Below are 57,671 nucleotides of genomic sequence, written 5' to 3' on the forward strand. Positions count from 1 at the left end.
TTCTGGTTCCTTCGGTTCTTTCGGCTCTTCCGGCTTCACTTCTGGTTCCTTCGGTTCTTCTGGTATCTTAAAATCTTCTTTTGTTTTCGGTAAAATTGTAACTGTAGGCTCAAGTGGTGGTTTTATTTTATCGTCCACTACCGCTCTATTTGTTATCCCTTTACTTGGTGCTGCTTTTACCTTCACTTTAAAAATAATACTACGTTCTTTCGTATCTGTAATTTCTAGATACTTCGCTATTACTTTTCCAAATTCCATTTTTAACTCTACTGGATTTGGTTCAGCCCCTTCAAATCTAATGCTATCTTGCACATACTCTAAACCGGCTGGAATTTCATCTTCTACCTTTACCTCAGCTATTTTTCCATTTTCTACTGTATTTTCAAAGCTAATTCGATATTCGATTTCTTCTCCTAGCTTCGGTTCTTTATTACTTACTGTCTTCGCTGCTTTTAACTTACCATCTTTATATTCTGGCTTTATTGTCGCTGTCGGTTCCATAACTGGATGATTTGGATCATCTACTTGAATGATCGCTTTATTTGTTATTTCTCCTCCAACTTTTGCTGTTTCTTTTACCTTTACTTTAAAGATGACACTTCTTTCTTTCGTATCCATAATTTCTGGATACTTCGCTGTTACTTTTCCATTCTCGACTTTAAGTTCTGTTGGTACAGGCTTATCACCTACGGCCTCCAGACTATCTTTCACATACTCTAAACCAGACGGAATTTTATCTTCAATCTTTACATCAACTAACTTCCCGCCATCTACCGTGCCGTTAAAAGTAATTCGATATTCGATTTCTTCCCCTAGCTTTGGTTCATAATTGCTTACTTCTTTCCTTGCCTCTAGTTTCCCATCTTTATATTGCGGTGTAATTGGTATAAGTGGATCAACTGGTGGATTGGTTGGATTATTATCATCCACAACCGCCTTGTTTATAATTTCTTTTCCTACTTGTACCGTTTCTTTTACTTTCGCTTTAAAGATGATACTTCTTTTTTTCGTATCCGTAATTTCTGGATACTTTGCTGTTACTTTTCCATTCTCAACTTTAAGTTCTACTGGATTTGGTTCCGGCCCATCAGACTTTATACTATCCTGTACGTATTCTAAACCAGCTGGAATTTCGTCCTCTACTTTTACCTCAGTTAGTTTGCCGTTTTCTACCGTATTTTCAAAACTAATTCGATATTCTACTTCTTCTCCTAACTTCGGTTCATGGTTACTCACTGTCTTTTCAGCTTGTAATACACCCTCTTTATGTTGAGGCTGTATCGCGACATTCGGTTTCTCTGGTGGATTTATAGTATCTTCCACAACCGCCGTATTCACAATCGCTTCGCCAATTTTAGCCTTTTCTTTCACTTTCGCTTTAAAGACGATACTTCTTTCTTTCGTATCCGTAATTTCTGGATATTCTGCGAGTACTATGCCGTTTTTCACTTTTACATGCAACGGTTTTGGATTATCCCCCTCAGCTCTTTCGCTACCTTCTACAAACTCTAAACTGTTTGGTAATTCATCCTTAATTTTCACCTTCGCTAATTTTCCGTGCTCAACTACGTTACGGAACGTAATTCGATACTCTACTTGTTCTCCTAATTTTGGAGCTGGGTTATTTACTGTTTTCTCAGCTTTTATTTTTCCATTCTTATACTCCGGTGTAATAATCGCTTCTGGTTTTTGCGGAGGATTCTTCGGATTATCATCATCCACAACTGCCGTATTCACGAGTTTCTTACCGACTTTTGCTACTTCCGTTACTTTCACTTTAAAGATAATACTACGCTCAGCTGTATCAGTGATATTCTCATACTTCGCGATAATTTTCCCAGCTTCTTCTTTTAACTCTACTGGCGCTGGCTCATTACCTTCTGCTTTTAAACTATCCTTCACATACTCTAATCCATTTGGTAGTTGATCCTCAATTTTCACTTCTGCTAGTTTTCCATTTTCTACCGTATTTTTAAAACTAATTCGGTACTCTACTTCTTCTCCTAGCTTTGGATCTTTTTTACTTACCTTTTTATTAGCTTTAAATTTACCAGCTTTATGCTGCGGTGTAATATCTACTTCCGGTCGCTCTGGTGGATTTTTTGTATCATCAACAATTGCTTTATTTACAATTGCTTTGTCCACTTCAACGGAATCTTTCACCTTCACTTTAAAGATAATGCTTCTTTCTTTCATGTCAGTGATATTTTCATACTTCGCACTAACCTTACCAGCTTCTTCTTTCAACTCTACTGGGGCTGGCTTATCACCGTCTGCTTTTAGACTATCTTTCACATACTCTAAACCAGACGGAATTTCATCCTCAATTTTAACCTCTGCCAGTTTTCCATCTTTCACCGTATTATTAAATGAAATGCGGTATTCGATTTCTTCCCCTAGCTTCGGTTTATGATTATTCACCTTTTTATGAGCAGCAATTTTACCGTCTTTATGTTGCGGTGTAATTTTTGCGGTTGGTTCAATTATAGGATGGTTCGGATCATCCACATGAATAATCGCTTTATTTGTAATGTCCTTCCCTATTGTAACCGAGTCTTTCACCTTTACTTTAAAGACAATACTTCTTTCTTTTGTATCCGCAATTTCTAGATACTTTGCCATTACCTTGCCGTTTTCAAATTTCAATTCTACCGGACTAGGCTTAGATCCTTCTGCTTGTAAACTGTTCTCTACATACTCTAATCCAGCTGGAATTTCATCTTCTATCTTCACCTCTGCTAGCTTTCCATCTTTCACCGTATTATTAAAAATAATTCGATATTCGATTTCCTCACCTAACTTCGGTTCATGGTTACTTACTTCTTTTCTTGTCTCAATTTTCCCATCTTTATATTGTGGTGTAATCGGTACATAAGGCTCTTCTGGCAGATTCTTTGTATCATCTACAATTGCCTCATTTACGATTTCTTCTCCCACTTTTGCGCTTTCTTTTACCTTCGCTTTAAAGACAATGGTTCTTTCCTCTGTATCTGTAATAGCTGGATATTTTGCCATTATCTTATTATTTTTCACATGTAGCTCTGCTGGTTTCGGTTTAGACCCTTCTGCCGTGATACTGCCTTCCACATACTCTAAACCATTTGGTAATGCATCCTTTATATTTACCTCTGCTAGTTTTCCGTTTTCTACCGTATTTTTAAAACTAATTCGGTATTCTACTTCTTCTCCTAGTTTCGGTTTATGATTATTGGCCACTTTCTGCGCAGCAATTTTACCATCTTTATATTGCGGAGTAATTTCCACATAAGGCTCTTCTGGCTCATTTTTTGTATCTACTACGATTGCTTTATTAACAATCTCCTTGCCTATTTCTGCCTCTTCTTTTACTTTCACTTTAAAGATAATACTTCTTTCTTTTGTATCCGTAATTTCTAGATACTTTGCCATTACCTTACCGTTTTCAAATTTCAATTCTACCGGACTAGGTTTAGATCCTTCTGCTTGTAAACTGTTCTCTACATACTCTAATCCAGCTGGAATTTCATCTTCTACTTTAACCTCTACTAGTTTTCCGTTTTCTACCGTATTTTTAAAACTAATTCGGTATTCTATTTCTTCTCCTAATTTCGGTTTTTTATTGTTTACAAATTTCTCTGCTTTAAGCTTACCGTCTTTATATTCTGGCGTAATTGTTACTTCTGAAGTTGTTGGATCTTTTGTATCATCAACAACTACTTTATTGACAATACCTTCACCAACTTTAAATTCTTCTTTTACTTTCGCTTTAAAGACGATACTTCTTTCTTCTGTATCCGTAATTTCTGGATATTTTGCGATTACTTTTCCATCTTTCACTTTCAGTTCTACCGGATCTGGCTTAGAACCTTCTGCTTTTACACTATCTTTCACATACTCTAATCCATTTGGTAAATCGTCTTCTATTTTCACCTCTGCTAGCTTTCCGTTTTCTACCGTATTTTTAAAGCTAATTCGGTATTCCACTTCTTCTCCTAACTTCGGCGTTTCATTATTTACCGTTTTCTTCGCTTCCACTTTTCCGTCTTTATGCTGCGGAGTAATTTCTGCCGTCGGTGTTTCTGGCGGATTTTTCGTATCATCAATAATTGCTTTATTGACGATTTTTTTACCGACTTTCACTTCATCNTTTACTTTCACTTTAAAAGTGATACTTCTTTCTTCTATATCCGTAATCTCTGAATACTTCGCCATTACCTTACCATTTTCCACTTTCAATTCTACTGGATCTGGCTTAGAACCTTCTGCTTTTACACTATTTTCTACATACTCTAAACCTTCTGGTAAAGTATCTTCTATTTTCACCTCTGCTAGTTTTCCGTCTTCTACCGTATTTTTAAAGCTAATTCGGTATTCTACTTCTTCTCCTAACTTCGGCGTTTCATTATTTACCGTCTTCTTCGCTTTGATTTTTCCGTCTTTATGTTGTGGAATAATTTCTGCTGTCGGTGTTTCTGGCGGATTTTTCGTATCGCTCACAATCGCTTCATTAACAATTGAATCGCTCACTTTACCTTTTACTTTCACTTTAAAGGTAATACTTCTCTCTTTTGTATCTGTAATCTCAGGATACTTTGCCATTACCTTACCGTTTTCAAATTTCAATTCCACTGGATCTGGCTTAGAACCTTCTGCTTTTAAACTATCTTTCACATACTCTAATCCATTTGGTAAATCATCTTCTATTTTTACCTCTGTTAGCTTTCCATGTTCTACCGTATTTTTAAAGCTGATTCGGTATTCCACTTCTTCTCCTAACTTCGGCGTTTCATTATTTACCGTCTTTTTCGCTTCAAGTTTTCCATCTTGATACTGAGGAATAATTTCCGCTGTCGGATTAACTGGCTTGTTTTGCGAATCATCAATAGTTGCTTTATTAATGATTTTTTTACCGACTTTTACTTCTTCTTTTACTTTCACTTTAAAAATGATACTTCTTTCTTCTGTATCCATAATTTCTGGATATTTTGCTATTACCTTACCATTTTCAAATTTCAGCTCTACTGAATCTGTTCCGGCACCTTCTGCTTTCAAACTATTTTCTACATACTCTAAACCTTCTGGTAAAGTATCCTCTATTGTCACGTCTGTTAGCTTTCCGTTCTTTACCGTATTTTTCATACTAATTCGGTATTCTACTTCTTCTCCTAACTTAGGTGTTTCATTATTTACGCTTTTCTTCGCTTTAATTTTTCCATCTTTGTGTAATGGTGTAATTTTTGCTTCTGGTTCTTTCGGATGTTTCATATCATCAACAATTGCCTTATTGATGATTTCCTTACCCACTTCCGCTTCTTCCTTCACCTTTACCTTAAAGACAATACTTCTTTCTTTCGTATCCGTAATATTTTCGTATTCAGCAATAACTTTTCCATCTTTCACACTTAACTTTAATGGAGCTGGTTTATCACCTTCAGCCTTTTCACTGCCTTTTACATACTCTAAACCGTTAGGAATTGTATCCTCTATTATTACCTTTTCTAGTTTTCCGTTTTCTACCGTATTCTTAAAGCTAATTCGGTATTCTATTTCTTCTCCTAGTTTTGGTGATGGATTATCTACTGTCTTCTTCGAATCAATTATTCCATCCTTATGTTGCGAAGTAATTCTTTCCTCCGGCTCAATCGGTGGATTTTTCGTATCATCAACAATTGCTTTATTGACAATCTCTTTATCTACTCTTACTTCTTCCTTTACCTTTACTTTAAAGACGATACTTCTTTCTTTCATATCCATAATATCGATATACTTAGCTTTGACTACCCCATTTTCAACAGCTAATTCTACTGGTCCAGGTGCTTCTCCTTCAGCCTTGATGCTATTTTCTACATATTCAAGACCTTTTGGAATTGTATCTTCCACTCGCACCTCTTCTAGTTTTCCGTTCTCAACCGTATTATGAAAACTAATGCGGTACTCGATTTCTTCGCCTAGCTTCGGTTTCTTATTATTAACTACCTTTGTAGCAGCAACTTCACCTTTTTTACTTTGCGGTGTAATAACAACCTTCGATTCAACAGGCTCATTTTTCGGATCTTTTGCAATTGCTTTATTTACAATTGCCTCCCCTACTTTTGCCGAATCTTTTACTTTCACTTTAAAGACAATACTTCTTTTTTCTGTATCCGTAATTTCTGGATACTTTGCCATTACTTTGCCGTCTTCCACTTTTAGTTCTACTGGCTCTGGTTTTATACCTTCTGCTTTCAAACTATCTTTCACGTATTCAACACCTTTAGGTAGTGTATCTTCTACTAGCACCGTTTCTAGTTTTCCGTTTTCTACCGTATTATAAAATGTAATTCGGTATTCCACTTCTTCTCCTAGTTTTGGTGTTTGATTCGTTACGTTTTTTTCTACATCCACTTTACCGTATTTATAATCCGGCGTAATCTTTTCTTCTGGATGCTCAGACTGTCCATTTGGCTCACTCACAACCGCTTTATTAACGATCGTTTCTCCCGCTTTTGCCTCTTCTTTTACTTTCACTTTAAAGGCAATGCTTCGCTCTTTTGTATCCGTAATCTCTGGATATTTTGCGATTACCTTACCATTTTCTACTTTTAACTCTACTGGATTTGGTTCAGTACCTTCAGCTCTCTCACTGCCTTGAACAAATTCTAAGTTAGCTGGAATTTCATCTTCTATTGTAACTGCATCTAGTTTTCCGTTTTCCACCGTATTTTTAAAGCTAATTTGATATTCAAATTCTTCTCCTAGCTTCGGCTTCTTATTTGTCGCTTTTTTCTTTGCGACAATTTTACCAGCCTTATGCTGTGGTGTAATCTTCTCTTCTAGATTCTTTGGTGGATTTGTTTTATCACTAACGGTTGCTTTATTAACAATTTCTTCACCAATTTTTGCAGTTTCTTTTACTTTTGTTTTAAAGACGATACTTCTTTCTTCCATATCCATAATTTCTGGATACTTTGCCATTACTTTGCCATTTTCAAACTTCAGCTCTACTGGCTCTGGTTTTGCACCTTCTGCTTTCAAACTATCTTTTACGTATTCAAGACTACTTGGTAATTCGTCTTCAATCGTCAATACATCTAGACGTCCATCTTTTACCGTATTTTTAAAGGTAATACGATACTCTACTTCATCACCTAACTTCGGTGTTTTATTAGATGCTATTTTTTTAGCTTCTATTTCTCCAGGGATCTCTTTTGGAGTCGTAACCGTAATATCTGCATCGTCCTCAGTTTCATACTTTATCTCGGCACTATCTTGTCCCTTTACAACAACGATATTTTTTACTGTTGTATCTGATTGTACAGAATGTTTCACTTTTACTTTGAATGTAATAACGGCACTTTCCCCCGGCTTTAAAACACCGCCGTCTTTAGCATTAGCACCTTCACCAACACGGAAATCAATTTGATTATTTACAAACTCCGCTTCATCATCGCTTGCATCATCTGTTTTATTTCCTTTATTACTTCCAGAAATATATTGTATAGATCCCGGAACATACTCTAAACGATCATCTAATTTATCAAAACCTTTTACATTCGATACCGGCGCTTGATTATTTTTCGTATCATTTTTCACTTCAATTTGATACGTAAACTCTTCACCGGCTTTAATTTCCTTAACTTCTTTACCGGTACTATCTAATGCCTTTTTATCAACTTGTAAGTTTGGAGCATTATGTTCTGTAACAAATGTGGCGTTATTTAATACGTAAATATCACCAGTACCACCATATGCTCTAAAACGCATTTTCCCTTCTTTCAAACCATTCTTTACTTGAGTCGGTCCTTCAAGATGATACGTATGAATGTCAGTACTGAATGAATTTGTCCAAGCTGGTTTATATCCTGGATATTTTTTTGTAACAAACTCGTTAGTGCCATCTACTTGTACTTCTGTCATAGATGAGTCATTAACATCATTATCTTTACCTTTAATATTTTTAAACTTTTGATACCCTAACCCAAAATCATATTCTCCATAATCATAGGCATATCCATCATTATCAGCTGGATCACCTTGCGATGAAAAATAACTAAATTTTGCTTTAAAAGCACCTTCTTTTGGTGTGTTTATTTTATTAACACTAATATCCGTCCAAGCTGTACTTTTTTGAGAAACTAACCCTTCCCAAATTTTCATATCTTTTACTGTTTCTTTATAGTTTTCATAAACTAATATAAGGTTCCAGTTACCCCAGTAATAGCCGCCACCTGTTACATCTTTAATTTGTGGCACATTCGCAACTGTCAACGTTTGAGAAATACCTTGCTGTGCAATTACATTTGTTACATCTGCATACGCAACATATCCTGCACCACTACCTGAGTAATTAGAAATATAGGGTAGATAATCAGCTTTTCGTATGCTATCAGCACGTACCTCTGCATATTCTTTATTTCCCATTTTCATTTTGACTGGTTGTCGTACATCATTATCACTAACTCTTTGATTAACATTTGTACTAGTTACAGTTCCCATTGCAGCTGTCCAAAACAAATACGCCTTTTTCACTTTACTTCCAGCAGGAATGTTAGGAAATGCACCTGTTGACGAATTAAAAGTACTATCATCGTTATCAACGTCCACAGTCATTTTATTCGTTTTATAACCCATACTTTGTCTGCCATAATGATCAGTTGTCAAACCAAGGGTCACATTACCAGTCTGTACTAAATTACCAGGAGCAATTGTAGAATACAGCGGGTCTCCAAATCCTTGTTTATCTCCTGTTTGGATTTGAACCTTCGAAGCATTTTCTGATGCAGCTTGTACTTCTGCATCCTTCTGCTTTATTGTTAGAGGTGATTGCTTTTCCTCTTTTTCTAGTTGCTTTTCAGCTTCAGGTTGTTTTACCTTCTCTATTTCTGTTTTTTGTGTAGATATATTTTTATCTTCTACAGATACTTTTAATTTTCCATCCACTTCTTTAGTTTTTGAATCAGTTGTTGATCCGATAGCTTTCTTACTACTGTCAGCCTCATCATCGGTATTAGCTTCTAACTTCTCTTCAGAAGGAAGCCCTTCAACATCTACAGACATGTTTCCTATTTGCAGTTGATCCTTTTGCACACTAATTTTTTGCTTATACTCTTTATTAAAATGTTGCGCACGACGAGCTTTTATTAATACATTCATTTTTTCATGTGATTTTAAATCTTGAATTTTAAGATTAGAAGAAAGAACCTTTCCTCCATTATCTTTTTCCTCTACATAGAAATCCGCTACCTTATTTTCAAGTAACTTCTCTCCGTTTACTTTCACAGATTGCGAAAGAAACTCAATTCCATTGTCATTATTTTGATTAATTACTAATTCTCGGATTGGTGTATCTCCCGTATTTTCAATCTTATATTGAAATACGTGCTCCCTCTCCGCTACTTCTCCCTTATACATTTCAGCATTCACTTGCTCTGCCTTAATTTTCACATCATTTCCTTGTAACTCATCCCAGCTTTTTTTATTTATCTCTGTAGCAAAAGCACTGGGCGAAGGCAATATGATGGATAGAAGAAGTGTGATCATTGTTACGACATTAAAACACTTCAATACTTGTTTCATATTTTCTACCTTTCTCCTTTCTATATACTTGCTATCCGTCTACTTAATTTCAGTAATCCTTTCATTTAGTAGCCGAATACATAGCAATATATATCCACTCGCAACAATCCGACCTACGAAAATGTATCGTTGAAATCCCAATGTCAACAATATAAATCCCATAGAATATTACTATTTTAATTTATCAAAAATAGCATATATATCGGACACTTATACAAACCTTTACCATATTTTTAATATAGTAAAAACACCGTGCTGTATAGGTTTATATAACAGTTAAAGGATACTTAAAAATTTTAACATACTCATTATCCTATTTATACATACAATAGAAATTTTACCATTTTTTAGTTATTTTCAGTTTGTTTTTTATGATTGAAATTTTCTAAAAATAACAACCGTTACATGTAAAAATATGTTATATTAAACAAGAACAAATGTTCTTATTTAAAAGGAGGAATTTTTTATGCTACACGAACCCATTATCGTAAAAAAAGAAGCTTTCCACGCAATCGGCGTTTCGGTTACAACGACTAATGAAAAAGAGGCATCTACTGAAGGAAACATTCCACAACTTTGGAACCGATACTTTCAAGAACAAATGATGCATCACATCCCAAATCAACAAACGAAAGAAACATTTGCTTTCTATTCCAACTACGAGTCAGATGAAACTGGTACATATACATTTACAATCGGTATGCCAGTTTCTTCACTAAAAGACGTTCCTGAAAATATGACAACTTTAACAATACCTACCGCTACATATGCGGTATTTACAACAAGAAAGGGACCAGTTGCTGAAGTCGTTTGTGAAGCTTGGGAATATATTTGGCAATGGTCGAAAGAAAATAAACGTGCCTTCACAACAGACTTTGAGCTTTACGACGAAAGAGCATTAGACCCAAATCAGGCACAACTGGATATTTATATTGCGTTAGCCTAAAAAAAGATGCCCATTCGGCATCTTTTTTTGTCGTTAAATAGCTACTGGGCAAATCCATTATTATTGTCTACAATGAGAAAGTGCAGTATAGAAATATTAGAAACTGTATAAAGTGAAACTATACTCAGCTGTGGGTATCTCCCATTGAGTATTAGCCCTTACCAATTGGGCGTTTACTGGTTTTTTAGTTTAAATTTGTCACATAGAAAGGAAGCAATATGGAGGAACTAAAACAAAATAAAACTGCTTTAGAAGGAAGCGGAAAACCGTTATTAAAAAATACGAATTTCCTTTTTCTTTGGGCAGCTACTCTTTTTTCAAGCTTTGCTTTAGCCTTTTTTACTTTTTCACAAACGTGGTACATAGCAAAAACATTAAACCTTGAAGCTTCACTCGGTGTTGTTTTCGTAGCCCTTAGTGTTCCAAGGCTTATTTTTATGATTGTCGGCGGCGCTGTAGCTGATAAATTCCCGAAAAAAAACATTATGTTTTACTCCAATATCATTCGAGCGATTCTTGTCGCAACCATTCTCACATGGTTCATTGTCGGTGATGTAACGCTATATACATTTGCTTTATTCGCTTTATTCTTTGGACTTGCTGATGCTTTCTTCTGGTCAGCAGATGGATCTATCTTACCGGAATTGGTAGAAAAAAGCCGATTAACACAAGCGAATTCACTTACACAAATGACGAACCAAGCATCGGTCATCTTAGGCCCTGTACTTGGCGGAATTCTCATTAAATTTACGAATTATGAGACAATATTTTCCATTACGATTTTATTACTGATTGTCGCGGCCATACTCGTTCAAAAAATACAATTTACGATGCCAGAACAAAAAGATACAGATAAAGGTATGTTCACTTCCATTAAAGAAGGAATCTTATATGTAAAGGAATCGCCATTCCTTTCAACTTTCCTTATTTGTAGCGCTTTTTTAAACTTATTTTTAATCGGCCCGATGCAAGTTGGTTTCCCGCTTTTTGTTAAAAATGTGCTGCATGGTGATTCGCTCCAGTTTAGTTACTTAGAAGCATCTGTAGGCGGCGGAATGGCAATCGGTGCTGTCATTGTCGGTTTAAGAAATATTAATCGTAGACGCGGTCTATTTTGTATTATCATGATGCTATTGTCTGGTGTCTTCTTCTTAGCCATCAACTTTAGTACCGTACTTTGGCAAGCACTATTAGCCGGCATGTTTTACGGTATTACAATCGCAATGGCTATCGTTCCGCTTATGGCGATGATTCAATCGACAGTAAAAGAAGAAATGATGGGGCGCGTAATGAGTTTACTTATGCTATCATCAATGGGCTTTATCCCGCTCTCTTATGCATTCACATCCATTGCACTTGCAATAGGAATTCCAATCGTAACCGTTATGAAAAGTGGTGCAATAGCTGTTATTGTCTTCGTACTATTTGTAGCGATTCGTGTTCCAGTTGTAAGGAAGTTCGATTAGCTAATTAGAGTCATGTATTATACACATGGCTCTTTTTTGAATGGATCAAATAGTGTTATTCCCTTACTTCTCCTTAATGCTGCTCCCCATTCTAATCCAACCTCTAAAAATAGATCCCGCACTGTACTATATAAAAGAGCCTTCACATTTTTACGGATTTCTCCGTATTTATAAGCTCTCACAACACTCTTTACTCGCCAAATGAAATTTCCGTACACTTCTTCATCAGCTAATATTTGCTCCAGTAAAACACCTTGTTCTAGTAACCCGCTCTTTTTATATGCAAGCTCGACCTTACTCCAAAATATATTAATTTTCTTCGGATTACTCGTCATCGGCACCAGTGCGTATATAAAAGGCTTCGGTATATCATGACGGCAATACGTCTCATCAAGCTCGTACGTTCCTTTTCTTTTCTCTTTTATTTGTGGAATGTTTTTAGAAAGAATTGTTTCCCCAGCGCTTTTTTGCTCATTTTTACTACAGCCAGTTGCATTATCCTCACTTTTACAAGCGGACATTTTCATACGGTCATCCATGCGGTCAATCGCAGATATAAGAAATACATATAGGTTCGCACTATAACCGCCGCGCTTATGTCTCTCTTTTGTTGCAACACGCTTTATAATTCCTAGTTCCTCTAACTTTGCAATTGACCGGCGTACTGTACGAATACTCTTTCCAACATTCGTCGCAATCGTCTCCATTAATGGACAAGCGACCCCTACTGTTTTTTGTTTCTCATTTACCGCATATTTTCCTAAAAAATGAATGATGGTAGCATCCGTTTTATTTAATTGAAATCGATAATATTTCAAAACTTGCTTTTGATATGTATTAAACTCTTCTTTACTTCGAAATTCACTGTATGGTTTCATTAAGTTATATAAACTTCCCATTTTTATCACCTCACTTATAAATAAGAGGCAGGAAGAGAAATTGGCGTGACATTAAATATTTTTTATTGGAGATGAAAATATGATCGTAATTAGCGCTTGTTTAGGTGGGATTGCTTGCCGGTATGATGGAAATGACAATCTCTTTTCAAAAATAGAGGAGCTTCTGCAACAAGAAGATACAGTCCTCATTTGTCCTGAAGTATTAGGGGGATTACCAACACCTCGTCCCTCAGCCGAAATTATTGGCGGGAATGGCGATGACGTTTTAGACGGAAAAGCAAAGGTAATGACAAAAGATGGTGAAGATGTCACAGCAGCTTTCGTAAACGGTGCTTATAAAGCATTAGAACAAATCAAAAATTTACACCCAGAATATATTATTTTAAAAGAACGCAGTCCATCTTGTGGTAGTTCTACGATTTATACTGGAGAATTTAACGGTAATAAGCAAACTGGTTTCGGAGTGACAACTGCTTTATTTAAAAGACACGGATTTACAGTCATTTCAGAAGAAGAATTTGAAAACAAAAAAAGGAATTGACCCTGTTCGTCAATTCCTTTTTATCTGTCTTATTTCACACTTAGTTTTTCTTTCACTTTCGCTGGAAGCTCGTCTTTTTTCACTTCTTCCCAAGCTGTTACACCTTTTTTATCTGAGTGGTATACGCGTAAGAATGCATCTTTACGTAAGTTTTTTTGAGCTGTGAATTCTAATTCTTTCTCTTTACCATCTTTATCAAAGCCAGTCAGCTTATATTCGTAATCTTTATACGGCTCACCGTTATCAGCTTTACCATTATATTCTTTTCCATCTACTGTAATTTGAACGTAATACTCGTCTTTACCCATACGATTTAAATCACAGCCAACTAATAGGCTTGCAAATACAACTAAAATACTAAAAAGTGCAATATATCTTTTCATTTCCTTCACCTCATGTGTTTTTTCTTATATTCTTATCTTAAAGCCTAAACTTTAAAGAAGAAATTCAAAAACATGACATGAACATTACACTTTTGTAAGATAATAATTATTTCTTCACTTTAGAAATTGTCATTCCATTAAGCTTCTGTATAACGTTTTTGTTTCGCACGCTCATCAGCTACACTACCGCCAATAACGTCTTTCACGCCAATTTCGCCACTTATCACGTAATTTCCTTATACCGTTTATTACGCCTTCTATTATGCCCTCAATTATAATCTCTATTACAAAACATCTTATTAAACTAATAATAGGTTTAATCACGTATCTCCCTATAAATTCAAGAATATCCTCCATCATATTTTCCTCCTTCTTTCAAAAGGAAGCTGCTACTCCTCCGCGTCCTTTTACGTCCAGTTACAATTGCTGCCCTACTGCGGTATATATCAACAAAAATAATACGACAACAACATCCACAATAACGCTATTGAATTTGGAAGAACCTTCGGTAAATACTAATATGTAGTTAACATGGCTAAGAGAATTATTTTTTCACCTATATTCAGAGATGCTCCCAAAAACTTTATAAAATCAAAGACAACTTTACTACAATTCTTCCCGTAACTAATTTATTATCGTGGTAAACCGTTTTCCACTACATCCGTAACAGTTCCATTCGGTTCAAAGATTACACGTAATGATCCTTCTCCACCATAACCAGTATAGTCATATACTGAATATGATTTATATTTCTCAATCACATGTGGCTGTCCAATTGCAGCTTTTACTTGATTCGCGGCCATACCTTTTTTGATTTTCAAATAGTGATTGTAACTTACTGCTACCGAATTGTTATTTACATCTTTATACCACGGTACACGATCGTTTTTTTCTTCATATTCCTTTACAGGCTCTTCACTACGTTTCGTAAATACCTGATTCTCTTTATCTGTATCTGTATCTTTATCTTTATTCTTTATAGCAGTACGTTCAATATTTACAACATAACCATATGTATTTAATTCAACCATAATTTCATATGTACCATCCGTATCTTTTTCAGTATAAAATACGCGTTTTTCATGGTTATTATAATGTTTTATGTTCTCACCACCATAGTCAATCGTATTAAGAATATCCGTATACGTCATACCTTCCTCAATCTTTTGAGATTCATCATGAGAAATATAACGCTTTTGTGATGATGGTGCATCCTCATTTTTAATACTTTCACGTTTGCTCGTAGTCATAAGTGTTTTCTTCTGATCTTTTAGTACTTCACCTTCCGCCTTCGCTGGTTGCTTTGCTCCTACTTTTGTTAATACGTCTGTATCGCTAGAACAAGCTCCCAAAATCGATACTGTAATCAACACCATCCCTACTATAAGTACTTTCTTAAATGACTTCACTCTAATCCCCCCGGTATTTTTAATATCTAGTAATCAACGTATTTTAATTAATACGGAACTATTCAGTTCTATACAATTGGCTATAACCTTCTCCCTTATGCACCTTTTTTGTATAAAGTGAAACTTTAATCAGTGGGGGGGTTCTTCATCCCCACTGATTATTAGTTGAACCAATCGTGCTGCATAAATCTACCTATTAGTAATAACCGATGCATTTACAACTAGTTCGAACATAATTCCCAATCATCTTCGTTACAAATATTAACATTAAATATAACTAATAAATAGTATATTTTTTCTAATTATTTACATTTTATCTACATAATCTTATCTTAAAACGAATAATATGAATCTCGAATTCACAGTATAAATTATATATACTATATATAATAACATTTAAATTAAAATCTAAAGTAACTTTACATGCATTTTCTGTTTTAACACAAAAAGAAAAGACCTTTCTAACGATTTTATTCTATCGCTAAAAAGGTCTTTCTCTATTTCTGCTAAAAACTTAGCACTCTTCTGGCTTACCAGCATTCGATGCTGTACGGAAAGATGATCCACATCCGCATGATGCGATTGCGTTTGGATTGTCGATTGTGAATCCACCGCCAAGCATAGATTGTTTATAGTCAATTTTTACTCCTTTAACAATTGGAGCACTTTCTGTATCGATAACAAATTCAACACCGAAAAACTCAAGAACTGTGTCGTCTTCTTTTGGTTCTACTTCAAATCCTAAGCCGTAAGAAAGACCGCTACATCCGCCGCCGTGGACAGCAAGGCGCACGTACTTCTCTCCATCTTCAGCATCTTTTAACATATCTTTAATTTGAAAAGCTGCTTGTTCTGTTACTTCAATCATGAAATACACCTTCCTTTCTGTTCTTAGTCCATTATACATCTTTACGCTTCTATCTTGTACTCATACACTCCGCGACAAATTACTTCCGCAGGTCCTTTCATCAACACGCTTCCCTCTTCAGTCCACGCAATCATTAAATCGCCGCCAGCTAAATGAACTGTAATTTCCTTACCACGTTCCATCTTTCCATTCAAAATAGCAGCTACAACTGCAGCACACGCCCCTGTTCCGCAAGCTTGCGTTACACCAGATCCACGTTCCCAAACGCGGAAGTTCATCTCTTCATCATTCAAAATTTCGATAAACTCAACATTTACTCGCTCTGGAAACATTTCATGTGTCTCAAGGACGGGTCCAAGTGTTGTAAGAGGTGCTTTTTCTACATCATCAACAAAAATAATCGCATGCGGATTTCCCATTGAAACAGCTGTAAATGCATAACGATGATTATTATATAAGAAGTTTTCACGAATAAATGGTGTTTCATCTTCACCAAGCATCGGTATTTCTGCACGTGTTAGACGCGGTGCCCCCATATCGATTTTCGCTAATGTAACTTTCCCTTCTTCTACTGTTACTTCCGCCGTTACAATGCCAGCTAACGTTTCAATTGTGAAAACTGTTTCTTCTACTAGTTTATGCTCATACGCATATTTCGCTACGCAGCGTAAACCGTTACCACAGCTCTTTCCTTCAGAACCATCATTATTAAACATACGCATTTTCACCGGAGCTACGTCTGAAGGGCAAATTAAAATCATCCCATCTGCTCCAATACCAGTATTAATATTTGAAACCTTTTCCGCCACAAGGGCTAAATCTTCTTCAGGAATTTGCTCTTCAAACATATTTACATATATATAACTATTGCCAAGACCATGCATTTTTGTAAAAGAAAATTGGCTCATTTATATTCACTCCAAAAATAATTTGTTATGTTAAGTATAAAATGCATGCTTTTAGAACACAATATGAATGTCCCCCGTTTCTCATATTTGACAACGTTTGGCGATGAGCCACTCTTACACAATTTGTGTAAGAAAAAAGCCCTTCTAAAAAGGGCCTTTTTTTATTTATCCCACTATTTTCGATTGGGGGAAGGCTAATAATCAGTATTAGCCTTCCCCACGAAATAAAGTTTTATCTAATGAAAAAGGTGCTGCTGATTCGCAACACCTTAAAACATTGGATTTTCATCCAAATACTCATATACATTATTAACAAGCTCTTCTACTGTTGCACCTTGTACAACTTCACCATTTACAAGTGCAAACGGTCCCTCAAAACAAATACCACAATATCCTAAACAACCATACTCCATTACATCTAAATTCGGATCTTTTTCTAATTTTTCTAGAGCTGCTTGCGAACCACTTGCAAGGTTACCTACACAAAATTCAATTAATGGTTTAATCAAAATTCTCCCCCCTGTACTACAAAACAAATTACCTTCTGACTTTATCTATAAGAAGAAAACTAAGCTGTTTCTTGTTGTTTTCGTTACACAGTCTAAACTATTTAGTTACTTCATTACTTCACTTCAAAGTAGATGACTTCTTCTATATAACATGCTACTTCTAATGAAATAGTAACTACAAAGGAAAAACAGTTTACTTTACTTTTCTTCTTATTGTACAACAGAGTATTCATTCATGCATTGTTATTTGTTCACAAATTCGATATAATTTGATTGAGTAAAGTCAAAATATTTTATTAATATAAAATTTTATGATTAGGGGATATTTCAACAGAAAAGGGGTAATCCATCATGAAACACCTCGTAATACTAGGTGGCGGCTACGGTGGAATGAGAATTCTGCAAAGGCTACTTCCAAGCAACCAACTTCCAGATGATGTACAAGTGACATTAATCGACAAAGTACCATACCATTGCTTCAAAACTGAATATTATGCATTAGTTGCGGGTACTATTTCAGAAACGCATATTCGTATACCGTTTCCTGAACACCCACGCCTCAATATTCAATACGGCACAGTAACAAATATTGACCTCGAAGAAAAAGCTGTTCATCTCGATGGCGGCGAAGCGATCCAATATGATGATTTAATTATCGGACTTGGCTGTGAAGATAAATATCATAACGTTCCTGGGGCTAGGGAATATACACATAGTCTACAATCAATTGAACAAACACGTAAGACATATGAACAATTAAATAGTCTAGAACCAAATGCAACAGTAGCTGTCGTTGGTGCTGGCTTAAGTGGTGTTGAAGTAGCAAGTGAACTTCGGGAAAGCCGTTCTGATTTAAAAATCTACTTATTTGATCGAAAAGATAGAATTTTATTCCCATATCCAGAGAAATTAAGTAGATACGTAGAAGAATGGTTTGTAAAGCATAAAGTTAACATTATACGAAACTCTAACATTACAAAAGTAGAACCAAATATTGTGTACAACCACGATGAACCACTTGAATGTGATGCAATCGTCTGGACAGCTGGTATTCAAGCAAATGAAGTTGTTCGAAACCTTCCAGTTGAACAAGATGGTAGCGGACGGGTTGTCTTAACTAAATATCATAATATTCCAAATAACGATCATGTTTACGTTGTAGGAGATTGCGCAGCACTTCCACATGCACCATCTGCCCAACTGGCTGAAGGTCAAGGAGAACAAATTGTCCAAATATTATTAAAACGTTGGAATAATGAACCACTCCCGGATGAACTACCTGTTATTAAATTAAAAGGTGTTCTAGGATCTCTTGGTAAGAAGCACGGCTTTGGTTTACTAGCAAACCAACCATTAATGGGACGTGTACCGAGATTATTAAAATCTGGTCTTCTTTGGATGTACAAATATCATAAAGGTTAATACTTTACAGGCTGTCTACTAAGTAGGCAGCCTCTTTTATGAGTTAACATATAATTATCAGACACATCTTTTTCAATATGTATAATGATTTATTTTTCATTTTCATATTAAAAACTATTGATAAAAAGTGTATGCTATTTGTAAGTTGTCTTATTATTTCCTTTAAGACCGAATTCATTCGGTCTTATTTTTTATGTGATAAATACTTTTGTAGGAGGCATTACATTCAACTTATGAACTTATCGAGACTAAACAATCGAATAGAAGCGAAAAAGAAAGAGTTAATCTATCTCGTTGAACAATACGGATTCACTCATGATAAAGTGATTTCTTTCAGCCAAGAATTAGATCGTTTACTTAACTTATTAATAAAACTCAAGATGAAGAAAAAACGTTGTTCGTTATAACCATTTCCCCCTCTTTTTTGATACGATATAACTAGAATCAGAAAGGAGCGATTTATGTTTATATTAAAAGACGTTATATATAAAGATATACTACACATTCCTTATTTACGGATTCAAAAAGAAAAGATTACTTGCATTATCGGTGAAAGCGGAAGCGGAAAAAGTACATTGCTTCGGATGTTAAACGATTTACAATCTCCAACATCCGGTACAATTGAATATAACGGAAAGTTAATTTCTAATTATCCGCCTATTCAATTACGTCGTGACGTAGTTATGCTTGGGCAAACTCCACCTATTTTTGATGGAACCGTTAAAGACAACCTATTAATGGGACTTCGTCTTTCTGAAAAACCATTTCCAAATGATGATGCCCTGCGGAGTGCACTAAAAACCATTAGTTTAGACAAGCAATTAGAAGATAGCGCTTCCTCATTATCCGGCGGTGAAAAACAAAGGCTTGCCTTTGCTCGTATTGTACTTATGGATCCACCTGTCTATTTATTAGATGAACCTACTTCAGCATTAGACAGTGATACAGAACGACGCGTAATGAAACAATTTACTGAACTAGCACGAAAAAAGAAAAAAACAGTTATCTTCATCACACACTCGCAACAACTTCCAGAAGAAATTGCAGACGACATTATTGAAATTAGTAAGGCAAACGGTGCAACTAGAAAGGAAGTGCTCTCTGTTGAAGGGCGTTATTGAACTCCAAATTTGGCAACTTGCGGCTGCCTATATTTTCATTCTTATTTTAATCGGGATTGTGAAATTAAAAGGGATACCTCGCGAAAAACAAATCGCGCTCGCAACATTCCGTATGACCATCCAACTCGTACTTGTTGCATATGTCCTTACATACGTATTTGAAAATAGTAATCCAATTTATACAATTGCTCTCATTACTTCTATTACTACCTTTGCAATTTTTAATATTTATAAACGAGTTAGCATCCCAATGTCTAAAGAATTAAAACGAGTAGCCGCCCTTTCCATGGTCGCCGGATCAATTGGGCCACTTCTACTATTTATCTTTGTTATTATCGGTCATGACCCTTGGTATGCCCCGCAATATATCGTCCCTATTACAGGAATGTTAGTTGGGAATGCCATGACTGGTGTTTCTCTTGGTGCAAATACGTTCTTAAACAATATGAAATCGCAAAGAGGTCAAATTGAAGGTGCACTTATGCTGGGCGCAACACCGAAAGAAGCTGCTGCTCCGCTCATACGCGACGCTTTTGACTCTGCCATTTTACCTACAATCAATTCTATGGTCGGAATGGGGATTATAAGCCTACCAGGCATGATGACAGGACAAATCTTATCTGGTGTATCACCGTTCACAGCTATTCAATATCAAATTGCCATCATACTCGGTATTTCTGGAAGTACTGCCTTTGCTGTCATTATCTTTTTACAGCTTGGATATAAAACGTTCTTTAATAAGCGATGTCAGTTGAAAGAGGTTGACTATAGTGCGCGGTAAATGATACTTCTTGCTCGGTAAATCATGCTCTGTTCATCGTAAATGAAATCATATCGACTTACCGAAAAAAAAATGACAATAAAAAAGAGGAGGCTACCCGCCTCCTCTTTTTTATTACGCCTTCTTAACGAATTGTGATTTTAACTTCATAGCTCCGAAACCGTCGATTTTGCAATCAATATCGTGATCGCCATCAACTAGACGGATACTCTTTACTTTCGTACCGATCTTCACAACTGAAGAAGTTCCTTTTACTTTTAAATCTTTAATAACAGTAACAGCATCGCCGTCTTGAAGAACGTTTCCGTTCGCATCTTTTACAACTTTTGCACCATCATTATTTTCAGCTTCTGCTTCTTGGCCCCACTCATGAGCACACTCAGGACATACGAAAAGAACGCCATCCTCATACGTATATTCTGAATTACATTTTGGACAATTTGGTAAAGTAGCCATAAATTCATTTCCTCCGTTCATTATTTATACGTAAAAATCAAAATTGATGTTTACATCTCGATAAATAAAATTTGTATAGCATTTCTTTATAGTGCCATAGTCTCACGTTATTGACAACCCTACCGTAAATTCTCATTTTTTATTGTATTTTACAAAATTTCAATTCGTATGGTGTTTCCAATAAAAAAAGAAGAACCTTCACAAGGTCCTTCTTTCCAAAATGAACGAGTTTCGCTCTAGAAACTCCAACTATTTTCTTCAATATAAAATTGATACTCTTCTAACTCTTCTTCACTTAACTTCTTATTATTTTCATATATCTCTTGCCACTCGAAATAATCTTCATCGAAATAAACAGCAAATTTAATTTTCACGTTTTTCTTCTCTGTATAATCATAACCAGTAAACTCTACTACGTCATAATCTTTTTCTTTCTTAACAAACTTCCAAGTTGGATTATCAGTCATAATCTCTAAAGTAACCCCTTCATCACTTGAACGAACAACGTTTTTAATATTCGGCTCAGTTGGTAAAAAGGACAGCCCGAACGCAGCTAAACCAAACACAATCCCGACTATAATCTGTAAACCAATCATACCAGCAATACTCACGCCGCCCTTTGATTGTAAGAAATACGCCTTCTCATGATCAGACGCATCTTCTCCCTTACGAAAAACACGAACAGCCTGCTTATAATATAAACGGTTTCCTTGCCATCCAGTAAATATCATCATTCCTAATTGAAGAGCTAAACTAAATGTTACATAAATCCCATCTGGAATATCTATAAAAGGGGGTATAACTATACTAGGTATAGCCAATAACGCAAATATAATAAATAACTTATACATTTTACGATAAGCTAACCAAAAAGTTGGGAAGAAAAAGGCTACCCAATTCCATGTATTCCCTTGTGCAGGATTTTCTACTTTACCCCACTTAAAATCATAATAAGCTGTATTTTTTTGAACAACTTTATGTAATTCTTGCTGAGAAATTGTTTCTTGTAAAACCGTGTCCTTCACGTACATCATCCTTTTCTTATTTCTATATACATTTATTGTATATGGACAAAATGAAGGAATCTAACAAAAAGTACACATATTTCATAAAAGTGAACGGAAATCGAATATATTCCGACAATTATCCGTTTCTTATTTCATTTTACTTTTAAATATATTAAAATACTTATGAATGATATGTTTAATACACTAAGTTAAACTTTATATATATTTAATACTAAAAATGTTTCACATGAAACTATCCATATTTCGTATTATTTTGCTATCATTTTCGATTTGCTGCAAACATCAGTCCTATATAAAAAACTAATAGAAGAAGCAATATAACTTCACATTGCATTTCTACTAGTCATTTATCCCATTTTTATATCCTCTCCTACAACTCCCAAGTAATATTCATTTCTTCAAATGAGTCCTTACATACTTCCAGTCCTCCGTCATCATCCGTTCCAATCATCGCTACTTCTTCTTTAGACAACATAATTTCCTCATTTGGATTTTTGATTTTTCTCTCATACACGAGTTGTAAAAGCTCTATTTGCTCTTCTGTCAGCTCATATTCTTCTTCTAATCTTTCCATTGCTGAGTGCAGATTAAGTAGCGGGATTTCTAATAAGGATCCGCCATGCTCTTCTATCTCTTCAAATGAATCAATTGAATATGCACCGCTCTCCTCAATCCAAAATGCTGCTGTAATGAAAGGCACTGTTTCGCCTTCTACTTCTTCTAATACGTATTGAAGAGCTTCTTCTTTCGCAATGTCTATTACTTCCGAAGGTGCCCCTTCAAAATAATTTGCCGCATCAATCCACTCATCAATTCTTTCACTATTCACATCTTGAAGACATACGATCGTATAATCCGGATGAAACGTAATTGTTCCTCTTCCGCCTTGACTATCTTGCATACTATAGTTACATCCATCCCATGAATTCTCATGTGAGAAATCAGGAGCATGTGCTGCAAAAATTGCATCTGCAATCGACTTTAAGATGCAACCTTTCCATAGTTGTTCTTTACTTATATGTAATTTATATTTACTCATCAACTTCCCCCATACACATATTTTTTCTATTATCTTTCCTCTACATAATACTTGTAAAGCCTTTTCTACCTAATACCAAATACGAAAGACGCCCTTTTCAAAAGGCATCTTTTTACAGTTGAAAATTTACTAATATAAAAAATGCGTTATTTAATAAATGAATCCCCCATGGGACGAGTAAATTATTTGTTTTCTTATACGTATAAGCTAAACATATACCGCCACCAAAAATATATAAAACGCTCCCTACTGTAAGGTGATGCCCTAAAGTAAATATAGAAGCACTTATAACGGCACTACTAAGTATAGAGAAGCGCTGAGATAATTTCGTGAAAAATATCCCACGAAATAAAAGTTCTTCCCAAATCGGTGCAAAAATCGTGAGTACAACTACGTATAAAATGATTTCATTTTTAGTAGGCTCTATTACTATATTAGGTTCATCCACACGAAGCCCATGTGGTAAAACTAAATTTAATATTGCAAGATATATAAGCAGTACGATCATCGTCATTACTATCGTTACATAATGTTTAAAATTATTGAACTGTATTGATTTTACTAACTGTACACAGTGATTTCTTGCTGGTGAATATATAAAAATAATAGTAAGAAATGTTAAAGGCGGAATAAGATGATCTACATACCATGGATATAAGGAAGAGTCATATATAATGTTTAAAAAACCAATTCCATACATTACTCCAAAATAATTATTATCATGCTAATTACTTCGCGCATACTCATTACTACATTCTTTTTTTCATATGTAGCTAATTCTGTATTCATCTTATCCCCTCCAGTATAATTAAACCTTTTAAACCATTATATACCATTTCCAACACAAAAACCGACGATACAATTTACTGTATCATCGGTTTTTTCCCTACCATTTCTCTTTACATGTTTCAATTAAATGCAGTAAGTACCTCTTCGTCATATCTGCCCTTCTCCACCTTGAGAGCATTCGCTTTTCTTTTGGATTGTGCCGTATTCGCTCTACTTCTTTTAATAAAAGCTCCCATTCTTCCGCTGAACGTTCTGACAAGTATTGCAATCCTCTATCTTTTGAAACGATTGTTTTATAATCTAGTGTATATAAAATACGTCCCATCGTAACGACAGCTGATTCTACCCACTCTTCTATAAAAAATAAATATGGCTTCTTCGCCTTTTCACTCCAGTACTGTTCTACGTTATATTTCATCGTATTTACTACATCACTCCATTGTATTTGCAGCGGAAGATCCTCTGCTTCTTTTCCGGTAACTGTAATGCCTTGATTTTTCAACGTCCACCATGTGACCGCATTAATGTCCCAATGACCAACATTAGCTTTACCATCTGCACAATACACATACTCGTTTATTTCATCATTGTATTTCCCTAAATCAACAAGCGGAATATACATACCATCCATTCTTTTCCCTAACACACCACCACTAAGTTTCTTATGAAGTTCTACCAGCTGCTGTTTTTCAGCTTCATTCACGGAATCATTTATCACTGTAACAAAATCAACATCGCTCGTTTCCTTATGAAATGCGCCTAGTGTGATGGACCCGTAAATATATACGCCGACTATTTTTTCATCTAAAAAAATTTCTTTTAATTCTACTGTGTACTGCTCCATTAACTGTCGTACTTCCGTTGGTAACGCATGCTTCACTCCATTTTTCACATCTATCCCTCCAATAAAAAAGAGCCTTTGCAAATTCGCAAAGGCTTCCTGCTTTATAAATATTTCTCGATTTCTTCGTAAACATCCTTCAAACGAGGATTTCCTTCTCCAACAATTTCTCCATTTACAAGAACGACCGGATAAAATAGATCTTCCTCCACTACACGCTCAGCGAATGCTCTCTTATCTTCATCTTCTTGTTCTTCTTGAAAATCAATATACTCGAAATTAAATTTATTTTCTTGTCCTTCATATTTACGACCAATCGCCGCTTGTAACCACTCAAACGTTTCTGTTGAAGATGGCATTCCAACGCAGCTCGCACAAATTACTTTCGTCCCATACACTTGCACATTAACCATTTCTTCTCCCCCACTTCTTGTTTCAACAGTATATTCAGATGTCTTATTACATAAGCACATCATTTTACAAACTTATTCCATACCCCTATACTGAAAAAACACGTTGTAAACATGATAAAAAATTTCAACATTAAAACAAGAACAGAAAAAATAGATTTTCCCCTCTATCTTGATTATAATAAAACTGATGAAAGGAGTCGATAAAAATGGAAAACCCACATATGCAAGAACAAGTACTAGAAGTATTAGATAAATTACGTCCATTCTTACTTCGCGATGGCGGAGACGTTGAATTAGTAGACATTGAAGAAGGTATCGTAAAATTACGCCTTATGGGTGCATGCGGAAGCTGCCCAAGTTCTACAATCACACTAAAAGCTGGTATCGAACGCGCATTACTTGAAGAAGTACCAGGCGTTATTGAAGTAGAACAAGTATTTTAATTAAAAGCAGAAGCGGCTCGTTCAGAACAGGAGGTCATTGGAGCTCCTGACGAAGAGGCGCTTTTGGCCTCGCAGGAAGGTGCGAAATGGCCGACTGTTTTAGCCGCTGGAGCTGGATAACTAAAAGCAGAAGCGGCTCGTTCAAAATGTGAGGAGGATGGAGCTTCTGACATAGAGGCGCTTTTGGCCTCGGCGGAAGAAGCGAAGCCACCGAACATTTTAGCCGCTGGAGCTGGATAACTAAAAGCGGAAGCGGCTCGTTCAGAATCGCCTTCTAAAAGGAGACCAAATTTGGTCTCCTTTTTTTATTCAAATTACATTTATCCGTTAACATCATAAAACAAAATTGGAAATCCTTCTCAAAAAATGCGATAATTAATAATATAGAATCGTTCACACATATATAGAAAAAAACATAGGGGGACGACACATGCCAAGAATGGGGAACACTTTTTTAACAATTCAAGAACTAGAAAAGAAAAAAGAGTATTTATTAGACCTTTCATCTGTTATACCAACATGGAATGCGAGCTACCAATTTTTATTTAAAGAAATCCAGCAAGAATTATTGGATAAAGTAAATGAAAAGCTCGAAAAGCATCAATTCGTTTTAAATATATGTACAGATCAGCAGGTAGGGGCATAATGTATTACATAAAATTGTGGTATATAAAAAAGAGACCTCACTCGGTCTCTTTTTTATATTTTTAAGATAACCAATCTAATTTTCTAATCCCAAGCTTATCTACTGGTAAACGAAGTGAGCCATAAAAGTGCTTCATAAATTGCTCTGAGCGGTTCACATCGTGTAAAATGGCTTCTAAGCGATCTCTATATATGCTTTTTTGTTCTTCGTTTCCAGTTTGGTAATATCGTTCGACCGTTTCAAAATAGTGAAGCGGGAACAGGAGCCTTGCAAATAATAAGCGCCAACCAAATGAGGACAGCGAGTAATTCCGTTCATAATCTGTAACAAATTGAACGATTGTTTGATCCCAGTCTTTCTTTTTTTCAATCATCATATAGCGAATCCATTCTGCTATATCTCGAGTTGGGTGATCATACACCCAATCAAAAGGGAGTTTGAGACGCTTCGTTTGATGCCATAATAAAGGTGTAAATCGTTCTTGGCAAATTGTTGCTGCATCAGTCAGTTGGGGCGTATCATCCATCTCTGTATCGACAACATATTGAATTGCATTTTCTGCAACTCCTAAGTAATACGGGAAGGATTCAATAAACAATTGATCGAATACGTCTGTAGGGTGGTTCATCACTTGTGATTGCCAAAACTTTTCTAATTGATCGAGCCTTTTTTCCCATAACGCTTTCCATTCACCAATGCGGCTTAATTGCTCGATCTCTTCTGGAAAAAAAGCACCTCGTTTATGGAATATAGAAAGCTCACTTCCTAATGATGTAGCATGTCGTTCTAATGCACGCATACCTTTTAATAAGCAGTAATTTTGTTCTTCTATCTCACTTACATAGTAGCCGTGTATAGTCGGAACGAAAGTCGCTACAGTTATATCCCCTTGCTGGTTCATATAGTCACTGAGCTTTTTCATCTCTACAAGTACTTCTTCCTCCATGTCTCCAATTGGAACAAGTACATAAATTTTGTTGCGAATCCAAAAGCTTTTATAGGGGCCAAGGGGGATTAATTCTTTAACATGCATGTGATAATGCTCATAAATATGATGAATCATCGCAGTCGCCACCTATGGTTTTTCTTTATATATATGAGCTTGTGCTCGCCTTTCATTCCTATGCACATGATAAAGCAACGAAACGTATACAAATACTAAAAAGAAAAAAAGGTGATAAACATGAAAGAATCAAATCAACTACAAGAAAGAGCATTACAACTATTACAAGAGCGCGGTGTAACAATTGACGATATTGCTGAGCTTGTTCATTTTCTTCAAAAAAAATATCATCCAAATTTAGAGATGTCAGAATGCCGTTACAATGTAGAACGTGTACTATCAAAACGTGAAGTACAAAACGCACTGATTACTGGTATCGAGCTTGATGTCCTTGCTGAAAAGGGAATGCTAAGTGAGCCGTTACAAGATATTGTAAAACGTGATGAAGGCTTATACGGAATTGATGAAGTTATCGCACTTTCTATCGTGAATGTGTATGGCTCTATCGGTTTCACGAACTTTGGATATATTGATAAATTAAAACCTGGTATTTTAGAATACTTAAATGATAAATCAACTGGAAAGGTGCATACATTCCTTGATGATATCGTCGGCGGAATCGCTGCCGCTGCGTCAAGCCGTTTAGCGCACCGAGCTGAGCACTCAGAATAATAATGTTTTCTAGGCCGTCAGTTTCATGCTGACGGCCTTTCGTATTCCATCAGCATAAATTCTCTTCCGCGACTCAAAAAAATAGTCCCTTGTCTAAATCCGATATTTTTATATAACGTAATTGCTCTTGTATTAAATGTCGCTACGCTTAATCGAAACATTTTTGCATTAAACTCTTTCGTGGCGAACGCTATTCCAGCTTGGAAGAATTCTTTCCCCATTCCTTTCCCAGTTAACGCCGGCTTCATGCCAAGTCCGATATCAATCAAATCTTCTCCACCATATAAATTAGCATCTCTTCCACCTGGTACTTGTGCATTTGCTCCAAAACAAAAATAACCGATGAACTCTCCTTGACCGTCACAACAGCCATAATACATTCCATCTAATAGCTCTTCCATTACTTCTTTCTCGCCTGAAAAACTATATAAATTATATGGTTCCTCGTACGCCCACGTATTTATCTCCATCGCTTCTTCTTTTGTTAACACATGTATATCCAATCTTCTCACTCCTTATCAAATATTCTATATATTTACTCATTCATTTTTCACATTAAATTTCCCTCTAATTGCAATATGCAGAATTACATACGCACAGCCATTAAACAAGTGGTACAATTTATTTGAATCGCTGTTGCTACACTTCTTGATTAGAGAAAAGGCGTTAACACGGAAATTAGCGTCTTATCAACCTCAAGCAATTGGCACATTTTGTCATCTTAAAAGACACTCCAACGAGTGTCTTTTTTTCTATATCCAACAAGGACTTACTCATTTCAAAGTATAAATACATAAAATAATGTAAATCATTACACGCATGAATCACTTTCTAAAAATTATAAAGTAGATTCAAAATAAAAAAGCACTCTTAACTAGAGTGCTTTTTACTTTCAAGCAAGGAGGCTACATATATGGATAGTACTCTCGTATTTAACTTCGGCATTGGTATTGTCATTATTTTATTTGTCTTTTTTGTACTTTGTATGAGCGGGGTATAAAAAGGCGATTTTCGGGCGTCTTTTTATACATACATATGTATTACTTGACTTCTACAAAAGCAGTAACCATAATAGTTACAGATATACAAATAACTATTCACATATCCACAAATAGGAGGAAGAACAATGAAACATGTAATCGTTTATGCACACCCAAATACAGAAAGCTTCAACCATGCGATTTTAGAAACGGTAAAAAGTAAATTAGAAGAAAAAGGCCATGAAGTACGCGTTCGCGATCTATATGAATTAAACTTCAATCCAGTATTAGGCGCTTCCGATTTCATCTCATTTTCTCAAGGAAACACACCAGCAGATATTAAAGAAGAGCAAGAGCATATCTCTTGGGCTGACAGCATTACATTTATTTATCCAGTTTGGTGGGCGGGACTTCCTGCTATTTTAAAAGGATACGTTGACCGTGTATTTAGCCACGGCTTCGCTTATGCTTACGGTGAAAATGGCATCGAGAAGTTATTAAGCGGTAAAAAAGGGTTATTATTATCTACAATGGGCAATACGAAAGAAGCATACACAGCAGGCGGCATGTTTGATGCAATGAAGAAAACAGCGGATGTTGGTATTTTTGAATTTACAGGCATTGAAACAATTGAGCATACATTCTATACAAGTGTTCCTTCTGTGGATAACAGTGTGCGTAAACAATATCTTGAAGAGGTTAAAGACGTTGTGAATCGTGCTTTTTAATAAAATTAAATCAGCGCAACTCAGATTATATCAGCGATTTTCTAAATATATCGGCGCAACTCAGATTATATCGGCGATTTTTAAAATATATCGACTTACCGACAAAAATCGACACTAGTCACAACTGAATGTTAGCCCACACCAATCGGGCTGCCTGCAAATAGCAGGAATAAAAAAAGCTGTTCCAAAGTTTGGAACAGCTTTCTTCACTACATCTTCTCAATCCACTCCGTCAAGTTATGCACAACTTGCGTTGGTTGTACTTCATATTCTGTTAACTTCTCCACAGTTGTGACTCCAGTGTGGACAAGAAGGGTATGCATACCAGCATTTATTCCTGCTAAAATGTCTGTATCATAGTTATCCCCAACCATTAATGCTTCATTTTTTTCTATGCCAAGCACTTTTAAAGCTTGTTCCATAATGATTGATTCTGGTTTTCCGATAAAGATTGGATCCACACCTGTTGACACTGCTACAACTGATGTTAATGAGCCGTTACCTGGTAACAATCCGCGCTCAGTCGGAATGGCAATGTCTCCATTTGTAGAAATAAACGTTGCGCCGTTACGCACAGCAAGACAAGCTTTTGCTAATTTTTCATATGTGATGTCACGATCTAAACCAACAACAACGAAATCAGGATTTTCATCCACAAGTTCAAATCCTTTTTCCACAAGTGCATCGTGTAAGCCTTCTTCACCAATCATATATACAGTTGCGTCTTGTTTACGTTCATAAATGAAGTTCGCAGTCGCCATACTCGTTGTGAATACTTGCTCTGCTTTCGCTGGAATATCGAAACGAACAAGTTTTTCTGCTACCTGTTCTGGTTTACGAGTTGAGTTATTCGTAACGAATAAATATGGAATGCCGCGCTCTCCTAATGCTTTTACGAAGTCGCTTGCTTCTTCAATTTGTTCTTCTCCGCGATACATCGTACCGTCTAAGTCAATTAAGTACCCTTTATACATCGATTATGTCTCTCCTTCTATGCTAACGTTCTCACCTTATCATACCATTCTTATATTACCCGCTTTTTACAAAGAAAAAAACGCTTTACCTTAAAGCGCCCCATAACGTTCATTTTTTCTCTTTTACTTGGTAAGAACAACTACAATCCCCCTCGCACATGTTTGCTAACGTCTTTACATCTGCCCCTGCAAATAAACGCTTATACATCTCTTTTTCATCTTCACATACTTGCGGAAATCTCTCTGCAATTTCCTTTAACGGACAGTTTTGTTTTTCAATTACGAAAGAGTTCTCTCCGTCTCTCTTAATTTGAACCATATAACCATTTTTCTCTTGCATCGCTGCTATCTCTTGCACTTTATATGCTAAATTCTTTTGATCACTCACTCGCTTTTGTAACTGTTCTTCCATTCGCTTCGTTCTCTCTTTTAAAACATAACGAAGTATTTTTTCATCGCCCATTCGAGCTAAATCTTCTAGCATATCAATCGCAAATTGCTTATACTCTTTCGGGAATGTATCTTCTCCCTTTTCACTTAATCCATACAAATAAGTTGGTCTTCCGACATGTTGCCTTACCATCTTAGAATAAATGAGTCCGTCTTTCTCAAGATTACTTAAATGTCTTCGGATTGCCATTTCTGTAATCTCTAAAACGTCAGCTAGTTCCGCTACCGTGTGCTCTCCCTTTACTTTCAACAATTGTACAATCTCGTCTTTCGTAGTACGTGCTTCCCCCATACTTCACCCTTCTCCCTTTTCTTTCTCACATACAATATAAGATCCCCAAAAGGCATTCTCTGGGGATCTTATAAGCATAATTATTCTGGTACAAATGCAGATACAGGTCCTAATTCCTTTTCTAAATAACTGCGAATATTTGCTGGGTATTTTTCTACCACTGCAATATGTTTTTGAATCGTCTTATATAATTCATCATGATTCATTTGAATATAATCTTGCATAAGCATTTTTCGAAGAAGGATAATTTCTTTCATCCCTTGTCCATCTTCTTCACTTATCACTCGCTCATCCATTAAAATATCAATAATATCTTCATAACTTCCTGGATCGCGCATAATAAATCCATCAATCATCGCATTTCCTACATCTAATACAGTATCAATAATAAGATGGGCTATGCGCTCTAATGCATAAAATTCAAACTCGGTTTCATATATCTTTTTCTCTTGAAATGTACTTGTTGCTCGTTCTAAACATACTAGCATTTGTTCTATTTTCTTTCTGTCTACAAAATACATGAATGTCACCTACCTGGAAATTAAAGCATTTACATTTTAATTGTAACGCTTTCTTCTGAAAAAATCGACAATTTTTCGAATTCACCTTTTCTCTGTTATTTGTTATAGTTATATTTGTATGATTTTTGAAATTGGAGGAATGAAATCTTGGAACGTGAACTCGCACTAGAAATTGTCCGTGTAACAGAAGCAGCAGCATTAGCATCCGCACAGTGGATGGGCCGCGGAAAGAAGAACGAAGCAGATGATGCAGCAACTACAGCAATGCGTGATATGTTTGATTCAGTAAACATGGCAGGTACAGTTGTAATTGGTGAAGGAGAACTTGATGAAGCACCGATGCTGTATATTGGTGAAGAACTAGGAACAGGTAACGGTCCAGAAGTAGACATCGCCGTTGACCCACTAGAAGGTACAAACATCGTTGCAAAAGGTCTTGCAAATGCAATGGCAGTTATCGCAATCGCAGATAAAGGAAACCTTCTTCATGCTCCTGATATGTACATGGAAAAAATCGCGGTTGGTCCAAAAGCAGCTGGTAAAATTAGCTTAGATGATCCAATTGAAAAAACAATTGAAATTGTAGCAGAAGCTAACAATAAAAAGATTCGCGATCTAACAGTTATCGTTCAAGAACGTGAACGTCATCAAGATATTATCGATCGTGTTCGTGCTAAAGGTGCACGTGTAAAATTATTTGGTGACGGTGATGTTGGTGCGTCAATCGCAACAGCACTACCTGGAACAGGTATTGACTTATTCGTAGGTATTGGCGGAGCTCCAGAAGGCGTTATTTCTGCAGCAGCATTAAAATGTCTTGAAGGTGAAATGCAAGCTCGCTTAGTTCCAATGAACGAAGAAGAAGAAGCTCGTTGTCGTGAAATGGGATTAGAAGATCCTCGTCAACTTCTTATGTTAGATGACTTAGTATCTGGGGATGATGCAATCTTCTCAGCAACTGGTGTATCTGCTGGTGAGTTATTAGACGGTGTTAAATTCCTTGGCGGAGATTTAGCTGAAACATACTCTATCGTAATGCGTTACAAAACAAGAACAGTACGATTCATTAAAACGCATCACCATTTAGATCATAAACCACACTTAAACTTAGATATTTAATAAAGGAGCCATGTGTATGGAAGAACGTTTCTTTCTGTACGACGATACTGTCGCTACAAAAACTCGTTTCGTTAGCTTTATGGGAGAAAATGAGCGTCATGATTTAGCGCTTTTATACTCCGATCGTCATTACGGTAAAACAATTGTACTTGATATGCAAAGTAATAAATTTGCAATTATCGGTGCTGACGATTTAAACGAACCAGGCTACTTAGAGCACGCATTTTCTATGACTGAAGAAATTGCAGAAGAATTACGCTCATTTTTATTTGAACTTATATAATTTATCGTATGCACCAGCTATTTTAGCTGGTGTTTTTTCGCCTTTATTATTTTGAATTTTCAGTATTATATGTTATAATGAAGAATAAATCTATTTGGATAGAAAGGACGTTATCTACGTATGCCAACATTTACTTTGTAATGGACCAGCAATTGGATAGCATTACTCTCAAAAAAGCACCACGCTTTTTCAAGGGAGTAGTCTGCCCATTCCCATTACAAAGGAACGTATTGCATCTGTAGTATGATGTTTACGGAGGTTCCTCTTTGGGGAACCTCCTTTTATTTTTGTCTTTTTCTCATGTCTTCATACTACAAGACATCCAAATAGCTGTATTACGTTTCTTTGCCACTACTATAAGAGGTGAAGGAAAATGCAGAAAGTACAACTTTCTTGGAGTTTATATGAAAATCAGCAACACACAATCGAAAAATATTGTAAAAATTGCGGACGTACTACCCTATTTACTGATACGAATATTCGTAGGCATAACGCCAATGGAAAAAACATATACCGCTTTGCTATTTATAAATGTCCGAAAGATCATACGTGGAATCAAAAACTGCGTATTTATAAATCATTTACTGATCACGTTGAAACGATCGATATGACCCAGCAAGATCAAGCCGAAACAACAACTACTATTTCCATTATGCAACATAAAGAAAACGGCATAGCCGAAATCACGCTTGTATTAGACCTCATTTTCGGTTCCCACCGCATCGATAAAGCCTTATCCACATATATTTCTGACTGGAGCCGTACACTCATTGTGGATAAAATTAAAAATGGGGATATTCAATTGAACGGACAACAAATGAAGCCAAATACAATACTTTCTGAAGGCGATTATATCTCGATTTGTTTGTAAGCGAGCATATGCAAAAAATCCTCTTACAATTGTAAGAGGATTTTTTTATTTCTTCACTTTTCGTAATACGAAGTGTGCACAACCGAAGTTACAGTACTCGTATAAATACTCTGATAACGTACTAATTTTCGTATCATATGTCGAACGTTGATTACTATCATCAAAGAAACCGCGCAATCTAAGTTGCTCATAACCCCAGTCTCCAACGATGTAATCATATTTATTTAAAATTTCTGCATAACGCTCTTTAAATGCTTCTTCACTAAAACCATCACGAAAGTTTTTAATTACTTCGTACTGAACATTATTAATGCTCACCGTAGCATGCATCTCTTGCTCTTGCTTTTGCTCCATCATTAACTTCCTCTCTAAGCATTCTTCTTTTTATCGTATCACAAAGCATACCAACCAACAATTTCAAATACAAAAAATTGAAAATTAGTGCATGCTATGGAGAAGGAGGTGATACATCGTGAAAAAACAAATTATGCTCTCTCTCCTCACTCTTTCCTTATTTGCAGGCTGCCAGCCAGCAAATAAAGCCGAAATGGAACGTGAAGAAGGAAGCCGTGTTCTTGTTTCCAATAAAAATGACATGTATCATACGGAAAATACAAATACAAGACTCACAAGAGTCGGTTATTCTTCTAAACAAAAGCATGAAGTATCTAACAAACAAGTAGGGGCCATTAATCGCGAGAAAGTCGCTGAAATGATTACAAGCATGACCGTCAAACTTCCTGACGTTACAAACGCTGCTACACTCGTTACCGATGATGAAGTATTTGTTGTATATCGTGCAAACACAACGGATCCAAAACTTGTAGCGGATCAAGTATATAGAGCTGCTTTGTCCATCGTCCCTCGCTATTATAAAGCATATGTATCAACAGACCAAAAGTTGATTTCCCAAATTCAAGGCCTTCAATCTGGCGCATTAAATGATACAGAATATACGCAAAGCCTCGATATGCTAAAACGTGAAATGAGTAAAAATCCTCATTTGAACAATACGGGAGATCAGACCTTGAATGATATGATTAAAAAGTAAAACAGGTGGAGAAAATCTCCACCTGTTTTACTTTTTATTTTTTATTACGATCCGCATAAACTTCCATTGCATCACACATAAACTGCGCTAAACCTTCGCCAAACTTATCGATATTTTTCGTAAAGCGCTCATCAGCGACGTACATTTGGCCGAGTCCTTTAAAAGCATCTAATGAATAGTGACTAAAGTTTTGCAAGTAATCGTACCATACTTTGATAGCTTCTTGCGCCTCTTTGGAATCAGGTGCACCGTGTCTAAGTGCCGCTAAATTTCTGTAAATAGCATTAAACTCTTCTTGCTTCTCTTTTGACATACCTTTCGCATATTCATTCGCTTTATCTACAGCTGCGTCTCCCCATCTTTCACGTGCTTCTTCTTCATATGGGTTATGGCTGAAATCGAATCCTTCAAATTTCTCTTTATTCGTCATTTCAATCTCTCCTTTTGTATGCTGAATTGTTTTATCAATCGTCGCAATCACCTTATCTAATCTGGCACGCTTCTCAAGAAGCATTTTCTTATGAAGCTGTAGTGCCTCTTCGTGATCAAATGATGGACTCATGATAATTTCTTTAATTTTCTTCAAAGGGAAGCCTAGTTCTTTAAAAAACAAAATTTGCTGCAACGTCTCTAAATTTTCATTGGAATACAGACGATATCCAGACTCTGTCGTCTCGTCTGGGGTTAACAACCCAATTTCATCGTAATGATGCAGTGTGCGCACACTAATTCCAACTAAATCAGCTACTTCTTTTACTCTCATTGTCATTTGTATCCCCCCTTAGTACATACGATAAAGTATGACGCAACGTTAGAGTCAATAAGTAAATTCATTTTCTTTCTAAAAGTTTCATCTCTCCCCTATTTCATGCATAATAGATATGTACATATATTAGAAAGCGGTGAAAGTATGGTTTCAAATACTGTAATTGCCAGCATCATCTTTCAACTCATTGTCTCGATTCTGGTCCCAATTATCGTACTCGTTTATTTCCGTAAAAAATATCATATTAATTGGAAAGTGGTCGGCATTGGTGTTCTTATCTTTATCGGATTTACCCAAATTCTTGAAACACCATTCCACCTATTTATGCGCGGTAATCCAACAATCGCTCCATTTTTAGAAAATCCGTTTGTCTTCGCAATTTATGGCGGATTGACTGCTGGTATTTTTGAAGAATTAGGACGCTTCGTTGCCTTCTTCTTCTTACTAAAAAAATATCTAGAATATAAAGATGGCTTCGCTTATGGAATAGGTCACGGCGGAATTGAATCTATTTTAATTGGCGGTTTTTCTGCATTACAAGCATTAATCTTTGCTAATTCTATTAACGATGGTAGCTTCGCTCGACTGATTGAACAAAAACCCGAGCTCAGCATTTTACAGGACATGTTAATTCAGCAACCTGCCTACTTATACTTCCTTGGTAGCTTAGAAAGAATTATGGCACTCGTGCTTCAAATCGCCTTTACAATGCTTGTTTTATACGCAGTAAAACAGAAGAAATATATCTTCCTAGTATACGCTATACTATTCCACGCATTTGTAGACTTTTTCGCGGCACTTTACCAAACAAAAACAATCAATCTCTTCGTTGCCGAAGGAATTACACTTCTCTGTACAATTGGCGCTGTCGTTCTTATTCGCAAGATGAAAGCGAAATTAATGAGTGTGCCGGAGTAAAAAATAAACCACCAAAATTGGTGGTTTATTTTTTATATGAATTACCACACTGATAATAACTTTTGCCCTCTTGCAGCTCCCTCTTTGTTTCTGCATCTATAACGATATATTCATGAAACTCTTCTACCTCATTTTGAGAAAAGGAAGCGAAAAAATAAACTTGGCGATCAGGATGAACAAAAAAATCTTGAAGCATCACACTACTCCGACGACCCATGGCTGTTTTTTGTAGGAAAGAAAATTCTTCATCAGCCACTTCTTTAAATAAGATTTTTTTTCGAACACTATATGCTGCATTATTGTATTCTTTATAGATTTTCTTGTCTAACTGTTTATAAAAAACATCCTCACTCACAAATGACTTATTTCGATTGCTTGATAATTTACTTTTTGATTCGACTCTGCATAAGTTGTGGACAAGTGTATAAAAAAACAAAGACTAAATACAATACATATCATTTTATTCATGATTGCACCTCAAATGTTCATTATCCACATTAATTTTCCACATATTTAAATCAATATGCCGTTTCCAAGAAAAAGGAATTATTTCCACATTTGTCGAAGTATATAGCGTCAACTTGAAAGATGGGGATGAATTATGAAGAAAATTATTGTAATACGACATTGTTCAGCAACTGGGCAAAAACGTGATGATGAATTAACGACCGATGGAAAAGACCAAGCAAATACTCTTGCTACATTCCTCTTAGAAAATCATCTACAAATCGATCATATTATTTCAAGCCCATTTGTCCGAGCTATCGATTCCATTCGGCCCTATGCGCTCCAAGCTAACTTATCTATCCAAGAAGATGAACGATTAACTGAACGCATATTGAGCAACGTTCCAATGGATGATTGGATGCAAAAACTAGAATCCACTTTTACGAACATAGATATTGCCTTTTCAGGCGGAGAGTCAACAAAACAAGCAACAGACCGTGCCATTTCGCTTATTCAAGACGTTTTACAATTAAACCATACGACAACACTACTTGTTACACATGGCAATTTACTTACGCTCATTTTAAAGCATTTTGATCATACGATTGGCTTTAATGAATGGAGAACTTTAACCAATCCTGATATTTACGAAATTACAATCGACGAACAATGTATCATAAAACGCTTATGGGAAGCATCGTCCAAGTAATATCCCTTTCCAAAACATTCAGTTGACGCCACGAGAAGAGACTGTTCTAACAATAGAAAGGGGTATCATTTCATATGTACGAAGACGTACTTGCTTTACTACATAAAACAAATGTTTCTTATGAAAAATTCGAACACGAACCAGTACTCGATTATGAGACGGATCGGATCGTACGTGAGAGACTTGGCTTACAAGGCACTCCAAGTAAAAGCTTATTTTTAAAATCAAAGTCTGGAGATTATTACGTATTTTTTACGTTAGAGGGCACAAGGCTCAACCGGGGGGAGATGAAAGAGCTAACAGGAGAACGCTTATCTCTCTGTTCTCCTGATGAACTGCGAGACAAAACTGGTTGTACGCCGGGATGTGTAGCTCCTTTCGGATATTCACACGATGTAACAATTATTGTGGATAACGCTATTTATACGTACGATAAAATTTTAATTACACCTGGTGTTCCTGAATTTACAATTGAATTATCCACAGAAGAATTAAAAAAGATTTTATTAACATGTACAAATACCGTTTTAGAGTACAAACAAAAAGAGAGCTAATCGCTAGCTCTCTTTTTTCATTATTTAGCTTCTGCTGTTTTTTCTTTTGCAGAACGTACTTGCTCGTCCGCATGGTAAGAAGAACGCACAAGTGGGCCAGCTTCACAGTGGCTAAATCCTTTGCTAAGTGCAATTTCTTTAAGCTCTGCAAATTCTGCTGGTGGGTAATATTTAAGAACTGGTAAATGCTTCTTAGATGGTTGTAGGTATTGCCCAAGAGTTAAAATATCCACATTGTTTGCACGTAAGTCATCCATTGCTTCAATTAAATCTTCTCTCGTTTCACCTAAGCCCACCATAATGCTCGATTTAGTTGGAATATCAGGCTGCATTTCTTTCGCTCGACGTAAAAACTCTAATGAACGTTCATATTTTGCTCTAGCGCGAACTCGGTCAGATAATCGACGTACTGTTTCAATGTTATGGTTTAGAATATCTGGTTTTGCATCCATTAACATTTTTAAGTTTTCTTCTACTCCACCCATATCAGATGGTAATACTTCGATAGACGTGAATGGGTTTTTACGACGTACTGCGCGTACTGTTTCAGCAAAAACAGCTGCTCCCCCGTCCTTTAAATCATCACGTGCAACCGCTGTTATAACAACGTGCTTTAAACCCATTTGAACTACTGAATCTGCTACGCGTTCTGGTTCTTGTAAATCAAGCTCAGTTGGTAAGCCTGTTTTAACCGCACAAAAACGACAAGCACGTGTACAAACCGCACCTAAAATCATAAATGTTGCTGTTTTTCTTACAGCCCAGCATTCATGAATATTCGGACATTTTGCCTCTTCACAAACGGTATGAAGATTCTTAGAACGCATCATTTTCTTTAAGCCTGTATAGTTTTCATTCGTGTTTAACTTAATTTTCAACCATTCGGGCTTGCGCTTATATTCTGTTTGTTTTGTCATGGTTATCAACTCCGCACAATATGAAATAGTTTACCGTGTTCGCTTCTTTCAATGTAACATATCTATTCTAACGTATGAAAGCGATTTGCTCAAATGAAGATTCTAAGATTTTTTCCAATCGTTCCCTATAATGAAATACTCCGTATATCCCACACTAAAAAGAGTGATGTTGTGAAAGGAGTCTATTTCATGCTTCGAAAAATTTCTCTTTTGCTTTCTATTTGTTTTCTTCTCCACCAAAACATCGCTTACGGTGAAGATAATCAGCAAAGCATATACGAAAAGCGCATGGCACTATATAAAGAAACCGAGCAGTCTTCAGGCATTCCATGGTATTACTTAGCTGCAATGGATCAATATGAAAGAAATATACGGAGCGTAAGAAAAGATATTCCGAAAAAACCAGATGCCATCATTTCCCTTTATTTCAAACCAGAAATATGGGCTGGGCCTATTAATAGTAACGATACTCTCCCCCATACAATTTCTCTATTTGGCGGAATAGGTTTAGATGGTGACAAAGATGGATTTGCAAATGCAAATAGCGACCGTGATCTTCTGCATACCGCAGCGACTATTTTAAGGAAACAAGGAACGTCAGAAGACCGTATTAAAATTATGCTTTGGGAATATTATAGACGTGCAAAAACAGTTGATTTAATTAGCGAATACGCCCAAATTTATAAACATTATGGACGTATTAATTTAGAAGGAAATGCTTTTCCTCTTCCGATTCGTAGTGACCATAGCTACCGTAGTACTTTCGGCGCTGGAAGAAGTTTTGGCGGCAGAAGGATTCATGAAGGAACCGATATTTTCGCCGGATATGGCGTGCCAGTAAGATCGACTTGCTATGGCATTATTGAAACGAAAGGTTGGAACCGCCTTGGTGGATGGCGCATTGGTATTCGTGACCTTCATAACAATTACCATTATTACGCCCATTTAGGCGGGTTTTCAAAAGAAATACAGCTTGGACAAATTGTTGAACCAGGAAAAGTAATCGGATTTGTTGGTAGCACTGGTTATGGACCTCCTGGTACAGCCGGAAAATTTCCACCCCACTTACATTTTGGCATGTATAAAGACAATGGCTATACAGAATGGGCCTTCGATCCATACATGCATTTAAGCCTTTGGGAACGCAAAGAACGAGCAAATACAAAACGATAACCGTAGCGCATTGCTACGGTTATTTTTTATCCAGTAAAAGCCCGGCTCAGCCGAGTTTCACTTTATATGCAATTAACTATCTGTTTTCTTTTTATCAGGTACAGCAACACTTCCGCTTCCATAATACGTAGGCACTTCCCCTTGAACGATACGCGTCGCAATTGGAACATTTTGTTTCACCGTTATCTCTTTCGTATGAAATGGAATAATTACTTGCAATGTTACTTCCATTTCCATAACAATTTGAATCGCTGTAGTATTAATCCCATGCGGCTCAATTTTTTGTTTAATATCTGTATTCACATGACCAATTGGCGTGAAATGAATTGGAATATCTGGTCCTATATTACCAAGAAGTGCATTATCCGTTACACGCCCAAAAGGAACTGCCATAGTCGCCCCATTTTTTTCAGAAATACCTAGCTCCTTCAACTTCCCTTGTTCTACTTGTTGCAAATATTTTTCTATGTACGTGGTCGTTGACGTTACGATTTCATTTACTTGCTTCGTATTTAAATTAATTGTGGATACTTTTCCGTTTTTATCATTCTGTACTTTCATTAATGAATCGACATCGAATCCTTCATTAATTCGATCCTTTACTGCCTTCGTCATAATTGCTGTCGCCATTTTATGTGTCTCTACTTCCCCATATTTAATTAAGGTCGGCTGAATATTATTATTCACAATCCACAACCCTTGCGTAAGTAATATAACAAAAAGAATAAACGACATAAGCAGTATATACCGAAAGGCAATAGGTCCCTTTCGAAACCGCGAGTTTTTCGAGCGAAATATACTCATAAAAAAACCTCCTTCTTATATCATTTCTATGCAAGAAGGAGGGACGATATATGCTTATCTCATTTTTAATAATGCTTCTTTTCCAATCGTTCCTGCTGGAATGCCTAATGCTTCAGCTCCAGTCGTTACCGATTCTAGTGGCGCTTCAAGAAGTTGTTCAATCGTTCTTACACCAACCGCACGGCCAGCAATAATTCCTCGATCACCTAATTTCTCATTTAAAAGACCTACATCTAATGCACCACACATAATATATCCTTTATCGCTCATTACAGCTAGCAAATTCGTCTTTGGAAGTTTCACGCTAACTGCAATAAACGTATAATTATCAATTATAATTGGCTCCACATTAACCATAGTTCACACTCCTCTCTTTCTTATCTGTATGACAAGAGAAAAATGAGTGTTACAAGTTAACTAGCCTATAGTTTAACGGAAGATGTATAAGTTATTAACATATCTGTTAACACATCTCTAAGTAGTTCTGGCATATAATATTGTTTGTCAGAAAGTGTGGATAGCTCTGGGTATAAGTAGCCAAATGTAAACATATCAATCGTTCCTACTGTATATATACGATCTAATTCCAGCGATTCCCCGTTAATTAATACATCTTCGAGTAAAATTTTATTCCCGGGAATCGTATCTGGAATGACTTCTACACCAGCGTAAATCATTTTCCCCATCACTTTTCCCCGAAATCCGAATCCTTTTACCTCAAGATTCTCCATATTCGGTTTACGTGCTTTCAAAATAACTTCTCTTAATATCTTTCCTGGAACTTTCAAAGCACAAGGATTAATTGGATGTGGACAAATTCTGTGAATATCTCCGCGCGTCACAACACCTTCTTCTAATCCTTCAAGAAGTACACCCGCATTCACCATTCCAATCTCTGCACCGCACCACATTTTCAGCGCATTTGCTAACATGTGCGAAAATGCTGTTTCCTGAAACCAATCGACTGGCAATGATTCCTTTACATGAACGACAGGCTCTGCCATAATCTGTTTACTTTCTTCCTGCAGCAATTCAATTGTGGATAACGGTTTGCTGTAAGCACCTAAACGTTCTGTCTTAATCGCTCTACCGTCCTTTTTCAACAGCTTCTTCGTCTCTTTATCCACAGTAAGCTGAACGTGCCCAACGTAACGTCCCCACTTTTCACAACAACAAAGTAACGTATTATTAATAAGAACGCCTCGGTCAAATAAATGATGCGTATGTGCCCCTAAAATAACATCTACATCATAATGCTCCGCCATATACTCATCCATGCTTTTTCCAAGGTGAGAAAGAACAACTGTAATATGAGCCTCATCTTTCACTTCTTCTAAAATTGACTCTAAATGGATAAGCGGATCTTCAATATGCCAATCGAGCATATAATAAAACTCCGGATAAGCTACCGTTAATCCGATAAAAGCAATCGTAATCCCATCTGTCGTTGTATGTAATTTATAAGGCTTTGCCCACTCCGGACGTACCCCTTCTTTTTCAAATAAATTCGCGACGAGCACCTCAAATCCAGCATCATCATATAGACGATTCAAATGCTCCTTCGCTAACGTAATTCCTTCATTATTTCCGATCGTTACATAATCATATAACGCCTCATTTAAAAGCTTCGTATTGCCAAGTCCATTCGTCGCTTCCGAAATACTATGAAAACGATCCACATGATCGCCGATATCAACCGTCAAGACGGTCTCTCCCGCTTCCTGTCTTCGCTTTTTCTCCTCTTGTACAAACCGAGAAATTTGCGACCAATTTTCAAAATGACTATGTATATCGTTTGTATGATAAAGATGGATGATTGTTTCTTTATTTATATTCAGAGAAAAAACCTCCTCTCAGTTCCTTACTGCCATTTACGCTATGCGCACGCAATAATCCTGTAAATACTTTTCGTCTTTTCTTGCTATTTTACATTGTACTCGCATTGTGAGAAAAAGCAAAAGATTGTCCTTTTTATATGAGAAACTTTCGCTAATACAGGAAAGAATTCCAGATAGTGGAGGGAGGGGTGGATTTGTCAGTCTCTTTGTCTTAAACCTAGTCGTTCTCTGTTCTTATAAAATGTTTGGGGTATGTGAGAATTTTCTTTTGTCTTATCTTGTCGACAAATCGATATTCCTTGTCGAAACGTTGATATATTGAAATAATCGTTGATATATTCCCGTTTATGATCGATATATTTGAAAAATCGTTGATATATTTAGCTGAACACCCACCCGGGTATCCTCTCCCAAGCCAAGACAAATCCGCAAAACAAAAAAGCGCCCTGCACAGCAGGGCGCTTTCTTCATACATATATTATCCAGTTCTAGCGGCTAGAATGTTCGGTAGCTTCACTTCTTCCCCCTCACATTCTGAACAAGCCGCTTCCACTTTAAATATTGTCCAGCTTTGCCTCCTAGGCCCTCATGTCTAAGAACCTTCCGCACGAGAAGATAAAAAGCATCTTCTGTGCGAAAGAACCTTAGCCAACGGGTCTGAACAGGCGGCTCCGCATTTCTATTTAACCAATAGAACCTTCCATCTCAAACTTGATTAGGCGGTTCATTTCAACTGCGTATTCCATTGGAAGTTCGCGAGTGAATGGCTCGATGAAGCCCATTACGATCATTTCTGTAGCTTCTTGCTCAGAAATACCGCGGCTCATTAGGTAGAATAATTGTTCTTCTGATACTTTCGATACTTTCGCTTCGTGCTCAAGTGAAACGTAATCGTTTTTGATTTCGTTGTAAGGAATTGTATCAGATGTAGATTGGTTATCCATGATTAACGTGTCACACTCGATGTTAGAGCGAGAGTTTTTCGCTTTTGGTCCGAAGTGTACGATACCACGGTAAGTTACTTTACCACCATGCTTCGCAATCGATTTAGAAACGATTGTTGAAGACGTGTTTGGTGCTAAGTGAATCATTTTCGCACCAGCATCTTGGTGTTGGCCTTTACCAGCAATCGCGATAGATAATGTTAAACCACGAGCGCCTTCGCCTTTTAAGATAACTGCTGGATATTTCATTGTTAATTTAGATCCGATGTTACCGTCAATCCATTCCATCGTTGCGTTTTCTTCACAAACCGCACGTTTTGTAACTAGGTTGTATACGTTGTTCGCCCAGTTTTGGATTGTTGTATAACGGCAATAAGCATCTTTTTTAATGATGATTTCTACTACCGCACTGTGAAGTGAGTTAGTCGTGTAAACAGGTGCTGTACAACCTTCTACGTAGTGTACGTGTGCGCCTTCGTCTACGATGATAAGCGTACGCTCGAATTGTCCCATATTTTCAGAGTTAATACGGAAATACGCTTGAAGTGGTGTATCAACTTTAACACCTTTTGGAACGTAGATGAATGATCCACCAGACCAAACTGCAGAGTTTAATGCAGAGAATTTGTTGTCTGTTGGTGGAATTACTTTTCCGAAATGTTCACGGAAAATATCTTCGTTCTCTTTTAATGCGCTATCTGTATCTTTGAAGACGATTCCTAGAGCTTCTAGGTCTTCTTTCATGTTGTGGTATACAACTTCAGATTCGTACTGTGCAGATACACCAGCTAAATATTTTTGCTCAGCTTCTGGAATACCTAATTTATCAAATGTTGCTTTAATTTCATCAGGTACTTCATCCCAAGACTTCTCAGATTTCTCAGATGGTTTTACGTAGTACGTAATTTCATCAAAATCTAAGTCATTTAAGTCGCCGCCCCATTGTGGCATTGGCATTTCATAGAACTTATCCAGTGATTTTAAACGGAAGTCTAACATCCACTGTGGTTCTTCTTTCATACGTGAAATCTCTTCAACGATCTCTTTTGTTAAACCGCGTCCAGCACGGAAAATCGAAACGTCTTTGTCTTTGAAACCATATTTATAATCGCCGATATCTGGCAGTTGCTTCGCCATGTTGGTGTGTCCCTCCTTAGATAACCTCATTTTTAGGAACCTTTAACATTACTTATCTTCGTTTAAGCCCTTTTCTAACGCTTTCCACGCTAATGTTGCACATTTAATACGTGCAGGGAACTTGCATACGCCTTGTAATGCTTCAATATCTCCTAAATCGATGCTGTCATCGTACTCTTTTCCTAGCATCATGTCAGAGAAAATTTTCGAAAGCTGAAGTGCTTCTTCAATTTTCTTACCTTTTACTGCTTGTGTCATCATTGAAGCTGAAGACATTGAGATTGAACATCCTTCGCCTTCAAACTTCGCCTCTTGCACAATACCTTCTTCTACTTTCATCGTAAGTTGAATACGATCGCCGCAAGTTGGATTGTTCAAGTTAACAGTAACACTATCTTCTAACACGCCATTGTTACGAGGATTCTTATAATGATCCATAATAACTTGACGATATAACGTATCTAAATTATTAAATGACATTTGTGAAATACTCCTTTGTCTTGATTAGCGATTCAACAAATGTATCAATTTCTTCTTTTGTATTATATAAATAGAAGCTCGCACGTGCTGTTGAAGAAGCTTTTAGCCACTTCATAAGCGGTTGTGCACAGTGATGTCCTGCGCGAACTGCAATGCCTTCTACATCTAATACAGTCGCTACATCGTGAGGATGTACGTCTTCAATATTAAATGTAACAAGACCAGCGCGATGCTTTGGACCATAAATTGTAACGCCATCTACTTCTGATAGTCTTTCTAAAGCGTATTGCGCTAATTCATGCTCATGCTTTTCAATATTATCAAGACCGATTTCTTCTAGGAAATCAATTGCCGCACCAAGTCCGATTGCATTACCGATAATCGGTGTACCTGCTTCAAACTTCCACGGAAGCTCTTTCCAAGTAGATTCTTGTAAATCTACGAAATCAATCATTTCACCGCCAAATTCAATTGGCTCCATATTGTTCAGCAATTCTTTTTTACCATATAATACGCCGATGCCTGTAGGTCCGCACATCTTATGAGCAGATAATGCGTAGAAATCACAGTTTAAATCTTGTACATCTACTTTCATGTGAGGTGTACTTTGTGCACCGTCAACGACCATAATTGCGCCATTTTCGTGTGCAATCGCTCCGATTTCTTTTACAGGGTTAATCGTTCCAAGCACGTTTGAAACTTGCATAATAGAAACGATTTTTGTATTCGGTGTAACTGTTTGACGAACATCTTCTAAAGAAATTGTACCGTCTGGTTGAAGCGGAAGGTATTTTAAAGTTGCACCAGTTTTCTTCGCAACTTGTTGCCACGGAATGATGTTACTATGGTGCTCCATGTAAGAAATAACGATTTCATCGCCTTCTTTTACATTTTCAAGACCATAGCTAGCCGCTACTGTATTTAATGCAGTTGTCGTTCCGCGCGTGAAAATAATCTCTTCCATTGATTTCGCGTTAATAAACTTGCGAACTTTCTCGCGTGCACCTTCATACGCGTCGGTAGCTTTCGTACCGAGCGTATGAACACCGCGATGCACGTTAGAATTATATTCTTTATAGTAACGTTCTAACGTTTCAATGACTTGAATTGGTTTTTGAGAAGTTGCTGCACTATCGAAATATACAAGTTGTTTGCCGTTCACTTTTTGATCAAGAATTGGAAACTGTTTGCGTATTTCATGAATATTCATTAGCGAACTTTCCTTTCAATTACCTCAACAAGCTGTGCTTTTACTCCTTCAATTGGAAGCTCATTTACTACAGGTGCTAAGAATCCATGGATGACTAAACGTTCTGCTTCGCGTTTTGGAATACCACGGCTCATCAAGTAGTATAATTGGTACGGATCTACGCGGCCTACTGAAGCTGCGTGACCTGCCATTACATCATCTTCGTCGATTAAAAGAATTGGGTTTGCATCACCGCGTGCTTTCTCATCTAACATAAGAACGCGAGAAGATTGTTGTGCGTTTGATTTAGATGCACCGTGTTCAATCTTACCAATCCCGTTAAAGATAGATGTTGCACTATCTTTTTGTACACCGTGTTTTAAAATCCAACCTTCAGAGTGTTTACCGAAGTGAACAACTTTAGTTGTAAAGTTTTGTGTTTGGTTACCACGGCCAATTGTTACTGTTTTCGTATCAGCATATGAACCGTCGCCCATTAAGTTTGTAACGTTCTCGGAAATTGTATTTCCGTCATTCATAAGGCCTAGAGCCCAATCAATGCGGCCGTCGCGTCCAACAACACCGCGGCGGTTAACGTAAGTTGTTACGTCTTTTGCTAATAGATCAACCGCACCAAATTTAACTTGTGCGCCTTGTTCCACGATTACTTCTGCTACGATATTTGCAATACCTTTAGCATTTTCATTTGCAACATAGTTTTCTACATAAGTTGCAGTACTGTTCACATCAGCTACGAATAATACATGGTTATATACGTTAGCTTCTTCGCCGTCTACTAAGAATACAGCTTGAAGTGGAGTTTCAAGAACAACGTTTTTCGGAACATATACGAATGCACCGCCGTTGATTAATGCAGCATGAAGTGCAGTTAAACGATGCTCGTCTACCTTCACGCCATCTTTCATTAAGTACTTTTGTACTAGCTCAGCGTGCTCAGTTGCAGCTGTTACGATGTCTGTAAAAATAACACCTTTTTCTTTTGCTTCGTCTGCTAAAGAAACGAACGCTGTTGTACCAGTGCGTTGTACTAATACGCTGTTGTTTTCATCGATTAAGTTTTTCACTGCTTCTGGAAGCTCTGTTAAAGAACTTACAGGCTCTTGCTTAGCAGCGTCGCCTTTTCCGATAAAGTCCCATTTTTCAATTTTCGTTTTATCAGGCGTTGGCATTGGAAGTTCAGTTGCTTGTGCAAGAGCTTGTAAGCGGAACTCAGTCAACCAAGCAGCTTCGTTTACTTCGCTTGCCCGTTGACGGATTGTTTCTTGATCGAAAGGTAATGTACCGATTGTCATGTTTATGCTCCTCTCTTACGCTTCTTGCTCTGTTGTTTCGTCTTCAATACCTAATTCTTTTTTAATCCAGTCGTAACCTTCAGCTTCTAGACGTTGTGCAAGCTCAGGACCACCAGATTTAACGATACGACCGTTCATCATAACGTGAACGAAGTCTGGAGTGATGTAGTTTAATAAACGTTGGTAATGCGTAATCATTAGGCAACCGAACTCTTCGCCGCGCATTTCGTTAATACCTTTAGATACAACTTTTAATGCATCGATATCAAGACCTGAGTCGATTTCATCTAAGATTGCGATTTTTGGCTCAATCATCATTAATTGAAGAATTTCGTTACGTTTTTTCTCTCCACCAGAGAAACCTTCGTTTAAGTAACGTTGTGCCATTTCTGGATCCATTTCTAGGAATTCCATGTTTTTATCTAATGTACGGATAAATTTCATAAGAGAAATTTCATCGCCTTCTTCACGACGTGCATTAATTGCAGAACGTAAGAAGTCAGCGTTTGTTACTCCGCTAATTTCACTTGGATATTGCATTGCTAGGAATAGACCCGCTTGTGCGCGCTCATCTACTTCCATTTCTAATACATCTTCACCGTCGATGATGATGCTACCTTCTGTTACTTCATACTTTGGGTGACCCATAATTGCAGAAGATAAAGTTGATTTACCTGTTCCGTTAGGTCCCATAATTGCGTGGATTTCTCCACCTTTTACTTCAAGGTTTACACCCTTTAAAATTTCTTTGCCATCAATTGATACGTGTAAGTCTTTAACCGTTAATGTAGAACCAGCCATCTCAATACCTCCATTAATCCTATATATACATTTTAAAAATTCCTAAAACGTTCATATTCTCATTTTATTCTCATTCTAATTTTATATCAAATAAAATGATATCGCAAACGACGAAAAAAAGTAACCGTTTTTTCACAAATGTATATAAGTATTTCCTTTGCATCTTTCTATGATACACCTTTCTTCTTATTTATATAAAGAAAAAAGGACTGGTAATTTTCCAGTCCTTTCCTTATAATTATTCACTTACCGGAAGTACAGCACCTTTATATTCTTTATTAATAAAATCTTGAATTTCTTTTGAATGTAGCACTTCTACTAGCTCTTTAATTTCTTTTTTCTTCTCATCACCTTTACGAACTGCAATGATGTTTGCATACGGAGAGTCTGCTCCTTCAATCGCAATTGCATCCTTTGTTGGATTTAATTTTGCATCAATTGCATAGTTTGAATTAATAAATAAAGCATCACCTTCATTATTTTCATACAGCTTTGGTGACAATCCAGGCTCTACATCTGTTTTAAACTTTAAGTTTTTCGGATTTTCGACTACATCTTTTACGGTTGCCTTAACAACATCTACACCATCTTTAAGCTTAATCACTCCGCCTTTTTGTAACAATGCTAACATACGGCCTCGCTCCGCTACGTTATTACTCATAATTACTGTTCCGCCATCTGGTAAGTCTTTTAAGCTTTTATATTTCTTAGAATAAATACCCATCGGCTCTAAATGGATTTTTCCTGCGTTTACAATTTTATATCCCTTTTCTTGGATTTCTTTATCTAAGTACGGAATATGCTGGAAGTAGTTCGCATCAATTTCTTTATCCGCTAACGCTTTATTTGGCAGTACATAATCCTGGAACTTTTTAATCTCTAACTTAATACCTTTTTTCTCTAATATTGGCTGTGCCTTCTCTAGAATAACAGCGTGCGGCACGTTAGAGGCTCCAACAACAAGCTTATTCTCTTCTTTTCCTCCGCAAGCAGCTAATGTAAATACAGACAGCGCTGTAACAACTGACAATAAAATCTTTTTCATATGATGTCCCCTTCTCCCCTATAGTTATGTAGTTATAAAAAAGGCTGGCATACACCAGCCTTTTCAGCAATTATTCTTTTACAGGAACAACTGCCCCTTTATATTCTTTATTAATAAAGTCTTCGATTTCTTTAGAATGCAATACTTCTACAAGCTCTTTAATCTCTTTTTTATCTTTATCACCTTTACGAACCACTAATACGTTTGCGTACGGTGAATCATCACCTTCAATTGCAATTGCATCTTTTTCTGGATTTAACTTTGCATCAATTGCATAGTTCGAGTTAATTAAAACAGCGTCGCCTTCTTTATTGTTATACACTTGTGGTAACAAACCTGGCTCAATGTCCGTTTTAAACTTTAAGTTTTTCGGGTTATCTGCAATATCTTTTGGAGTTGCACTAACTGGATCTACCCCGTCTTTAATTTTTAAAATGCCTTCTTTTTGTAAAATTGCTAAACCACGTCCATGGTCAGTAACGGAATTACTCATAATGATTGTCGCTCCGTCTGGAAGTTCTTTTAAGCTCTTATATTTTTGAGAATATACACCGATTGGTTCTAAATGAATTTTTCCTGCTATTTCAAAATCATATTTTTTATCTTTAATTTCTTTCTCTAAATACGGAATGTGCTGGAAGTAGTTTGCATCTAAATCCTTATCCGCTAACGATTTATTTGGCAACACGTAATCTTGGAACTTTTTGACTTCTAATTCAATTCCTTTTTTCTCAAGTAACGGTTTTGCTTTTTCTAAAATTTCAGCATGCGGTACGTTAGAAGCACCCACAACAAGTTTCTTTTCATCTTTATCTTTCCCACCACAAGCAGCTAACCCAAAAATTGAAGTTGAAATAAGTGCCGTAAGTAATAATTTTTTCATTTGAAACATCCTCCCGTTTTTTATTACCGTTTATCTATTCGAGTCGTTAAACTATCACCAATCCACTGAATTAAAAATACAACTAGTAATACACAAATTGTCGCAACGATTGTTACATCGTTATTCCCTCTTTGGAATCCTTCTAAGTAAGCAAGTGTTCCAAGGCCACCAGCACCAACAACTCCCGCCATTGCTGTATAGCCTACTAAAGCAATTGTCGTAACAGTAATACCAGATACTAATGCTGGTAACGATTCTGGAATTAACACTTTCAAAATAATTGTGCTTGTTTTCGCTCCCATTGCTTTTGAAGCTTCAATTACACCTTTATCAATTTCGCGAAGTGCGATTTCAACCATTCTCGCGTAGAATGGTGCCGCTCCAATAATTAAAGCTGGCAATGCTGCACTTGCTCCAAGAATTGTTCCAAGAAGAATCTTTGTGAATGGGATTAATAAAATAATTAAAATGATGAATGGTATAGAACGGAATATATTTACGAATGCTCCAATCACCGTATTAATTGATTTGTTTTCCCATAGATTATCTTTCGCTGTCATGAAGAGTAACAATCCTAAAATTAGTCCTAAAACAAATGTCGCAAGAGCTGCGATTGCCGTCATATATAACGTTTCACCAGTTGCTTCTAACATTTGATTCCAATCAACATTTGCGAGTAACTTATCCATGTGCAATCACCTCCAGCTCTACTTGATCTTGATGAATTCCTTCTATTGCTTGCTGGATCGCTATTTCCTCACCATTTAAATGAACAACTAAACTACCGTAAGAACCGTTATTCGTTTGTGCGATATTCCCTTGCAAAATGCTAACTTCTATATCACTGCGTTGCATTAATCGTTGAAGCACTGGTCTTTCTACAGCCTCACCGATAAATTGCAAACGAATTACTTTTCCATCTGGATATTTTTCAATTAAACTTTCAATCGTTTCATTTGTATCTTCAGAATCTGTTAACTGCTGTACAAATCGTTTCGTAATATCTTGCTTCGGATTACGGAATACATCAAGTACTGGACCTGTTTCTACAATCTTTCCTCTCTCCATTACCGCCACTCGGTTACATATCTTTCGAATCACGTGCATCTCATGTGTAATGAGTACAATTGTTAAACCAAGGCGCTTATTAATGTCTAATAGTAAATCCAAAATTTGATCTGTCGTTTCTGGATCAAGAGCTGACGTTGCTTCATCACATAAAAGCACTTGTGGATTGTTAGCTAAAGCTCTTGCAATCCCGACGCGTTGCTTTTGTCCTCCGCTTAGCTGAGATGGGTACGCGTCTCCTCTCCCTTCTAATCCAACAAGATGAATTAATTCATCAACACGTTTTCTTCTCTTCGCTTTATCAACACCTGCAATTTCAAGTGGAAACTCTATATTTTCACGTACAGTTCGTGACCAAAGTAAGTTAAAGTGCTGAAAAATCATTCCGATTTCTTGCCTTGCCTTACGAAGTTCACTTCCTGTAATTGCTGATATAACACGATTGGCAATTGTAATTTGGCCAGAAGTCGGTTTCTCTAACTGATTAAACAATCTAATTAACGAACTTTTCCCAGCGCCGCTATATCCGATAACACCAAAGATTTCACCTTTGTCTATTTTTAAATTGGCGTTATCTACAGCAGTGACATCACCGCTTTTTGCTTTATATATTTTTTTTACATTTTCTAATAAGATCATGATGTTCACCCCTTTTTGTTTAGATCGACTCCGCAATTTTTTATGTTTAATGCGCGTAGTCCACCGTTATCACTACCTTTATTATTTGAATGTCCTCCACATTCAAACAATAAAAAAACCTTTCTGCTTTAGAGAAGCAGAAAGGTTTATGTGCGTATATAACAACATTATCCCTCTCTCTCATCTCTCAAAGCATTTGCTTTGCAGGAATTGGCACCATTTCAACATAAGTTGACGGTTGCCGGGCTTCACAGGGCACAGTCCCTCCACCTCTCTTGATAAGAGAAATCAGATTCAATTTTCGTCTGATTTGTAATTTATGAAATTGTCTATATTTTATGAATTGAATTGTATCAATATCTAAACACCATGTCAACAGAAATTTTCGTAAAAAATGAACCTTCAGAATTTTAAGCACCTACTGACATCGGTTTACATATATGAAACATCGATTCGACTAATAGCATCGTTCGATACGTTCCCGAATATTGTACACGTCCATCGTTCATTAACATTTGCAATCGTACATTGCCGTTTACCAATTGTTTTACATCTTCTTCATCTACACAAACGATTTGCTCCGTCCCTATTTCCTCATGTAGCAGTTCTATATAATCTCTTGAAATTTGTAACGAACAACTTTCATCTCCAAAGCGGAAATTAACAGTTTTTTCTTCTTTTCTTAAAAGCGGCTCTAAATGATATTGACCATTAGCGTAATTTACAAATGATTGAAGCAAAGAATATAATTTCACCTTAAATCACATCCTTCATATCACTTTCTATTACATACCATTCCCTCTCACTAAAGAGCAATCCTGTTATTTTCGCTCGACAAATACTGTATCCACCCTGCATCTCGACATATTTCCCAAGAAATATGTCGAGGCGGCAAAAATTTTGCCGCCTACTTTAATTCCGTATATAAATATTCAACCGAATGAAATGCGTATATCTTCTTCATCAGTGTCCCATTTTCAAAAACAAGTAAACAAGGTACACTTTCAATCCCATACTCTTTCGCTAAATGCGGAGCATAATTTAAATCTAACATCCCAATTTTGAGGCCTTCAATTGTCATCTCAACGACTGTTAACATCTTTTTTGCTAATTGGCATGTTCCACACATTGGAGTATATACATATAATACTGTTTTTTCTTCGTTCTCTATTAGGGCTGTAGCTTCGGCTCCTGTCCAATCAATCACTTCTATCATTCCTTACCGTAAATATTCTGTATAAACGTCAATGTCGGCTCCCCATAATACATTTGCTAAGTGTGTAGATGGCGCAGTTGCCACTTCTCGGTACGAGCGATCAATATAGATATGCTCGGCTTGCGGAAATTCTTTTCGAAATTGTTTCCTTAACTTTTCTCCAGCATCATCAGCATCCACTAGCACATACACTTCCTTATCAAAAAACTGATCAACGAGCTCATCCATTTTCGACAAACCAATTGTACCATTTGTACAAACAATTTCCACCGGTTCACGAATAATAGATTCAATCTTTCTTCTATCTGATGTACCTTCTACAATAATGACTTTTTCTACATAAATCATATGTCATCACCCGATCACCATATACTATATAACCTTGAACTTAGTATATAGTATATTCGTTATTTTCATGTTGTTTCCTGTTTATTTTTGCAAAAGAAAAGCGTAAGCGGCTCGTTCAGATTGTGAAGACTTATGAAACCTTACCACAAAACAGTTTTTCTCATAATAGCTTATTTATTTACATATAACTTGAATTTCATTATTTCACACAAAATAAAAAAAGACAGCACAAAGGCTGTCCTTTAGTCGACTAAATTAGTCTTGATTTGTCATTTCTGCATATTTTTCTGCAGTTAATAACTTCTCAACTTGGCTTGCATCAGAAAGTTCAACTTTAACCATCCATGCACCCTCGTATGGAGATTCGTTAACAAGTTCTGGTTGGTCACTTAATTCTTCGTTTACTGCTACAACTTTACCGCTTACAGGTGCGTATAACTCAGAAACTGTTTTAACAGATTCTACGCTTCCGAATGGCTCGTCAGCTTCGATTGTTGCACCTACTTCAGGAAGTTCAACGAATACGATATCGCCTAGCTCACCTTGTGCAAAGTGAGTGATACCGATAACAACTTCATTACCTTCAGTTTTTACCCATTCGTGTTCTTCAGAGTAACGTAAATTATTTGGAATGCTCATGACTGTACCTCCAGTGAATGTATTAATTATGTAAAAATACCTTATTGGTACTTTTTCCACACACTTTCAAACTGCTCTTCGTTAAAACCAAGTGTTACATTCGTTCCATCTGTTACAATTGGACGTTTAATCAACATGCCATCAGATGCTAAAAGCTCGTACATTTCGTCTTCGCTTGCATCTTTCAACTTATCTTTCAGACCAAGTTCACGGTAACGCATTCCACTTGTATTAAAGAATTTTTTTAATGGTAATTCACTTTTTTCATGTAAATTACGTAAATCTTCTTTTGATGGTGGATTTTCAACAATATGAATCATCTCATATGCTACATCGTTTGCCTCAAACCATTTCTTTGCCTTTTGACATGTGCCACACTTTGGATATGAATAAAATGTTACTGTCATAAATTCACCTACTTTTTTACTAACCTTTACCTTTATCATATAGAAAACGTTTTATTATTTCAAACCATTATTCGCTAAACTTTTACTTATTTCGTGATAATTTTTAATAATCCTGCGAATTTTTCTTATTTTTCCGCCATTTGTTAAGAAAAAAATAAATATATAAATTTTTTTAGATTCTGCACCAAACATATATCTTAAACAAGCGTTTGATTAATTCCACATTTTTCTTTCTTACGCCTTGAGCTGCATCGGTTTCTTCCTACCGAACATACAGCTTAAACAAACGTTTGATTAATTCTCCATTTTTCTTTCTTAACCCTTAAGTTACATCGGTTTCTTCCTACCGAACATACAGCTTAAACAAACGTTTATTTAAAAAAATAAGAAGCCTTGTTTACAGGCTCCCTCATCATCTATTCAAATAATCTGCGATGGTTTGAAATACGACGATATACATATTATGAATACTTTCTTCTGTATTTCCTCCATTAGATAAACCAATTGCCCATTGTTGCCCTTCACCACTTCCGATATTTGCAAAACCTTGCGTATACATCACATTTACATCTTTTCGTGCACTGTTATACTCTGTCCCTTTTGTAATAAAAATTGAATATGATTTATCTTGTAAACCGATAAAAAACACTGGTTTCTTTAGCGATGAAAATACATTTTTGTACTGCTCTGTTGAGGCTTCTTGAAAGTGATCTTTCATTATTAGAAAACCATCCACTTCCTTAGATTTCTTTTCCAGTGCCTCTAACTTCATTTCCTCAAACTTTACATTCCTAAACGTATCTTTCGGCTTTTCTCCAACAACTCCAATTACGAGTGCTCTTCCGTTATATTCTAATTTCTCTCCTTCTTTATCCTTTGCACACCCAGCACTGACTAGGCATATCAATATAAAAAATAAGAAATACGATAAACGCTTCATATAGCACCCTCCCCTTCTTTTTAGTCAAGTGACAAAAACGTAAGGTTAATTCAAGAAAATGTAAGTAAAATCGATAGCCCAATTCACGTTTCTATATTATAATCAATTGAATTTACTTACATTACTAAACATAGGAGATCAACATGAAGAAATTTAAACTTTCATCTTTTCTTCCGTTAAGTTATATACTTCTACTTGTACTCGTAAGTCCCCTTTACGACGTATTAAATAAATCGACTGTTCACGCAGTAGACGTTACAACTGTAGTAGATGATTGGATTCCATTTGTAAAAGCATTTATTATTCCTTATTTACTTTGGTTTCCATACTTATACGGCGCACTTATTTATTACTGCTTTGCTGACCGAAAGCAATATTATGTCACTTTAAGTAGTGTTATTTTTGGAAAGCTTGCTTGTTTTTCTATTTATTATTTTTGGCAAACAACTGTACCGCGTCCGACTGTCGTTGGAACAGATGTATTTTCTGAACTAGTTCGCTATATTTATAGTATCGATCAACCGGTAAACTGTTTCCCTAGCATTCACGTTCTTACTACATTTGTAATTATGTTAGCTGCCTTTAAGCGTAGAGAGCAACATGCTTTTGAATATTACATCCTTACTTTCTTCGGTACACTTATTATTTTATCAACGTTATTTACGAAGCAGCATGCCTTTGTAGATGCCGTTTCTGGAATGACGCTTGCAAGCATACTTTACTTCGGCGTTCAACTCTTATTGGCGAAAGAACCAATAAGAGTTCCAGTAAAACAAAATCATAGAATGTAACATGACAAAAAAGCAGACTGTGGCTTCTCAGTCTGCTTTTATCTATTATTAAGGAGATTTTCAATTTAAGATTGCGGTACAGTCATATCACCAGAATGAATACGACCTGCTTTTTTAAGAGCAATGTAAAGTATATAAGAAACAGCTACTGGAATAACGATATAAGTAATTACCATCGCTGGGAGAACTCCCCATCCTTGGCTGGAAATTAAATTAATTGGTGCGATAAGAGAACTTAATCCAAGACCTGCAATTTCCTTTCCTGCTTCCAGTTGGAAAATTAATGCGGATACTGGACCGACTATAGCACTGGCGACGA

59 protein-coding genes, 4 pseudogenes and 1 riboswitch (1 of these 64 only partly in view) are annotated in these 57,671 nt (G+C 36.4%); of the genes and pseudogenes, 20 read left to right on the forward strand and 43 right to left on the reverse strand.

What is annotated here, in order from left to right; all coding sequences use genetic code 11:
• Window positions 1-9,534: isopeptide-forming domain-containing fimbrial protein (locus BAQ53_RS23375; RefSeq protein WP_208906289.1), on the reverse strand; the 9,534-nt coding region annotated here is incomplete at its 3' end.
• A gap of 466 nt (window positions 9,535-10,000) precedes the next feature.
• On the opposite strand from BAQ53_RS23375, the gene BAQ53_RS23380 reads away from it, so the two are divergent.
• Together BAQ53_RS23380 and BAQ53_RS23385 are read left to right on the forward strand one after the other, a co-directional pair.
• Window positions 10,001-10,480 carry a GyrI-like domain-containing protein gene (locus tag BAQ53_RS23380; RefSeq protein WP_000902161.1) on the forward strand — a complete coding sequence of 160 codons (480 nt, stop codon included), beginning with the start codon at window positions 10,001-10,003 and terminating at the stop codon, window positions 10,478-10,480.
• Window positions 10,481-10,698: 218 nt separating this feature from the next.
• Window positions 10,699-11,946: an MFS transporter gene (locus tag BAQ53_RS23385; RefSeq protein WP_208906290.1), complete on the forward strand. Its 1,248-nt coding sequence runs from the start codon at window positions 10,699-10,701 to the stop codon at window positions 11,944-11,946.
• 17 nt (window positions 11,947-11,963) lie between these two features.
• On the opposite strand, the gene BAQ53_RS23390 is transcribed toward BAQ53_RS23385, so the two are convergent.
• On the reverse strand, window positions 11,964-12,845 hold the full coding sequence (locus tag BAQ53_RS23390; protein ID WP_000535277.1) for a helix-turn-helix domain-containing protein: 882 nt from the start codon (window positions 12,843-12,845) through the stop codon (window positions 11,964-11,966).
• 79 nt (window positions 12,846-12,924) lie between these two features.
• Here BAQ53_RS23390 and BAQ53_RS23395 point away from each other — a divergent pair, with 79 nt between their 5' ends.
• Window positions 12,925-13,386: a 2-thiouracil desulfurase family protein gene (locus tag BAQ53_RS23395; RefSeq protein WP_000635464.1), complete on the forward strand. Its 462-nt coding sequence runs from the start codon at window positions 12,925-12,927 to the stop codon at window positions 13,384-13,386.
• A gap of 29 nt (window positions 13,387-13,415) precedes the next feature.
• Here BAQ53_RS23395 and BAQ53_RS23400 read toward each other — a convergent pair whose 3' ends face one another.
• The 7 genes and pseudogenes from BAQ53_RS23400 to BAQ53_RS23420 all read right to left on the reverse strand — a co-directional run bounded on the left by BAQ53_RS23400 (window position 13,416) and on the right by BAQ53_RS23420 (window position 17,463).
• Entirely contained in the window at window positions 13,416-13,769 is a 354-nt protein-coding gene (locus BAQ53_RS23400) for a YxeA family protein (RefSeq protein WP_000833153.1), read from the reverse strand.
• Between the two features lie 143 nt (window positions 13,770-13,912).
• Window positions 13,913-13,981 (reverse strand): annotated as a pseudogene (locus BAQ53_RS26330) (methyltransferase); the annotation flags it as partial.
• A gap of 128 nt (window positions 13,982-14,109) precedes the next feature.
• Window positions 14,110-14,302 (reverse strand): annotated as a pseudogene (locus BAQ53_RS26335) (hypothetical protein).
• A gap of 99 nt (window positions 14,303-14,401) precedes the next feature.
• Window positions 14,402-15,178 (reverse strand): hypothetical protein, encoded by a 777-nt coding sequence (locus BAQ53_RS23405; protein ID WP_208906291.1) that lies wholly within the window; start codon window positions 15,176-15,178, stop codon window positions 14,402-14,404.
• A 514-nt stretch (window positions 15,179-15,692) separates the two neighbouring features.
• Window positions 15,693-16,046: a HesB/IscA family protein gene (locus tag BAQ53_RS23410; protein ID WP_000573825.1), complete on the reverse strand. Its 354-nt coding sequence runs from the start codon at window positions 16,044-16,046 to the stop codon at window positions 15,693-15,695.
• 41 nt (window positions 16,047-16,087) lie between these two features.
• Window positions 16,088-16,954 carry a diaminopimelate epimerase gene (gene dapF / locus BAQ53_RS23415; protein ID WP_000077402.1) on the reverse strand — a complete coding sequence of 289 codons (867 nt, stop codon included), beginning with the start codon at window positions 16,952-16,954 and terminating at the stop codon, window positions 16,088-16,090.
• Window positions 16,955-17,223: 269 nt separating this feature from the next.
• Complete coding sequence (locus BAQ53_RS23420) at window positions 17,224-17,463, reverse strand: YuzB family protein (RefSeq protein WP_000595026.1); 240 nt, start codon at window positions 17,461-17,463, stop codon at window positions 17,224-17,226.
• 351 nt (window positions 17,464-17,814) lie between these two features.
• Between BAQ53_RS23420 and BAQ53_RS23425 the strand changes: the two genes are divergently transcribed.
• From BAQ53_RS23425 to BAQ53_RS23440, 4 genes are all read left to right on the forward strand, one after another.
• Window positions 17,815-18,885: an NAD(P)/FAD-dependent oxidoreductase gene (locus tag BAQ53_RS23425; protein WP_000682077.1), complete on the forward strand. Its 1,071-nt coding sequence runs from the start codon at window positions 17,815-17,817 to the stop codon at window positions 18,883-18,885.
• A gap of 233 nt (window positions 18,886-19,118) precedes the next feature.
• A complete protein-coding gene (locus BAQ53_RS23430; protein WP_208906292.1) occupies window positions 19,119-19,292 on the forward strand; it encodes an aspartyl-phosphate phosphatase Spo0E family protein in 174 nt (57 codons plus the stop codon).
• Between the two features lie 54 nt (window positions 19,293-19,346).
• Window positions 19,347-20,006: an ABC transporter ATP-binding protein gene (locus BAQ53_RS23435; RefSeq protein ID WP_000470269.1), complete on the forward strand. Its 660-nt coding sequence runs from the start codon at window positions 19,347-19,349 to the stop codon at window positions 20,004-20,006.
• Complete coding sequence (locus BAQ53_RS23440; protein WP_208906293.1) at window positions 19,990-20,787, forward strand: ABC transporter permease; 798 nt, start codon at window positions 19,990-19,992, stop codon at window positions 20,785-20,787. Before BAQ53_RS23435 ends, BAQ53_RS23440 begins: the two co-directional genes overlap by 17 nt.
• 114 nt (window positions 20,788-20,901) lie before the next feature.
• Here BAQ53_RS23440 and phnA read toward each other — a convergent pair whose 3' ends face one another.
• The 6 genes and pseudogenes from phnA to BAQ53_RS23470 form a co-directional block, all read right to left on the reverse strand.
• A complete protein-coding gene (gene phnA, locus BAQ53_RS23445) occupies window positions 20,902-21,243 on the reverse strand; it encodes an alkylphosphonate utilization operon protein PhnA (RefSeq protein ID WP_000212737.1) in 342 nt (113 codons plus the stop codon).
• Between the two features lie 236 nt (window positions 21,244-21,479).
• On the reverse strand, window positions 21,480-22,277 hold the full coding sequence (locus BAQ53_RS23450; protein ID WP_151521598.1) for a DUF2628 domain-containing protein: 798 nt from the start codon (window positions 22,275-22,277) through the stop codon (window positions 21,480-21,482).
• Between the two features lie 364 nt (window positions 22,278-22,641).
• Entirely contained in the window at window positions 22,642-23,310 is a 669-nt protein-coding gene (locus BAQ53_RS23455; RefSeq protein WP_151521599.1) for a hypothetical protein, read from the reverse strand.
• Between the two features lie 112 nt (window positions 23,311-23,422).
• A pseudogene (locus tag BAQ53_RS23460) lies at window positions 23,423-24,099 on the reverse strand (CPBP family intramembrane glutamic endopeptidase).
• 97 nt (window positions 24,100-24,196) lie between these two features.
• Window positions 24,197-24,991 carry a nucleotidyltransferase domain-containing protein gene (locus tag BAQ53_RS23465; protein WP_046945271.1) on the reverse strand — a complete coding sequence of 265 codons (795 nt, stop codon included), beginning with the start codon at window positions 24,989-24,991 and terminating at the stop codon, window positions 24,197-24,199.
• Between the two features lie 53 nt (window positions 24,992-25,044).
• The gene (locus BAQ53_RS23470; RefSeq protein WP_000248593.1) at window positions 25,045-25,353 is read right to left on the reverse strand and encodes a YuzD family protein; all 309 of its coding nucleotides are present in this window, start codon (window positions 25,351-25,353) and stop codon (window positions 25,045-25,047) included.
• 206 nt (window positions 25,354-25,559) lie between these two features.
• Here BAQ53_RS23470 and BAQ53_RS23475 point away from each other — a divergent pair, with 206 nt between their 5' ends.
• Window positions 25,560-25,796 (forward strand): NifU family protein, encoded by a 237-nt coding sequence (locus tag BAQ53_RS23475; protein ID WP_000431159.1) that lies wholly within the window; start codon window positions 25,560-25,562, stop codon window positions 25,794-25,796.
• Window positions 25,797-26,226: 430 nt separating this feature from the next.
• On the forward strand, window positions 26,227-26,442 hold the full coding sequence (locus tag BAQ53_RS23480; protein WP_001137786.1) for a hypothetical protein: 216 nt from the start codon (window positions 26,227-26,229) through the stop codon (window positions 26,440-26,442).
• 61 nt (window positions 26,443-26,503) lie between these two features.
• Here the strand turns inward: BAQ53_RS23480 and yutH are convergent, their stop codons facing one another.
• Window positions 26,504-27,505, reverse strand: a complete 1,002-nt coding sequence (gene yutH, locus BAQ53_RS23485) for a spore coat putative kinase YutH (RefSeq protein ID WP_000581259.1) — start codon at window positions 27,503-27,505, stop codon at window positions 26,504-26,506.
• 120 nt (window positions 27,506-27,625) lie between these two features.
• Here yutH and BAQ53_RS23490 point away from each other — a divergent pair, with 120 nt between their 5' ends.
• Window positions 27,626-28,117, forward strand: coding sequence for a phosphatidylglycerophosphatase A family protein (locus BAQ53_RS23490; RefSeq protein WP_000665103.1), 492 nt, complete (start codon window positions 27,626-27,628; stop codon window positions 28,115-28,117).
• Window positions 28,118-28,140: 23 nt separating this feature from the next.
• Here BAQ53_RS23490 and BAQ53_RS23495 read toward each other — a convergent pair whose 3' ends face one another.
• A complete protein-coding gene (locus BAQ53_RS23495; RefSeq protein WP_208906294.1) occupies window positions 28,141-28,620 on the reverse strand; it encodes a GNAT family N-acetyltransferase in 480 nt (159 codons plus the stop codon).
• Between the two features lie 623 nt (window positions 28,621-29,243).
• Here BAQ53_RS23495 and BAQ53_RS23500 point away from each other — a divergent pair.
• Window positions 29,244-29,825: an NAD(P)H-dependent oxidoreductase gene (locus tag BAQ53_RS23500; RefSeq protein WP_000683454.1), complete on the forward strand. Its 582-nt coding sequence runs from the start codon at window positions 29,244-29,246 to the stop codon at window positions 29,823-29,825.
• A gap of 209 nt (window positions 29,826-30,034) precedes the next feature.
• On the opposite strand, the gene BAQ53_RS23505 is transcribed toward BAQ53_RS23500, so the two are convergent.
• The 3 genes from BAQ53_RS23505 to BAQ53_RS23515 form a co-directional block, all read right to left on the reverse strand.
• Window positions 30,035-30,799, reverse strand: coding sequence for a TIGR01457 family HAD-type hydrolase (locus BAQ53_RS23505; protein WP_000276467.1), 765 nt, complete (start codon window positions 30,797-30,799; stop codon window positions 30,035-30,037).
• 109 nt (window positions 30,800-30,908) lie between these two features.
• Window positions 30,909-31,541, reverse strand: a complete 633-nt coding sequence (locus BAQ53_RS23510) for a helix-turn-helix transcriptional regulator (protein ID WP_000503343.1) — start codon at window positions 31,539-31,541, stop codon at window positions 30,909-30,911.
• Between the two features lie 80 nt (window positions 31,542-31,621).
• Complete coding sequence (locus BAQ53_RS23515) at window positions 31,622-32,062, reverse strand: DUF86 domain-containing protein (RefSeq protein ID WP_000274009.1); 441 nt, start codon at window positions 32,060-32,062, stop codon at window positions 31,622-31,624.
• A 147-nt stretch (window positions 32,063-32,209) separates the two neighbouring features.
• Between BAQ53_RS23515 and glpX the strand changes: the two genes are divergently transcribed.
• The 3 genes from glpX to BAQ53_RS23530 all read left to right on the forward strand — a co-directional run bounded on the left by glpX (window position 32,210) and on the right by BAQ53_RS23530 (window position 34,335).
• The gene (gene glpX / locus BAQ53_RS23520) at window positions 32,210-33,181 is read left to right on the forward strand and encodes a class II fructose-bisphosphatase (protein ID WP_000439090.1); all 972 of its coding nucleotides are present in this window, start codon (window positions 32,210-32,212) and stop codon (window positions 33,179-33,181) included.
• Window positions 33,182-33,197: 16 nt separating this feature from the next.
• The gene (locus BAQ53_RS23525; protein WP_000392611.1) at window positions 33,198-33,464 is read left to right on the forward strand and encodes a DUF3055 domain-containing protein; all 267 of its coding nucleotides are present in this window, start codon (window positions 33,198-33,200) and stop codon (window positions 33,462-33,464) included.
• Window positions 33,465-33,837: 373 nt separating this feature from the next.
• A complete protein-coding gene (locus tag BAQ53_RS23530) occupies window positions 33,838-34,335 on the forward strand; it encodes a hypothetical protein (RefSeq protein ID WP_001174583.1) in 498 nt (165 codons plus the stop codon).
• 45 nt (window positions 34,336-34,380) lie between these two features.
• Here the strand turns inward: BAQ53_RS23530 and BAQ53_RS23535 are convergent, their stop codons facing one another.
• Window positions 34,381-34,692 carry a YutD family protein gene (locus BAQ53_RS23535; RefSeq protein WP_002003766.1) on the reverse strand — a complete coding sequence of 104 codons (312 nt, stop codon included), beginning with the start codon at window positions 34,690-34,692 and terminating at the stop codon, window positions 34,381-34,383.
• 115 nt (window positions 34,693-34,807) lie between these two features.
• On the opposite strand from BAQ53_RS23535, the gene BAQ53_RS23540 reads away from it, so the two are divergent.
• On the forward strand, window positions 34,808-35,386 hold the full coding sequence (locus BAQ53_RS23540; RefSeq protein WP_000744207.1) for a YhcN/YlaJ family sporulation lipoprotein: 579 nt from the start codon (window positions 34,808-34,810) through the stop codon (window positions 35,384-35,386).
• Window positions 35,387-35,420: 34 nt separating this feature from the next.
• Here the strand turns inward: BAQ53_RS23540 and BAQ53_RS23545 are convergent, their stop codons facing one another.
• Complete coding sequence (locus tag BAQ53_RS23545; RefSeq protein WP_208906295.1) at window positions 35,421-36,155, reverse strand: MerR family transcriptional regulator; 735 nt, start codon at window positions 36,153-36,155, stop codon at window positions 35,421-35,423.
• 99 nt (window positions 36,156-36,254) lie between these two features.
• Here BAQ53_RS23545 and BAQ53_RS23550 point away from each other — a divergent pair, with 99 nt between their 5' ends.
• Window positions 36,255-37,070 (forward strand): YhfC family intramembrane metalloprotease, encoded by an 816-nt coding sequence (locus BAQ53_RS23550; protein ID WP_002164224.1) that lies wholly within the window; start codon window positions 36,255-36,257, stop codon window positions 37,068-37,070.
• Window positions 37,071-37,095: 25 nt separating this feature from the next.
• Here BAQ53_RS23550 and BAQ53_RS23555 read toward each other — a convergent pair.
• Window positions 37,096-37,538 (reverse strand): annotated as a pseudogene (locus BAQ53_RS23555) (hypothetical protein).
• A 133-nt stretch (window positions 37,539-37,671) separates the two neighbouring features.
• Between BAQ53_RS23555 and BAQ53_RS23560 the strand changes: the two are divergent.
• On the forward strand, window positions 37,672-38,226 hold the full coding sequence (locus tag BAQ53_RS23560; protein ID WP_000721052.1) for a histidine phosphatase family protein: 555 nt from the start codon (window positions 37,672-37,674) through the stop codon (window positions 38,224-38,226).
• A 74-nt stretch (window positions 38,227-38,300) separates the two neighbouring features.
• Window positions 38,301-38,780, forward strand: coding sequence for a YbaK/EbsC family protein (locus BAQ53_RS23565; RefSeq protein ID WP_000272748.1), 480 nt, complete (start codon window positions 38,301-38,303; stop codon window positions 38,778-38,780).
• A gap of 20 nt (window positions 38,781-38,800) precedes the next feature.
• Here the strand turns inward: BAQ53_RS23565 and lipA are convergent, their stop codons facing one another.
• Window positions 38,801-39,697 carry a lipoyl synthase gene (lipA, locus tag BAQ53_RS23570; RefSeq protein ID WP_000166372.1) on the reverse strand — a complete coding sequence of 299 codons (897 nt, stop codon included), beginning with the start codon at window positions 39,695-39,697 and terminating at the stop codon, window positions 38,801-38,803.
• Window positions 39,698-39,886: 189 nt separating this feature from the next.
• On the opposite strand from lipA, the gene BAQ53_RS23575 reads away from it, so the two are divergent.
• The gene (locus tag BAQ53_RS23575; RefSeq protein ID WP_000944665.1) at window positions 39,887-40,870 is read left to right on the forward strand and encodes a M23 family metallopeptidase; all 984 of its coding nucleotides are present in this window, start codon (window positions 39,887-39,889) and stop codon (window positions 40,868-40,870) included.
• Window positions 40,871-40,942: 72 nt separating this feature from the next.
• On the opposite strand, the gene yunB is transcribed toward BAQ53_RS23575, so the two are convergent.
• The 18 genes from yunB to BAQ53_RS23665 form a co-directional block, all read right to left on the reverse strand.
• Complete coding sequence (gene yunB, locus BAQ53_RS23580; RefSeq protein ID WP_000021793.1) at window positions 40,943-41,674, reverse strand: sporulation protein YunB; 732 nt, start codon at window positions 41,672-41,674, stop codon at window positions 40,943-40,945.
• Between the two features lie 54 nt (window positions 41,675-41,728).
• A complete protein-coding gene (locus BAQ53_RS23585; protein ID WP_000248466.1) occupies window positions 41,729-42,031 on the reverse strand; it encodes a YunC family protein in 303 nt (100 codons plus the stop codon).
• Between the two features lie 65 nt (window positions 42,032-42,096).
• Entirely contained in the window at window positions 42,097-43,512 is a 1,416-nt protein-coding gene (locus BAQ53_RS23590) for a bifunctional metallophosphatase/5'-nucleotidase (RefSeq protein WP_347401767.1), read from the reverse strand.
• Between the two features lie 683 nt (window positions 43,513-44,195).
• Window positions 44,196-45,593: a Fe-S cluster assembly protein SufB gene (gene sufB, locus BAQ53_RS23595; protein WP_001118827.1), complete on the reverse strand. Its 1,398-nt coding sequence runs from the start codon at window positions 45,591-45,593 to the stop codon at window positions 44,196-44,198.
• A 48-nt stretch (window positions 45,594-45,641) separates the two neighbouring features.
• A complete protein-coding gene (gene sufU / locus BAQ53_RS23600) occupies window positions 45,642-46,073 on the reverse strand; it encodes a Fe-S cluster assembly sulfur transfer protein SufU (protein ID WP_000009525.1) in 432 nt (143 codons plus the stop codon).
• Complete coding sequence (sufS, locus tag BAQ53_RS23605; protein WP_001020767.1) at window positions 46,063-47,283, reverse strand: cysteine desulfurase SufS; 1,221 nt, start codon at window positions 47,281-47,283, stop codon at window positions 46,063-46,065. Before sufS ends, sufU begins: the two co-directional genes overlap by 11 nt.
• Window positions 47,283-48,575, reverse strand: coding sequence for a Fe-S cluster assembly protein SufD (gene sufD, locus BAQ53_RS23610; RefSeq protein ID WP_208906296.1), 1,293 nt, complete (start codon window positions 48,573-48,575; stop codon window positions 47,283-47,285). Before sufD ends, sufS begins: the two co-directional genes overlap by 1 nt.
• Window positions 48,576-48,590: 15 nt before the next feature.
• Window positions 48,591-49,376: a Fe-S cluster assembly ATPase SufC gene (sufC, locus tag BAQ53_RS23615; protein ID WP_000929160.1), complete on the reverse strand. Its 786-nt coding sequence runs from the start codon at window positions 49,374-49,376 to the stop codon at window positions 48,591-48,593.
• Between the two features lie 238 nt (window positions 49,377-49,614).
• Window positions 49,615-50,421 (reverse strand): methionine ABC transporter substrate-binding lipoprotein MetQ, encoded by an 807-nt coding sequence (metQ, locus tag BAQ53_RS23620; RefSeq protein ID WP_000722399.1) that lies wholly within the window; start codon window positions 50,419-50,421, stop codon window positions 49,615-49,617.
• 70 nt (window positions 50,422-50,491) lie between these two features.
• Window positions 50,492-51,304: a methionine ABC transporter substrate-binding lipoprotein MetQ gene (metQ, locus tag BAQ53_RS23625; RefSeq protein WP_000735087.1), complete on the reverse strand. Its 813-nt coding sequence runs from the start codon at window positions 51,302-51,304 to the stop codon at window positions 50,492-50,494.
• 23 nt (window positions 51,305-51,327) lie between these two features.
• Window positions 51,328-51,993 (reverse strand): methionine ABC transporter permease, encoded by a 666-nt coding sequence (locus tag BAQ53_RS23630; protein ID WP_000359401.1) that lies wholly within the window; start codon window positions 51,991-51,993, stop codon window positions 51,328-51,330.
• On the reverse strand, window positions 51,986-53,011 hold the full coding sequence (locus BAQ53_RS23635) for a methionine ABC transporter ATP-binding protein (RefSeq protein WP_000601761.1): 1,026 nt from the start codon (window positions 53,009-53,011) through the stop codon (window positions 51,986-51,988). The genes BAQ53_RS23630 and BAQ53_RS23635 overlap by 8 nt, the downstream gene beginning before the upstream one ends.
• A gap of 177 nt (window positions 53,012-53,188) precedes the next feature.
• Window positions 53,189-53,296: riboswitch (SAM riboswitch) on the reverse strand.
• 125 nt (window positions 53,297-53,421) lie between these two features.
• The gene (locus tag BAQ53_RS23640) at window positions 53,422-53,766 is read right to left on the reverse strand and encodes a hypothetical protein (RefSeq protein WP_000781210.1); all 345 of its coding nucleotides are present in this window, start codon (window positions 53,764-53,766) and stop codon (window positions 53,422-53,424) included.
• A 152-nt stretch (window positions 53,767-53,918) separates the two neighbouring features.
• A complete protein-coding gene (locus BAQ53_RS23645; RefSeq protein ID WP_002025020.1) occupies window positions 53,919-54,227 on the reverse strand; it encodes a thioredoxin family protein in 309 nt (102 codons plus the stop codon).
• A 3-nt stretch (window positions 54,228-54,230) separates the two neighbouring features.
• Window positions 54,231-54,575: a toprim domain-containing protein gene (locus BAQ53_RS23650; RefSeq protein ID WP_000640870.1), complete on the reverse strand. Its 345-nt coding sequence runs from the start codon at window positions 54,573-54,575 to the stop codon at window positions 54,231-54,233.
• A 255-nt stretch (window positions 54,576-54,830) separates the two neighbouring features.
• Window positions 54,831-55,214 carry a glycine cleavage system protein GcvH gene (gene gcvH, locus BAQ53_RS23655; RefSeq protein WP_000026896.1) on the reverse strand — a complete coding sequence of 128 codons (384 nt, stop codon included), beginning with the start codon at window positions 55,212-55,214 and terminating at the stop codon, window positions 54,831-54,833.
• 41 nt (window positions 55,215-55,255) lie between these two features.
• On the reverse strand, window positions 55,256-55,621 hold the full coding sequence (locus BAQ53_RS23660) for an arsenate reductase family protein (protein ID WP_000218968.1): 366 nt from the start codon (window positions 55,619-55,621) through the stop codon (window positions 55,256-55,258).
• Window positions 55,622-56,033: 412 nt separating this feature from the next.
• Window positions 56,034-56,561 carry a hypothetical protein gene (locus BAQ53_RS23665; protein ID WP_000826885.1) on the reverse strand — a complete coding sequence of 176 codons (528 nt, stop codon included), beginning with the start codon at window positions 56,559-56,561 and terminating at the stop codon, window positions 56,034-56,036.
• 143 nt (window positions 56,562-56,704) lie between these two features.
• Here BAQ53_RS23665 and BAQ53_RS23670 point away from each other — a divergent pair, with 143 nt between their 5' ends.
• Entirely contained in the window at window positions 56,705-57,352 is a 648-nt protein-coding gene (locus BAQ53_RS23670; protein WP_000713772.1) for a phosphatase PAP2 family protein, read from the forward strand.
• A gap of 65 nt (window positions 57,353-57,417) precedes the next feature.
• Here BAQ53_RS23670 and BAQ53_RS23675 read toward each other — a convergent pair whose 3' ends face one another.
• Window positions 57,418-57,671: the 3' end of a PTS sugar transporter subunit IIC gene (locus BAQ53_RS23675; RefSeq protein WP_208906297.1), read on the reverse strand. It continues 760 nt past the right edge of the window; only the last 254 of its 1,014 coding nucleotides appear in the window; its start codon lies beyond the right edge, outside the window; the stop codon is at window positions 57,418-57,420.

Origin of the sequence: Bacillus sp. B25(2016b) (assembly GCF_001679765.1) — a bacterium.
In the GTDB taxonomy this organism is placed as follows: Bacteria; Bacillota; Bacilli; order Bacillales; family Bacillaceae_G; genus Bacillus_A; species Bacillus_A thuringiensis_K.

What these genes read in the sequence shown, in the direction of transcription:
- BAQ53_RS23380 (WP_000902161.1), top strand. Translation starts at nt 10,001, where the DNA reads ATGCTACACGAACCCATTATCGTAAAAAAAGAAGCTTTCCACGCAATC.
- BAQ53_RS23385 (WP_208906290.1), top strand. Translation starts at nt 10,699, where the DNA reads ATGGAGGAACTAAAACAAAATAAAACTGCTTTAGAAGGAAGCGGAAAA.
- BAQ53_RS23390 (WP_000535277.1), bottom strand. Translation starts at nt 12,845, where the DNA reads ATGGGAAGTTTATATAACTTAATGAAACCATACAGTGAATTTCGAAGT.
- BAQ53_RS23395 (WP_000635464.1), top strand. Translation starts at nt 12,925, where the DNA reads ATGATCGTAATTAGCGCTTGTTTAGGTGGGATTGCTTGCCGGTATGAT.
- BAQ53_RS23400 (WP_000833153.1), bottom strand. Translation starts at nt 13,769, where the DNA reads ATGAAAAGATATATTGCACTTTTTAGTATTTTAGTTGTATTTGCAAGC.
- BAQ53_RS23410 (WP_000573825.1), bottom strand. Translation starts at nt 16,046, where the DNA reads ATGATTGAAGTAACAGAACAAGCAGCTTTTCAAATTAAAGATATGTTA.
- dapF (WP_000077402.1), bottom strand. Translation starts at nt 16,954, where the DNA reads ATGAGCCAATTTTCTTTTACAAAAATGCATGGTCTTGGCAATAGTTAT.
- BAQ53_RS23425 (WP_000682077.1), top strand. Translation starts at nt 17,815, where the DNA reads ATGAAACACCTCGTAATACTAGGTGGCGGCTACGGTGGAATGAGAATT.
- BAQ53_RS23430 (WP_208906292.1), top strand. Translation starts at nt 19,119, where the DNA reads ATGAACTTATCGAGACTAAACAATCGAATAGAAGCGAAAAAGAAAGAG.
- BAQ53_RS23435 (WP_000470269.1), top strand. Translation starts at nt 19,347, where the DNA reads ATGTTTATATTAAAAGACGTTATATATAAAGATATACTACACATTCCT.
- phnA (WP_000212737.1), bottom strand. Translation starts at nt 21,243, where the DNA reads ATGGCTACTTTACCAAATTGTCCAAAATGTAATTCAGAATATACGTAT.
- BAQ53_RS23450 (WP_151521598.1), bottom strand. Translation starts at nt 22,277, where the DNA reads ATGATGTACGTGAAGGACACGGTTTTACAAGAAACAATTTCTCAGCAA.
- BAQ53_RS23455 (WP_151521599.1), bottom strand. Translation starts at nt 23,310, where the DNA reads ATGAGTAAATATAAATTACATATAAGTAAAGAACAACTATGGAAAGGT.
- BAQ53_RS23470 (WP_000248593.1), bottom strand. Translation starts at nt 25,353, where the DNA reads ATGGTTAATGTGCAAGTGTATGGGACGAAAGTAATTTGTGCGAGCTGC.
- BAQ53_RS23475 (WP_000431159.1), top strand. Translation starts at nt 25,560, where the DNA reads ATGGAAAACCCACATATGCAAGAACAAGTACTAGAAGTATTAGATAAA.
- BAQ53_RS23480 (WP_001137786.1), top strand. Translation starts at nt 26,227, where the DNA reads ATGCCAAGAATGGGGAACACTTTTTTAACAATTCAAGAACTAGAAAAG.
- yutH (WP_000581259.1), bottom strand. Translation starts at nt 27,505, where the DNA reads ATGATTCATCATATTTATGAGCATTATCACATGCATGTTAAAGAATTA.
- BAQ53_RS23490 (WP_000665103.1), top strand. Translation starts at nt 27,626, where the DNA reads ATGAAAGAATCAAATCAACTACAAGAAAGAGCATTACAACTATTACAA.
- BAQ53_RS23500 (WP_000683454.1), top strand. Translation starts at nt 29,244, where the DNA reads ATGAAACATGTAATCGTTTATGCACACCCAAATACAGAAAGCTTCAAC.
- BAQ53_RS23505 (WP_000276467.1), bottom strand. Translation starts at nt 30,799, where the DNA reads ATGTATAAAGGGTACTTAATTGACTTAGACGGTACGATGTATCGCGGA.
- BAQ53_RS23510 (WP_000503343.1), bottom strand. Translation starts at nt 31,541, where the DNA reads ATGGGGGAAGCACGTACTACGAAAGACGAGATTGTACAATTGTTGAAA.
- BAQ53_RS23515 (WP_000274009.1), bottom strand. Translation starts at nt 32,062, where the DNA reads ATGTATTTTGTAGACAGAAAGAAAATAGAACAAATGCTAGTATGTTTA.
- BAQ53_RS23525 (WP_000392611.1), top strand. Translation starts at nt 33,198, where the DNA reads ATGGAAGAACGTTTCTTTCTGTACGACGATACTGTCGCTACAAAAACT.
- BAQ53_RS23530 (WP_001174583.1), top strand. Translation starts at nt 33,838, where the DNA reads ATGCAGAAAGTACAACTTTCTTGGAGTTTATATGAAAATCAGCAACAC.
- BAQ53_RS23535 (WP_002003766.1), bottom strand. Translation starts at nt 34,692, where the DNA reads ATGATGGAGCAAAAGCAAGAGCAAGAGATGCATGCTACGGTGAGCATT.
- BAQ53_RS23545 (WP_208906295.1), bottom strand. Translation starts at nt 36,155, where the DNA reads ATGACAATGAGAGTAAAAGAAGTAGCTGATTTAGTTGGAATTAGTGTG.
- BAQ53_RS23550 (WP_002164224.1), top strand. Translation starts at nt 36,255, where the DNA reads ATGCATAATAGATATGTACATATATTAGAAAGCGGTGAAAGTATGGTT.
- BAQ53_RS23560 (WP_000721052.1), top strand. Translation starts at nt 37,672, where the DNA reads ATGAAGAAAATTATTGTAATACGACATTGTTCAGCAACTGGGCAAAAA.
- BAQ53_RS23565 (WP_000272748.1), top strand. Translation starts at nt 38,301, where the DNA reads ATGTACGAAGACGTACTTGCTTTACTACATAAAACAAATGTTTCTTAT.
- lipA (WP_000166372.1), bottom strand. Translation starts at nt 39,697, where the DNA reads ATGACAAAACAAACAGAATATAAGCGCAAGCCCGAATGGTTGAAAATT.
- BAQ53_RS23575 (WP_000944665.1), top strand. Translation starts at nt 39,887, where the DNA reads ATGCTTCGAAAAATTTCTCTTTTGCTTTCTATTTGTTTTCTTCTCCAC.
- yunB (WP_000021793.1), bottom strand. Translation starts at nt 41,674, where the DNA reads ATGAGTATATTTCGCTCGAAAAACTCGCGGTTTCGAAAGGGACCTATT.
- BAQ53_RS23585 (WP_000248466.1), bottom strand. Translation starts at nt 42,031, where the DNA reads ATGGTTAATGTGGAGCCAATTATAATTGATAATTATACGTTTATTGCA.
- sufB (WP_001118827.1), bottom strand. Translation starts at nt 45,593, where the DNA reads ATGGCGAAGCAACTGCCAGATATCGGCGATTATAAATATGGTTTCAAA.
- sufU (WP_000009525.1), bottom strand. Translation starts at nt 46,073, where the DNA reads ATGTCATTTAATAATTTAGATACGTTATATCGTCAAGTTATTATGGAT.
- sufS (WP_001020767.1), bottom strand. Translation starts at nt 47,283, where the DNA reads ATGAATATTCATGAAATACGCAAACAGTTTCCAATTCTTGATCAAAAA.
- sufD (WP_208906296.1), bottom strand. Translation starts at nt 48,575, where the DNA reads ATGACAATCGGTACATTACCTTTCGATCAAGAAACAATCCGTCAACGG.
- sufC (WP_000929160.1), bottom strand. Translation starts at nt 49,376, where the DNA reads ATGGCTGGTTCTACATTAACGGTTAAAGACTTACACGTATCAATTGAT.
- metQ (WP_000722399.1), bottom strand. Translation starts at nt 50,421, where the DNA reads ATGAAAAAGATTTTATTGTCAGTTGTTACAGCGCTGTCTGTATTTACA.
- metQ (WP_000735087.1), bottom strand. Translation starts at nt 51,304, where the DNA reads ATGAAAAAATTATTACTTACGGCACTTATTTCAACTTCAATTTTTGGG.
- BAQ53_RS23630 (WP_000359401.1), bottom strand. Translation starts at nt 51,993, where the DNA reads ATGGATAAGTTACTCGCAAATGTTGATTGGAATCAAATGTTAGAAGCA.
- BAQ53_RS23635 (WP_000601761.1), bottom strand. Translation starts at nt 53,011, where the DNA reads ATGATCTTATTAGAAAATGTAAAAAAAATATATAAAGCAAAAAGCGGT.
- BAQ53_RS23645 (WP_002025020.1), bottom strand. Translation starts at nt 54,227, where the DNA reads ATGATAGAAGTGATTGATTGGACAGGAGCCGAAGCTACAGCCCTAATA.
- BAQ53_RS23650 (WP_000640870.1), bottom strand. Translation starts at nt 54,575, where the DNA reads ATGATTTATGTAGAAAAAGTCATTATTGTAGAAGGTACATCAGATAGA.
- gcvH (WP_000026896.1), bottom strand. Translation starts at nt 55,214, where the DNA reads ATGAGCATTCCAAATAATTTACGTTACTCTGAAGAACACGAATGGGTA.
- BAQ53_RS23660 (WP_000218968.1), bottom strand. Translation starts at nt 55,621, where the DNA reads ATGACAGTAACATTTTATTCATATCCAAAGTGTGGCACATGTCAAAAG.
- BAQ53_RS23665 (WP_000826885.1), bottom strand. Translation starts at nt 56,561, where the DNA reads ATGAAGCGTTTATCGTATTTCTTATTTTTTATATTGATATGCCTAGTC.
- BAQ53_RS23670 (WP_000713772.1), top strand. Translation starts at nt 56,705, where the DNA reads ATGAAGAAATTTAAACTTTCATCTTTTCTTCCGTTAAGTTATATACTT.